This is a genomic window from Nostoc sp. S13, from assembly GCF_029379315.1.
In the GTDB taxonomy this organism is placed as follows: Bacteria; Cyanobacteriota; Cyanobacteriia; order Cyanobacteriales; family Nostocaceae; genus Nostoc.
The window spans coordinates 1-57,671 of the sequence record NZ_JAQYWQ010000019.1 but is presented as its reverse complement, the minus strand read 5'-3'; the positions used below and the strand labels follow the sequence as shown (position 1 = coordinate 57,671).

51 protein-coding genes and 3 pseudogenes (1 of these 54 running past the window's edge) are annotated in these 57,671 nt (G+C 40.4%); 37 read left to right on the top strand and 17 right to left on the bottom strand.

All coding sequences use genetic code 11. The annotated features are described in order from the left end of the window. On the bottom strand, positions 1 to 1,942 hold the 5' portion of the coding sequence (locus PUQ00_RS09245; protein WP_300415366.1) for a GAF domain-containing protein. It extends 1,076 nt beyond the left edge of the window; the window shows 1,942 of its 3,018 coding nt (coding positions 1-1,942); it begins with the start codon at positions 1,940 to 1,942; its stop codon lies beyond the left edge, outside the window. Positions 1,943 to 2,370: 428 nt separating this feature from the next. Here PUQ00_RS09245 and murJ point away from each other — a divergent pair, with 428 nt between their 5' ends. The 3 genes from murJ to PUQ00_RS09230 all read left to right on the top strand — a co-directional run bounded on the left by murJ (position 2,371) and on the right by PUQ00_RS09230 (position 5,342). Continuing rightward, positions 2,371 to 3,975, top strand: coding sequence for a murein biosynthesis integral membrane protein MurJ (gene murJ / locus PUQ00_RS09240; RefSeq protein ID WP_300415364.1), 1,605 nt, complete (start codon positions 2,371 to 2,373; stop codon positions 3,973 to 3,975). A 325-nt stretch (positions 3,976 to 4,300) separates the two neighbouring features. Continuing rightward, the gene (locus PUQ00_RS09235) at positions 4,301 to 4,813 is read left to right on the top strand and encodes an outer membrane beta-barrel protein (RefSeq protein ID WP_300415362.1); all 513 of its coding nucleotides are present in this window, start codon (positions 4,301 to 4,303) and stop codon (positions 4,811 to 4,813) included. A gap of 223 nt (positions 4,814 to 5,036) precedes the next feature. Further along, the gene (locus PUQ00_RS09230) at positions 5,037 to 5,342 is read left to right on the top strand and encodes a hypothetical protein (protein WP_300415360.1); all 306 of its coding nucleotides are present in this window, start codon (positions 5,037 to 5,039) and stop codon (positions 5,340 to 5,342) included. A 10-nt stretch (positions 5,343 to 5,352) separates the two neighbouring features. On the opposite strand, the gene PUQ00_RS09225 is transcribed toward PUQ00_RS09230, so the two are convergent. After that, a complete protein-coding gene (locus PUQ00_RS09225) occupies positions 5,353 to 8,040 on the bottom strand; it encodes a DUF3769 domain-containing protein (RefSeq protein ID WP_300415359.1) in 2,688 nt (895 codons plus the stop codon). On the opposite strand from PUQ00_RS09225, the gene PUQ00_RS09220 reads away from it, so the two are divergent. Further along, a complete protein-coding gene (locus PUQ00_RS09220) occupies positions 8,019 to 8,195 on the top strand; it encodes a hypothetical protein (protein ID WP_300415357.1) in 177 nt (58 codons plus the stop codon). The genes PUQ00_RS09225 and PUQ00_RS09220 overlap by 22 nt on opposite strands. Before the next feature lie 41 nt (positions 8,196 to 8,236). On the opposite strand, the gene PUQ00_RS09215 is transcribed toward PUQ00_RS09220, so the two are convergent. Then, the gene (locus tag PUQ00_RS09215; RefSeq protein ID WP_015114068.1) at positions 8,237 to 8,353 is read right to left on the bottom strand and encodes a photosystem II reaction center protein I; all 117 of its coding nucleotides are present in this window, start codon (positions 8,351 to 8,353) and stop codon (positions 8,237 to 8,239) included. Between the two features lie 239 nt (positions 8,354 to 8,592). Between PUQ00_RS09215 and PUQ00_RS09210 the strand changes: the two genes are divergently transcribed. Beyond that, positions 8,593 to 8,817, top strand: coding sequence for a hypothetical protein (locus PUQ00_RS09210; protein ID WP_300415355.1), 225 nt, complete (start codon positions 8,593 to 8,595; stop codon positions 8,815 to 8,817). Here the strand turns inward: PUQ00_RS09210 and PUQ00_RS09205 are convergent. Together PUQ00_RS09205 and PUQ00_RS09200 are read right to left on the bottom strand one after the other, a co-directional pair. Next, entirely contained in the window at positions 8,791 to 9,492 is a 702-nt protein-coding gene (locus PUQ00_RS09205) for an acyltransferase (protein WP_300415353.1), read from the bottom strand. The two genes, PUQ00_RS09210 and PUQ00_RS09205, sit on opposite strands and share 27 nt — an antisense overlap. An 817-nt stretch (positions 9,493 to 10,309) precedes the next feature. Further along, positions 10,310 to 10,447 carry a hypothetical protein gene (locus PUQ00_RS09200; protein WP_174707946.1) on the bottom strand — a complete coding sequence of 46 codons (138 nt, stop codon included), beginning with the start codon at positions 10,445 to 10,447 and terminating at the stop codon, positions 10,310 to 10,312. Between the two features lie 450 nt (positions 10,448 to 10,897). Here PUQ00_RS09200 and PUQ00_RS09195 point away from each other — a divergent pair, with 450 nt between their 5' ends. Together PUQ00_RS09195 and glgP are read left to right on the top strand one after the other, a co-directional pair. Beyond that, on the top strand, positions 10,898 to 11,221 hold the full coding sequence (locus PUQ00_RS09195; RefSeq protein WP_300415351.1) for a hypothetical protein: 324 nt from the start codon (positions 10,898 to 10,900) through the stop codon (positions 11,219 to 11,221). Positions 11,222 to 12,050: 829 nt separating this feature from the next. After that, positions 12,051 to 14,615, top strand: a complete 2,565-nt coding sequence (glgP, locus tag PUQ00_RS09190) for an alpha-glucan family phosphorylase (protein ID WP_300415349.1) — start codon at positions 12,051 to 12,053, stop codon at positions 14,613 to 14,615. Between the two features lie 473 nt (positions 14,616 to 15,088). Here the strand turns inward: glgP and PUQ00_RS09185 are convergent, their stop codons facing one another. Together PUQ00_RS09185 and PUQ00_RS09180 are read right to left on the bottom strand one after the other, a co-directional pair. Beyond that, positions 15,089 to 16,159, bottom strand: a complete 1,071-nt coding sequence (locus PUQ00_RS09185; RefSeq protein WP_300415347.1) for an NAD(P)/FAD-dependent oxidoreductase — start codon at positions 16,157 to 16,159, stop codon at positions 15,089 to 15,091. A 260-nt stretch (positions 16,160 to 16,419) separates the two neighbouring features. Then, positions 16,420 to 17,154, bottom strand: coding sequence for a DUF429 domain-containing protein (locus PUQ00_RS09180; RefSeq protein ID WP_300415389.1), 735 nt, complete (start codon positions 17,152 to 17,154; stop codon positions 16,420 to 16,422). A 151-nt stretch (positions 17,155 to 17,305) separates the two neighbouring features. On the opposite strand from PUQ00_RS09180, the gene PUQ00_RS09175 reads away from it, so the two are divergent. After that, a complete protein-coding gene (locus tag PUQ00_RS09175) occupies positions 17,306 to 18,565 on the top strand; it encodes a glycosyltransferase family 4 protein (RefSeq protein ID WP_300415345.1) in 1,260 nt (419 codons plus the stop codon). Between the two features lie 75 nt (positions 18,566 to 18,640). Further along, positions 18,641 to 19,507, top strand: a complete 867-nt coding sequence (locus PUQ00_RS09170; RefSeq protein ID WP_300415343.1) for a calcium-binding protein — start codon at positions 18,641 to 18,643, stop codon at positions 19,505 to 19,507. Positions 19,508 to 19,617: 110 nt separating this feature from the next. Here the strand turns inward: PUQ00_RS09170 and PUQ00_RS09165 are convergent, their stop codons facing one another. After that, complete coding sequence (locus PUQ00_RS09165) at positions 19,618 to 19,785, bottom strand: hypothetical protein (RefSeq protein ID WP_300415341.1); 168 nt, start codon at positions 19,783 to 19,785, stop codon at positions 19,618 to 19,620. Positions 19,786 to 19,849: 64 nt separating this feature from the next. Continuing rightward, positions 19,850 to 20,983 carry a class I SAM-dependent methyltransferase gene (locus PUQ00_RS09160; protein WP_300415339.1) on the bottom strand — a complete coding sequence of 378 codons (1,134 nt, stop codon included), beginning with the start codon at positions 20,981 to 20,983 and terminating at the stop codon, positions 19,850 to 19,852. 130 nt (positions 20,984 to 21,113) lie between these two features. Here PUQ00_RS09160 and PUQ00_RS09155 point away from each other — a divergent pair, with 130 nt between their 5' ends. The 3 genes from PUQ00_RS09155 to PUQ00_RS09145 all read left to right on the top strand — a co-directional run bounded on the left by PUQ00_RS09155 (position 21,114) and on the right by PUQ00_RS09145 (position 24,752). Beyond that, the gene (locus PUQ00_RS09155; RefSeq protein WP_300415337.1) at positions 21,114 to 22,214 is read left to right on the top strand and encodes a fatty acid desaturase; all 1,101 of its coding nucleotides are present in this window, start codon (positions 21,114 to 21,116) and stop codon (positions 22,212 to 22,214) included. A 549-nt stretch (positions 22,215 to 22,763) separates the two neighbouring features. Beyond that, the gene (gene trpS / locus PUQ00_RS09150) at positions 22,764 to 23,774 is read left to right on the top strand and encodes a tryptophan--tRNA ligase (RefSeq protein WP_300415335.1); all 1,011 of its coding nucleotides are present in this window, start codon (positions 22,764 to 22,766) and stop codon (positions 23,772 to 23,774) included. 57 nt (positions 23,775 to 23,831) lie between these two features. Continuing rightward, positions 23,832 to 24,752 (top strand): methylenetetrahydrofolate reductase, encoded by a 921-nt coding sequence (locus PUQ00_RS09145; protein ID WP_300415333.1) that lies wholly within the window; start codon positions 23,832 to 23,834, stop codon positions 24,750 to 24,752. A 488-nt stretch (positions 24,753 to 25,240) separates the two neighbouring features. Here PUQ00_RS09145 and PUQ00_RS09140 read toward each other — a convergent pair whose 3' ends face one another. Together PUQ00_RS09140 and PUQ00_RS09135 are read right to left on the bottom strand one after the other, a co-directional pair. After that, positions 25,241 to 25,474, bottom strand: a complete 234-nt coding sequence (locus PUQ00_RS09140) for an EF-hand domain-containing protein (protein ID WP_300415331.1) — start codon at positions 25,472 to 25,474, stop codon at positions 25,241 to 25,243. Positions 25,475 to 25,834: 360 nt separating this feature from the next. Further along, complete coding sequence (locus PUQ00_RS09135) at positions 25,835 to 26,023, bottom strand: hypothetical protein (RefSeq protein WP_334740322.1); 189 nt, start codon at positions 26,021 to 26,023, stop codon at positions 25,835 to 25,837. A gap of 52 nt (positions 26,024 to 26,075) precedes the next feature. Between PUQ00_RS09135 and PUQ00_RS09130 the strand changes: the two genes are divergently transcribed. Then, on the top strand, positions 26,076 to 26,498 hold the full coding sequence (locus PUQ00_RS09130; RefSeq protein ID WP_300415328.1) for an ester cyclase: 423 nt from the start codon (positions 26,076 to 26,078) through the stop codon (positions 26,496 to 26,498). A gap of 251 nt (positions 26,499 to 26,749) precedes the next feature. Here the strand turns inward: PUQ00_RS09130 and PUQ00_RS09125 are convergent, their stop codons facing one another. Together PUQ00_RS09125 and PUQ00_RS09120 are read right to left on the bottom strand one after the other, a co-directional pair. After that, positions 26,750 to 27,298: a phosphate-starvation-inducible PsiE family protein gene (locus PUQ00_RS09125; RefSeq protein WP_300415325.1), complete on the bottom strand. Its 549-nt coding sequence runs from the start codon at positions 27,296 to 27,298 to the stop codon at positions 26,750 to 26,752. Between the two features lie 89 nt (positions 27,299 to 27,387). Then, on the bottom strand, positions 27,388 to 28,311 hold the full coding sequence (locus PUQ00_RS09120; RefSeq protein WP_300415323.1) for a tetratricopeptide repeat protein: 924 nt from the start codon (positions 28,309 to 28,311) through the stop codon (positions 27,388 to 27,390). Between the two features lie 302 nt (positions 28,312 to 28,613). Here PUQ00_RS09120 and PUQ00_RS09115 point away from each other — a divergent pair, with 302 nt between their 5' ends. After that, positions 28,614 to 30,662 (top strand): elongation factor G, encoded by a 2,049-nt coding sequence (locus PUQ00_RS09115; protein WP_300415321.1) that lies wholly within the window; start codon positions 28,614 to 28,616, stop codon positions 30,660 to 30,662. A gap of 86 nt (positions 30,663 to 30,748) precedes the next feature. On the opposite strand, the gene PUQ00_RS09110 is transcribed toward PUQ00_RS09115, so the two are convergent. The 4 genes from PUQ00_RS09110 to PUQ00_RS09095 all read right to left on the bottom strand — a co-directional run bounded on the left by PUQ00_RS09110 (position 30,749) and on the right by PUQ00_RS09095 (position 34,023). Further along, the gene (locus PUQ00_RS09110; protein ID WP_300415320.1) at positions 30,749 to 30,976 is read right to left on the bottom strand and encodes a hypothetical protein; all 228 of its coding nucleotides are present in this window, start codon (positions 30,974 to 30,976) and stop codon (positions 30,749 to 30,751) included. 14 nt (positions 30,977 to 30,990) lie between these two features. Further along, complete coding sequence (locus PUQ00_RS09105) at positions 30,991 to 31,437, bottom strand: hypothetical protein (RefSeq protein WP_300415317.1); 447 nt, start codon at positions 31,435 to 31,437, stop codon at positions 30,991 to 30,993. A gap of 139 nt (positions 31,438 to 31,576) precedes the next feature. Further along, positions 31,577 to 31,723 (bottom strand): hypothetical protein, encoded by a 147-nt coding sequence (locus tag PUQ00_RS09100; RefSeq protein ID WP_300415315.1) that lies wholly within the window; start codon positions 31,721 to 31,723, stop codon positions 31,577 to 31,579. Between the two features lie 125 nt (positions 31,724 to 31,848). Beyond that, positions 31,849 to 34,023: a polysaccharide biosynthesis tyrosine autokinase gene (locus PUQ00_RS09095; RefSeq protein ID WP_300415313.1), complete on the bottom strand. Its 2,175-nt coding sequence runs from the start codon at positions 34,021 to 34,023 to the stop codon at positions 31,849 to 31,851. A 1,092-nt stretch (positions 34,024 to 35,115) separates the two neighbouring features. On the opposite strand from PUQ00_RS09095, the gene PUQ00_RS09090 reads away from it, so the two are divergent. From PUQ00_RS09090 to PUQ00_RS08985, 23 genes and pseudogenes are all read left to right on the top strand, one after another. After that, entirely contained in the window at positions 35,116 to 36,477 is a 1,362-nt protein-coding gene (locus tag PUQ00_RS09090) for a glycosyltransferase family 4 protein (protein ID WP_300415310.1), read from the top strand. A gap of 128 nt (positions 36,478 to 36,605) precedes the next feature. Beyond that, positions 36,606 to 37,034 carry a hypothetical protein gene (locus PUQ00_RS09085; RefSeq protein ID WP_300415307.1) on the top strand — a complete coding sequence of 143 codons (429 nt, stop codon included), beginning with the start codon at positions 36,606 to 36,608 and terminating at the stop codon, positions 37,032 to 37,034. Between the two features lie 44 nt (positions 37,035 to 37,078). Beyond that, positions 37,079 to 37,294: pseudogene (locus PUQ00_RS09080) on the top strand (ABC transporter permease); the annotation flags it as partial. A 58-nt stretch (positions 37,295 to 37,352) separates the two neighbouring features. Next, positions 37,353 to 38,312 (top strand): GDP-mannose 4,6-dehydratase, encoded by a 960-nt coding sequence (locus PUQ00_RS09075; RefSeq protein WP_300415304.1) that lies wholly within the window; start codon positions 37,353 to 37,355, stop codon positions 38,310 to 38,312. Between the two features lie 156 nt (positions 38,313 to 38,468). Continuing rightward, positions 38,469 to 39,353 (top strand): annotated as a pseudogene (locus PUQ00_RS09070) (Uma2 family endonuclease). A gap of 278 nt (positions 39,354 to 39,631) precedes the next feature. Then, a pseudogene (locus PUQ00_RS32755) lies at positions 39,632 to 39,772 on the top strand (GDP-mannose 4,6-dehydratase); the annotation flags it as partial. 35 nt (positions 39,773 to 39,807) lie between these two features. Next, positions 39,808 to 41,073: a polysaccharide biosynthesis protein gene (locus tag PUQ00_RS09065; RefSeq protein ID WP_300415301.1), complete on the top strand. Its 1,266-nt coding sequence runs from the start codon at positions 39,808 to 39,810 to the stop codon at positions 41,071 to 41,073. A 65-nt stretch (positions 41,074 to 41,138) separates the two neighbouring features. After that, positions 41,139 to 41,879: a methyltransferase domain-containing protein gene (locus tag PUQ00_RS09060; protein ID WP_300415298.1), complete on the top strand. Its 741-nt coding sequence runs from the start codon at positions 41,139 to 41,141 to the stop codon at positions 41,877 to 41,879. Between the two features lie 42 nt (positions 41,880 to 41,921). Further along, positions 41,922 to 42,809, top strand: a complete 888-nt coding sequence (locus tag PUQ00_RS09055; protein ID WP_300415295.1) for a hypothetical protein — start codon at positions 41,922 to 41,924, stop codon at positions 42,807 to 42,809. A gap of 15 nt (positions 42,810 to 42,824) precedes the next feature. Continuing rightward, positions 42,825 to 43,346 carry a methyltransferase domain-containing protein gene (locus PUQ00_RS09050; protein WP_300415292.1) on the top strand — a complete coding sequence of 174 codons (522 nt, stop codon included), beginning with the start codon at positions 42,825 to 42,827 and terminating at the stop codon, positions 43,344 to 43,346. Between the two features lie 15 nt (positions 43,347 to 43,361). Next, positions 43,362 to 44,453: a glycosyltransferase family 4 protein gene (locus tag PUQ00_RS09045; protein WP_300415289.1), complete on the top strand. Its 1,092-nt coding sequence runs from the start codon at positions 43,362 to 43,364 to the stop codon at positions 44,451 to 44,453. Positions 44,454 to 44,551: 98 nt separating this feature from the next. Beyond that, a complete protein-coding gene (locus PUQ00_RS09040; protein ID WP_300415286.1) occupies positions 44,552 to 45,574 on the top strand; it encodes a glycosyltransferase family 4 protein in 1,023 nt (340 codons plus the stop codon). A gap of 84 nt (positions 45,575 to 45,658) precedes the next feature. Continuing rightward, positions 45,659 to 46,303, top strand: coding sequence for a class I SAM-dependent methyltransferase (locus PUQ00_RS09035; RefSeq protein ID WP_300415283.1), 645 nt, complete (start codon positions 45,659 to 45,661; stop codon positions 46,301 to 46,303). Positions 46,304 to 46,312: 9 nt separating this feature from the next. Beyond that, positions 46,313 to 47,302 carry a glycosyltransferase family 2 protein gene (locus tag PUQ00_RS09030; RefSeq protein ID WP_300415281.1) on the top strand — a complete coding sequence of 330 codons (990 nt, stop codon included), beginning with the start codon at positions 46,313 to 46,315 and terminating at the stop codon, positions 47,300 to 47,302. Between the two features lie 65 nt (positions 47,303 to 47,367). After that, entirely contained in the window at positions 47,368 to 48,486 is a 1,119-nt protein-coding gene (locus PUQ00_RS09025) for a glycosyltransferase family 1 protein (protein WP_300415278.1), read from the top strand. 70 nt (positions 48,487 to 48,556) lie between these two features. Then, the gene (locus tag PUQ00_RS09020) at positions 48,557 to 49,300 is read left to right on the top strand and encodes an FkbM family methyltransferase (protein ID WP_300415276.1); all 744 of its coding nucleotides are present in this window, start codon (positions 48,557 to 48,559) and stop codon (positions 49,298 to 49,300) included. A 21-nt stretch (positions 49,301 to 49,321) separates the two neighbouring features. After that, positions 49,322 to 49,774 carry a hypothetical protein gene (locus tag PUQ00_RS09015; protein WP_300415273.1) on the top strand — a complete coding sequence of 151 codons (453 nt, stop codon included), beginning with the start codon at positions 49,322 to 49,324 and terminating at the stop codon, positions 49,772 to 49,774. Between the two features lie 71 nt (positions 49,775 to 49,845). Next, positions 49,846 to 50,523 carry a glycosyltransferase gene (locus PUQ00_RS09010; protein ID WP_300415271.1) on the top strand — a complete coding sequence of 226 codons (678 nt, stop codon included), beginning with the start codon at positions 49,846 to 49,848 and terminating at the stop codon, positions 50,521 to 50,523. Between the two features lie 833 nt (positions 50,524 to 51,356). Next, a complete protein-coding gene (locus PUQ00_RS09005) occupies positions 51,357 to 52,367 on the top strand; it encodes a glycosyltransferase family 4 protein (RefSeq protein WP_300415269.1) in 1,011 nt (336 codons plus the stop codon). After that, positions 52,364 to 53,791 carry a hypothetical protein gene (locus PUQ00_RS09000; RefSeq protein WP_300415266.1) on the top strand — a complete coding sequence of 476 codons (1,428 nt, stop codon included), beginning with the start codon at positions 52,364 to 52,366 and terminating at the stop codon, positions 53,789 to 53,791. The genes PUQ00_RS09005 and PUQ00_RS09000 overlap by 4 nt, the downstream gene beginning before the upstream one ends. Beyond that, the gene (locus PUQ00_RS08995) at positions 53,751 to 55,004 is read left to right on the top strand and encodes a glycosyltransferase family 4 protein (RefSeq protein ID WP_300415264.1); all 1,254 of its coding nucleotides are present in this window, start codon (positions 53,751 to 53,753) and stop codon (positions 55,002 to 55,004) included. Before PUQ00_RS09000 ends, PUQ00_RS08995 begins: the two co-directional genes overlap by 41 nt. Next, positions 55,001 to 56,218, top strand: a complete 1,218-nt coding sequence (locus PUQ00_RS08990) for a glycosyltransferase (RefSeq protein WP_300415262.1) — start codon at positions 55,001 to 55,003, stop codon at positions 56,216 to 56,218. The genes PUQ00_RS08995 and PUQ00_RS08990 overlap by 4 nt, the downstream gene beginning before the upstream one ends. Before the next feature lie 31 nt (positions 56,219 to 56,249). Beyond that, entirely contained in the window at positions 56,250 to 57,461 is a 1,212-nt protein-coding gene (locus tag PUQ00_RS08985) for a glycosyltransferase (protein WP_300415259.1), read from the top strand. Positions 57,462 to 57,671: the final 210 nt, after the last annotated feature.

Genomic DNA, 57,671 nt, shown 5'->3' with positions numbered 1-57,671 from the left:
CGTTATCGTCGTCTGTCTCTTCAAAACTCTCTCTAATCATTGGTTGGGCTTGTGCAAGAGGTTTCCAACCATCTTTAAAGGAATCTGCTACAAATTTACCGCTCCAATCCGGGTTGAAGCGGTAGATTGCAACTCGCTCCACTTCCAGCAACTCTCGCACAGCTTGAGTAGTGGTTCTAAAAATAGTTTTAATATCGAGTGACTGGCGGATTTTATCAATAGTTGCAGCCAGCAGTTCTTGTCGTTCCATTGATTTCTCCCGTTCGGTGGCTTCTGCTAACTGGACAACCTGCATTTGAACTTGCTTTAAATAAGAATCCTGTTTTAATGCGACTCCCAATTGCTGGGCTATTTGACTGGTAAATTCAATTTCAGAGGGTTGCCAGTCACGAGGAGCGTTACATTGGTGAATACACAGCAATCCCCAAAGTTCGCCTTTTTTTAATAGAGGCGCGACCATATTTGCACGCACTTGAAATTTCTCTAGGATTTGGACGTAGCAACGTGAAAAGTTTTGTTGATAAATGTCAGTGATCGCATTTATTCGACCTTGTGCGTAAAGGGTCGCAAAGTTTTCACCAAAGCAATAATCATAAACTTTTTCTGTTATTACCGAGTTACATTCAGGTACAACATCCTCAGAAATAAATTCTCCTTCCCAATCTTTTTGAGGGTCAAAACGAACGACTGTCACTCTGTCTGCTTGCAGCATTTGTCGTACCTCGGTGACAGTCGTTTGGAAGATTGTATCTAAATCTAGGGACTCCCGAATTCGAGTAATCACGCTAGTTAATGTCTTTTGTTGCTCTGCTTGGTACTGAGCGTATGCCAGCAACTTATAGTGTCGCAGTGCTAAACCAATTTGTGTGCCGATTTTGGTCAGTGATTCGACTTCATAAGATTGCCACTGTCTGGGTGAGGCATTTTGGTAGGCAGCGATGACTCCCCAAAGTTGATCTCCTTGGAGAATGGGGGCAGTTGCAAAGGATTTTGCCTGGAATTGCTCTAACAGGGTTATATGGCACTTTGTTAATCCGGCTTGATAAATGTCATTAGCTGTAAATGTCTGGTTGTCAACGTAACGTCCACCTTGCGTGTTTTGTAAATAAGTATCACTGATCGCAGGCTGAAAGCCAACTAAGGGAGTCCAGCCTGGCGCAAATGATTCAGCAACAAAGTTACCACTCCAATCTGGATTGAAGCTAAAGATGGCAACTCGATCAGCTTGCAGCAGCTTGCGTATTTCTTGAGTTGTGGTTTTAAAGATGGTTTCAATATCAATGGGTGAACGAATTTCATCAACAATCTGAGCTATTACTTGGTCGCGTTGAACTGCTTGAGCCAATTTTGTGGCTTGCAATTGGACTTCATGAAGATGCTTCGCTTGTTGAATTGCAATGGAAAGATGGTCAGCAATTTGACGAATAAACTCAATTTCCGATTCTTTCCAGTCACGAGCCTCACTGCACTGATGAATGCAAAGCAATCCCCACAGTTCTTTCTGCCGCGATAGAGGGACAATAAGGTTGGCCTGTACCTGAAATTTACTCAAAATTGCCAGATGACAATCACTCAGTCCCGCCTTGTAAATATCTGCTACTGCTTGCACTTGACCTTGTTGATAACTGGCAGCAAATTGTTTTCCAAAGCAGTGATCGTAAACTTTTACTGTCATTGCTAAGTCCCAGCCAGCTGCAACATCCTCACAAACAAATTCTCCTTCCCAATCTTTTTCCACGTCAAACTGGAAGACTGCTACACGGTCAGCATTTAGCAACTGACGCACTTGGGTAACGGTCGTTTGAAAAATTGTTTCTAAGTCAAGAGACTCCCGAATTCGCACAATTACACTCGCCAGAGCCTTTTGTTGCTCTAGTTGCTCTTGAAGTTGAGCGCTTGACAAGAGAAGTTGATTTTCCGTGAAATTTGAATTGAGTTCCATTGCTGTGGATTATGTCGTTTTTATACAAGGGCTATTCGTACCAAACTTCATAAAGTTAAACGTGTCAAAAATATGACAAACTGCAAATTTTGACAGTGTTCAACTATTTCCTAGAAGATGGTTATTGTTATAGTTCCCCTTTCTTGATTTATCCTCGTAATGGGTTAAAAAATAATTTTGGCTTCTACACACAGAGGAGATGATTAATTGAATCGTGATCGAACTAACCCTCAATTCGCTGTATCATAGCAATCTCAGGAATTTTATTTTGAGCGTAGGCGTAGCCCAAACTAGGCATCGCACTTAAAATGATTGCTATGGAGACTAAAAACTAATAACTAATTTGTCAAAATTTACCTGACAGACTGCGGAATTTCAGGTTAAATGTTTTAAAATATGCACTCTGCAAGAGTTGTCGGGTATTATTCGTGACACAACAAGACCAAAAACCCTCTCGTTCTTTCGCTGGAATTGCTGGCATTGTTGCCGCAGCCACATTAATTAGTAAAATCTTCGGTTTAGTGCGGCAGCAAGCGATCGCTGCCGCTTTTGGTGTTGGTGCTGCTGCCACCGCCTATAGTTATGCCTATATTATCCCTGGCTTTCTATTAATATTACTCGGTGGCGTAAATGGGCCATTACACAGTGCGATTGTTAGTGTTTTAGCCAAGCGTCGGCGAGAAGAAGCGGCTCCCCTAGTGGAAACCGTGACAACGCTGGTGGCTGGATCGCTGTTGTTGGTGACAATTGCTCAAGTTTTATTTGCGGATGCGATCATTGATTTCGTTGGTCATGGTTTGGAGGCGACAACCAGAGCGATCGCCATTCAACAACTCCAGATTATGGCTCCTATGGCTTTATTTGCCGGATTAATTGGCATTGGCTTTGGTACTCTCAATACAGCCAATCAATATTGGTTACTCTCCATTAGTCCTTTATTATCCAGTATTACCGTTGTTGCCGGTCTTGCTATCTTGGCTATGCAACTGGGCAAAGACATTATTAAACCGGAGTACGCTTTAATCGGTGGAATGGTGTTAGCTTGGGGAACCTTGGCAGGAGCCGTTCTCCAGTGGTTAGTGCAGCTAATTGTCCAGTGGCGGTTAGGATTAGGCACATTACGCCTGCGGTTTGAGTTTAAATCCCCAGGCGTTCAAGAAGTAATTAAAATCATGACTCCGGCAACAGTTTCCTCTGGAATGATGCCAATTAATGTTGCCACTGACCTTTATTTTGCCAGTCCTATCCCTGGTGCTGCGGCAGGATTTAACTATGCGAATCTATTAGTACAAACTCCCTTAGGGATTATTTCTAATATAATTTTACTGCCCCTATTACCGATATTTGCCAAACTTGCCAGCCCCGAAAATTGGCCAGAGCTAAAATTACGGATTCGCCAAGGACTGTTACTCACTGCCTTCACCATGCTACCGCTAGGGGCGCTGATGGTAGCGCTATCAGTACCTATTGTGCAGGTGGTATATGAGCGCGGTGCTTTCAAGCCAGAAGCCACACAGCTAGTTTCATCATTGTTAGTCGCTTATGGAATTGGGATGTTTGTCTATTTAGGACGTGATGTATTGGTGCGGGTGTTCTATGCTTTAGGCGATGGACAGACACCTTTTCGCATCAGTATTTTTAATATTTTGCTCAACATCTTATTAGATTGGTTTTTTGTTAAACCTTTTGGCGCTCCCGGTTTGGTGTTAGCAACAGTGGGTGTAAATTGCAGCTCAATGTTAATGCTGTTATGGTTGCTCGATCGCAAACTTAATGGTTTACCTTGGCGTGAGTGGAGTGTGCCGATTTTAGGTTTGACTGCGGGTAGCTTGGTAGCTGGGGTAGCAAGCTATGGGACATTGGTGGCTTTTCAGCAATTCTTAGGTAAAGAAGGTTTACTGATTCTGGTGTTGCAGTTGTGTGTATGTGGCTTTGTGGGGATTGCGGTGTTTGCTGCGATCGCTTCATTAATGAAAATACCCGAAGTGAATATATTTATATCTCGTTTGCGTCAGCGCTTTTTGAAGAAATAACTCTCATTTACAGCAGATTTCAAGGAAGGTGAAGTAAATAAAGATTCGTCTCAAACCTTGGTATAAAGCGTATTTTACTTCTGTTAGCGGAGCGGGGCGTAGCCCATTCTGACGCCAAGCCGCAGAGCGTCTCCAGCTCCTGAATTCTGAATTCTGAATTCTGAATTCTGAATTCTGCTATAAATATTTCAGTTGGTACACCCAAGTGGGTGAACAATAATTCAGCCAGTAGGGTGAACCAAATGTGCGAGGTTACATTTTGTAAAAAAAGAGATTCTGGTACTAGAGAACATTGATTTTATTTAACTCTGGTGAGAAGAATCCTATGAAACTTACAAAATTAGCTGCCTCTTTCCTTGCTGTTGCTTCCATTGTCCTTTCGGCGGGAATTGCTTCTGCTCAAACAGCCGGTACAAACAGCAATTACATCGGTGCTGGGATTGCAGTTGGTGCAACCAGTGGCGGACAAGGAAACGATGAAGCACAAGTTGGCGGCAATATCCAAGGACGTTATGCGGTTCCCAAAACACCTCTTTCAGTGCGGGGTTCTGTGCTGTATGGTGGTGATGCTGCCGCAATTATGCCCATAGTGACTTACGATGCGCCCATCGCCAAAAATACTAATGTTTACTTCGGTGGTGGTTATTCTTTTGTAACTGATGAAGGTCAAAAAACCCCATTGGGTAATCAGAATGCACCTGTACTTACCCTTGGTATTGAATCAGAAGTTAGCAACAATGTCATTGCCTATGGCGATACGAAATGGGGCATTGACGCCTACAGAAATAGTGATGCTGATGCCCTCAGCTTCCAAGCCGGATTAGGCTATCGCTTCTAGTGATTACGAGCTAGAAGAAAGCTTATTCGTAAGCTAAAGCAATGATTTTTGCCAGCCGTAATCGTAATTCCTTCTGTCATATCTGAGTATGGATACTCAGATATGACGCATTTTTTTTAATCATTTTAATTTATAATTTTGATAAACAATCATATTGGCTATTATCAATAGTTTTTCTTAAAGTTAAATAACCAGTTTTGAATATGCGTAAAATATATTACTCATGCAAAAGATTAATCCCATTCCAGAAATACTTGGTGAAACAACTGACGTGGAATCTTGGCTGATTCGAGCCGGGCTAAGATTTTCAGACTTAGGTAACGATGCTGCAAGTATTGCAATCCGTAAGCAATGGCGAGAGTACCAAACCGCAGTGCAAAGATGCTGTGCAATCCTACACCAACCACCGTCAAGTGTTCAACTAAGCGGCGACTATGCCAAGCTGAGAATACCTGATGGTGCATCAACTTATTCGGAAGCTAGGGCGGTGAAGTTTCCCAGGCGAGAGAGTGATTCCTTTGATCACTGATAACTGTTGACTAATTATCCTGTTGCACGCCATTTACTACTGGCTTAACATCAGAAAATGGATCAGTACCGCCACCCCAGTTAAAATCACTAATTCTGATGCTGAAGCCACCTAACTCCAGCACCGGATTGTAACGCAAGGTGATGCCATACGTGCGACGGCTATATTCCAAAATGTAGTCAGTGCTAGTTTGTATACCAGTATCCAAGTTAACAGATGTTTGGAAGCCTAAGCGAAAAGGGCCGTAGATTTGCTGTGATATCCCACCGCTCAACACTTTGTTATCAACGGAGCGATCAAACAAAAAGGGTGATAATCCGCTATTTAAGCCTTGGGAATAACTAATATTAAAGGCGGTATAGTCGAAAAAAGGTCGAGAAAAATGACCAATTTGACCTTGTAAGCCAATTGTGCCAGTTAAAATGCTTTGGTTATCACCATTGCTGTAATAACTGCTAGTGCCTGTGAGGCTAGCGATCGCTAGCAAGTAAGGAACTACAGGTCTAGCCGTGTATCGTAATCCCTCACTGGCAGTGGGTGGTAATGGTTTTCCTTGCCAGAGTAACAGTCCACGACTGAGGGTAGCGCTGGCTTGTAAACGACCTAGTGAGATGCGATCGTTTTCACGCTGCGGTTTTAGTAAGTCTTGGCGATCGGTGTTGGCATCGATATATTGAGCACTAGCCTGATAGGTGAGGTTGATGCCACTTTTTCCTAGAGGAATCACCGGAGAGGTAATAATGCCGCCAAAACTGCTCTGGACAGTTTGAAAGCCGAGGCTACCATTGTAGAGGCGATCGCGGTAGTTATATTGCAGATTAAAGATGTAGGGAAGGCGATCGCCTAATGTCTGGCGCAACGCAAAATTCGCCCGCAAATTGTTTTCCACCTGGCTCAAGTCAAAACTGGTTAACTGCCCAGTTCCCTGAAATGTTGTCCGTGGACTCAAAACGGAATTTATCTTCGTCTTCACTGCAAATAGTGCGCCTAAATCACCCGCGCCTTCTTGCACAGCTCTCTGTACTAATAACTGGGGCGTGATCGTCCAACTAGTCTGGTCTGTATTGATCACTGGAAAGCCACGCTCAACATAGAAACCACCCCGATCAGTTCCATCATAGCCGGGAGAGACTATTGCAGGTGTAACGTCCCGCTCTCGGCGGTCAATAGTATGCTCATCCACCGGAATTGGTAAGGACAATGTTTGATCCAATACCAAACGCTGTCCCTGTGTCCTGATGCGGTCTACCAAGGGTTTCTCTCGCGTTAGAGTTACTTTATTTGCGCGTAATTCTAGTTCTGGGGGCGAAAAAGGATCATTGGTGATGCGGACATCGCTTGCTTGCCAGCCTTGCGGATAAAAGTCAATGTGTTCAGCTTCAAACCTGAGCCGATTGACTACACCCCCTGATTTCGGTGCTGGTATGTTGGTAGCGCCTGCCTGACCACCAAATGTCACATCAATTCCTCCAGGGCTGCTCACACCTGAAAGGGGCTGATTAGCTCTAATGCGATCGCTTGGCGGACGTTTTGAGACTCCACCAGCTACATCCGTGGGTGAAAAAGCAAAATCTGTTTGTGCTGAGGGTACGTAAATTTCTCCTCTACCATTTTCCAGTTCTCCACTATCTTGAACAAAGTTATAGGTAAAGCGTTGTCCATGCAGTATCTGATCACCCCGTGTTAAAGTGACATTGCCTTCCCCCGCAGCGATCAAGTTGTCCAAATTGACTTGCAGGCGATCGGCATCCACCACCGCCCCATCAAATCGCACAACTACATTACCTACGGCTGTAACAATTCGCCGTTGCTCGTCATACTCTTGCCGATCGGAAGTAACTTCCACAATTCTCGGTCTGGCTGGTGGCGTGCTAGCTGGCGCAGTTGTACCAGATGGTTGACCTTGTGGCTGATTAGTGGTATTAACCTGTGGTGTAGGCGTTGCTGCTTGAATTTGTTGGGTTTGGGACTTGAATTCTACAGTGATGGGTGCCCAGAATTGGTTTGTCGGGTTGCGAGACTTAAATTTTATAAAATTTTGTACTGATTGAGAACTCGGTGCAAGATCAGCAGCAGATACAGCGATATTGCCTCCTCCTGGAGACTGTTGTGTAGTAATATCACTTTGCTGTTTTTGTTGGGTTAACTTCTGGGCTAAAATTTCCGCCTTCGACTCAACTAACTTGTCAGTGTTTGTGACACTTGGAGCAACGTCTAGCGGAGGCTGAGGAGCAGGAAGCAGGGAGAATGGGGGAAGTTTCTCACCCTCTACCCCAATTCGCGCTGCATAAGGGTTTTGAGTTTCACTGGTCTTATGGCGATTAGGGGCTGCAACCTCTTGCATGGGATAACCAACTACCACAGACTGCCCCAAAAGTCCAGCATTCCTAGAAACGGTGAGGGGGGAAAATTCAAGTGGTAAGGTTTCTGGTGAATGAGGTACAGAGGAAGTTTTGGCAACTACCAAGTCATCCTGAGTTGAGTTGAGCAAAGGTGGCAATGGCGGATCACTCTTGGTGTTACCCGCAATTACCAACTGAGCCAAATTCTTGGGCTGCTTGGATTTGTCTGTCTTTTCGTGTATTCCAGTATCTACACCTGAAAGAAACTTTGTATGACTAGCAGATGAGGCGGGATTTACAGGTTGTAAAGATTCGAGAATAGGAGGCGGATCGGGTGGCAGAACTGGATGAAGCATATTTGAGCAAAATCGGGCTAACAAACAGCCAAATGACGGAAGGAAGGATAGATATACATTTTGCCTTCCGACTGTCGCCTTCTGCTACCTGGAGCAACCCACTTGGAGGAGGAAACTTACTAGGCGAAAGTTTAGTAAGTTTCCGTGGCGTTTAGTATCTTCCGCCTTCCAAAGTCGCGGATGATTTATCGCTCTTTTACTCTAAGTCCCGACGGCCAGGGTTACGAGCAGGATCGTTCGACAAAAATCCGAAGACGAAGATAGTGACGAAGAAGGCAACAACAATATAAACAGCGATTTTTAAAGTCAGCATAGAAATATCTCCAACGGGTAAGACGAAAAGAGCTTTTCTTTGAGGATCTGCCATGCAGAAAAGATAGCTCCTTTATATTACCCAAATCTCGTCCTTTTTTAGAGAACTCTGGGGACGTTTGCTCTTGTGACGTTGACTAACGGCAAAAGTTTCTTAAAAAAAGGGAAAGGTTACAGTTTACAGAGGATAGTTATTATACCCAATACCTCTCTACCAGAGGCTGCGCCCTAAGCGTAGCTATGCCGCAGGCTTTACGGCAACGCTACTTCGATGCCGCTCAGTACAAGTCAGTACAAGTGCCCAATGCCCAATACTTCTCTACGAGAGGCTGCGCCAACGACAAAGCTCAGTACAAGTGCCCAATGCCTAATGCCCAATGCCCAATGCCCAATGCCCAATGCCCAATGCCCAATGTCCAATGCCCAATGCCCAATACCCTATTTCTCAGTTTGAACTTTTGCTAGGTCTTTACCAATTCGGTTTTTGATTACTCGTGCAGGTATGCCTACAGCAACGGAGAAAGGAGGAATATCTCTATTCACAACTGCTCCCGCACCAATAACACTGCCTTTGCCGATAGTAACGCCATCTAATACTGTTACTCCATGTCCCAGCCAACAATCATCCTCAATCACAATTCCCTTGCGAGTAACACCTTGGTATTTAATCGGCTCCATCGGATCGGCAAAATTATGATTATTGGCATATATCCCTGAGTAGGCAGCAATCAAGCAGTGTTTACCAATTTTAATGTTTCCTGGCCCCTCAATAGATACGTTGGGAGCAATGAAGGTGTCTTCATCAATATGTATATACGTATCTTCCAAACACCCTATATCAACATTACGCTCAATAGCGACTCTATTTCCGAGATGAATTCTATTGTTTTTGTGTCCTCTAGCATCCATCCGCACACCCTTGAAAATATAGACTCCACTGCCTATCTCAATACAAGAAGTTCCGTTAAATTCAACACCATTTTGAATATACACTGGGCTGCCTATCTGGGCAAAAATACTACGATATCCCAAGTTACGCAACTTTGACCCTAGAAGAAGTGTCGGAATATCTCCTAATACAGTAGTTACTAAAAGTTCTTGCACGCGCTGCAATTTTGAAAGATTTTGCTCGTTAGGCATGGCTACATATCTCTTCAATCAATTGTTGTTGACAGTCTTGAAAGTTGTTTTGGCTGTATCCGAATCTTCTGCCAATACCAACAGCGTTAGTATTCATTGACACAGAAGTATATTGGCAGTATTATCAAATTTTCCCCATATTTTTAGATGGTTTTCCAACATTTGAAAAACCAGAGTCTGGCTTTGACTATGTGAGCAATTCTTGAACTTAGGTGTGTAGAATCACTCAATTGATATACAAAATTGCGTTAAGTCGCTAGTAGAAGCTTTTTTACCATAGGTACGTAAAAATTTGGCTGCTTTTGCACTAGCTAAATTAACAAAACAATTTCAGTGGATTGCAAAGTCAAAACTCAGACTATTAAGTTGTCTGATGGGAAAATTTGCTGCTTTAGATAAGCTACTGTTTTAGCTATCCGGCAAATTTGCAAAGCTTGTTACCGAAACAGTGCTGAGTCAAAAAAAACAATCAATAATTGCACTCAGCATCAAATCAGTTCCGAGTAGCAAGTGCCTGGGCTGAGAGTGGGAATATTCATAAGTACTACTTCTTACTTATTACTTCTTCCTCAGCACGGACTAAACCCTAGCTATCCGCTAACAGCACTCCTAAAGCAACTAGGGATGTTGTTTGCTTTGAGCCTACTTTCTCTCAAGCGGTTTTAGTCTTTTGAAACAACTCAGTTCCACAAGCTATTTTGCAACAAAAAATACATTTGACTAGACTATTTCAAAGATTTAGATAAAATTTCTGCCTAGCATGACAATGTAATTATTGTGGGATTTTTCTGGGTATTTTTGCCCAAATAAAACCCAATTAGGGTGGATTATCTCCCACATCAGCCATCACATTGAAGTTAACCATCGGTGCAAACAAGTAAGCGCTTCCCCGACTGCTATGACGGCTTTCTTGCAACGAATTTCTAGAGTATGCTGCTCCAATCATGTTGCACACGGATGATTTACAGACTAACCAATTCACGTTTATAATTAGATGAATGGTTTTTAATAACAATTGTTTTTAACGATAACACATTTTATTTTTAGTGGAACACTCTTAAGAAATAAGTTGATTTCCAGGCTATTTGTTGATGAGAATGGGGGAAATCAGTTAACTTTTTTACTGGAGCGGTCGCTACCCTCAAATAATTTTATACACTTAGATAAAATCCATTGAGGATGGGGAGTTGAAAAATCCTGTAAGCGGTTAATTGGCATTCTTGCTATAAATTTGTAAATCACCCATTCGGGTGAGCCAAGCGGGTGATGCGTTCTTAACACTACTTATTATAAATTCTATTCAAAGAGAGCTAAAACGTAGCTTAGTTTCCAGCAGAAGTCCACAAAATCAGATCACACACCCCAATTGAGGTATCGGTTTTAACTCACATACTTGGTTCAAATTATGGCTTTAATTAAAAAAATAGTGCAACAAGCTCTAACTACTGGCTATCTGAGTGTTGCAGCCGAAGATAAACTGCGATCGCAGCTTCAAAGTAATTATGACTCAGAAGACCTAGATGCCTGGATAATTTTACAACGAGCTATTGTAGCAGGTGATATCAAACAAGAGTCGCGCCGAAAAAAAGCTTCCCTCTCTCCGAAAGCCAAGGAAGCTTCATCGAGTATCAAACTTGCTTATCAAATGGCAGCGGAGATTGCTTATGCAGCAGCTGTAGCTCTGACGATGACAAAAAATACTAAAGATCAGCCTTCATTAGGTGCATAAAATAACACCTTCGTTAGTTATTGTCCTGTTTTAGTATCGATATTTAATACCAAGTAGTTAGTGTAGGCGTAGCCCGCACTCCGACCCAAGTCTTGGAGACGCTGCGCGTAGCTTGCTTCCCGTTCGCCTCTGGCGTCCCGTAGGGAAGCGTACGGCAAAGCTCAGGGCAGGTGTTACCCTTAGCAGTTCGGCAAGATCGCTGTAACAGCTGCCGAAGAACAAGCTCAGTGACCACCGCAGGCATCGCTTTTCCTGGTTAACTGCTTGGTACAGTTTTCACAATAAGCCGATTTAAGCCAGTCTCTACAACGGGCTGTGACGCTCAATGACTCGCTACCGCTTCTCTACGTTCGCAGACAGACGTTACGCGAACGCGATCGTTGAGGCATCACTTTAAGCGAACCTTAATCAAATAGTCATGTAAGTCTTTGCTCTCAAAGTGCTTCTTTGACAGCGTAATTTTATTAAGAAATAATTAAAAATTTAACTTTCCTGAACACAGGTATGAGGAATTTGCACCCTCAGCTAAGACCTTAGAATTGATCCCCGGAATCAATACTAAAATAAATATAAATTATTTTATTCAAGATTATATTTTTTTAAGTGATATATGCCAGTAAATGATTAAATCTTAATATACCAAGTATATGGCTGAGGGTAAGGCATAGAATTAGAAACACCTTGGTGTAAACTTTAGCAACGAGGTTAAAAATAATTCTCAATGCTTAACAAAGTCATCGCTTTTTCACAAACTAGAGTATAAAGAATTGGCAACATTGGTAAAGAGAGTAAACAATAACCATAGCTAAACTTGGAGTTTTGCCAACCTATGCAGCCAATTCGTACATTTAACGTATCCCCTTCACTACCACCGCGACTCGAACCACTGCGGCGGCTAGCACAGAACTTGCACTGGGATTGGAACGTTGACACTAAAGATTTATTTCGTCGCTTAGACTCCGACCTGTGGGAGTCTAGCCATCATAATCCGGTGTTAATGTTGGGTACTATCTCTCAATTGCGGCTTCTGGAAGTTGTCGAAGATGAAGGCTTTCTAGCGCAAATGGATCGAGCTGACCGTCAGTTAGAAGATTATTTGCAAGAGCGCACATGGTATCAGAAACAACGGGAGCAGAAACCAAAAGAATGCTACGCCTATTTTTCGGCTGAATTTGGACTTGTAGATTGTTTGCCCGTCTATTCTGGAGGCTTGGGCGTTCTGGCGGGGGATCACCTCAAATCTGCCAGTGACTTGGGGCTACCACTTGTAGGTGTAGGTTTACTGTACCAGCAAGGTTACTTTGCTCAGTATCTCAATGCCGATGGCTGGCAGCAGGAACGCTATCTGAGCAATGATTTCTACAATATGCCCTTGCATCTAGAGCGTAATCCCGATGGTTCAGAACTACAGATTGCGGTAAATTATCCAGGACGCAAAGTGTATGCCAGAGTTTGGCGCGTACAGGTAGGAACGGTGCCTCTATATTTGATGGACACCAACATTGAACCCAACAATGTTTACGACCACGACATCACAGATCAACTGTACGGTGGCGATATCGATATGCGTATCCACCAGGAAATCATGCTGGGGATCGGTGGTGTGCAAATGCTCAAAGCTTTGGGGCTGAAAGTCACTGCCTACCATATGAATGAAGGTCACGCCGCCTTCTCTGCCTTAGAGCGCATCCGCTTGCTGATTCAGGAAGAGGGACTCAATTATGCCCAAGCTAAACAGGTGGTGGCTTCTAGCAATATCTTTACCACCCACACACCAGTACCAGCAGGGATTGACTTGTTTGCTCCCGACAAAATGTTGTACTACTTGGGGTACTATGCAGAGATATTTGGGTTGCCCAAAGAGCAATTTTTAGGACTGGGGCGCGAGAATACAGGCGATTTATCTGGGCCTTTCAGTATGGCGGTGCTGGCGCTGAAGATGGCAACATTTTCTAACGGTGTCGCCCAACTGCATGGTGTGGTGTCGCGGCAAATGTTCCAGGGCTTGTGGAAAAAGGTGCCAGTAGAGGAAGTGCCGATCGCCGCAATTACCAACGGTGTCCATGCTCGGAGTTGTGTTGCGAAATCGACTCAAGAATTGTACGATCGCTACTTGGGGCCAAACTGGTCATCAGCAGCACCAGATAGCCCATTGTGGGAGCGGATGGATGCCATACCCGATGAAGAATTGTGGCGTAATCACGAACGCTGTCGCTTAGATATGATTTTGTATGTGCGGGAGCATTTGGTCAAACATTTGCGCGATCGCGGTGCTTCCGCCTCAGAAATTATCCAGGCCCAAGAAGTTTTAGATCCTTATGCTTTCACCATTGGCTTTGCTCGTCGCTTTGCCACCTATAAACGCGCCACGCTTTGGATGCGTGATTTGGATCGCATTAAGGGGCTTTTACTGGCTAACAAAGACCGGAAAGTGCAATTCGTGATTGCTGGTAAAGCACATCCCAAGGATATTCCCGGTAAAGAACTCATCCGCGATATCAATCACTTTATCCGCGAACAACATTTAGAAAAACAGGTAGTGTTTGTTCCCAATTACGACATTTACATCTCCCGGTTGATGGTTGCGGGTTGCGATATCTGGTTAAACACACCGCGTCGTCCACGGGAAGCCTCTGGTACCAGTGGCATGAAAGCAGCAATGAATGGATTGCCGAATTTAAGTGTACTAGATGGCTGGTGGGATGAAGCTGATTATGTCCGCACGGGCTGGGCAATTGGACATGGAGAGAATTACGACGATCCTGACTACCAAGATGAAGTAGAAGCAAATGCTCTCTACGAGTTGTTAGAAAAGGAAGTTGTACCGCTATTTTATGAACATCGGGATAGTGATGGTTTACCCCGTCCGTGGGTTGCCAAAATGAAGGATGCAATTCGGTTGAATTGTCCGTTCTTTAATACAGCGCGGATGGTAGGAGAATATGGCGAGCGAGCTTATTTCCCAGCCAGCGATCGCTATCATACCCTGACTGTTGATAACTATGCCCCAGCTAAAGAACTAGCTGCTTGGAAAGAAAAACTGGGCGAACACTGGTTCAACATCAGAATCAAAGATATTGACGTATCGGCAGCTGCGGACATTGAGGTTAACCAAACCGTTGCTGTCAAAGCCAAGGTTGACTTAGCAACTTTGACGAATGATGATGTGCAGGTGGAGCTATATCAAGGTGCGATCGATGCCAATGGTGAGATTGTCGATGCTATGCCAGTGGTGATGGAATACCAAGGCGAGGATGGACAGAAATTGAGTATTTACACAGGTAATATCACCTATACCGCTTCTGGTTTGCAAGGCTTGTCTTTGCGTGTATTACCGAAAAATCAATACCTAGCTAATCCTTATGAACCAAGGTTAATTGCTTGGGCAGAATAAGAATGCTGAGTAGTTATTGAATACTCAAGATTAGGCGTTGCTGATTTAAGTTTAGCAACGCCTTTTATTGTGTGATGCAGTCACGCCTAAAAAATAATTATTGCTAGAATTATGAGTAATTATAAGGTAAATGTGATTTGACTGGAATAATCACTGAACAATGCAAAAGAAAGAAAAAGAAAATGATTTGAAGCCTCTAAATTTATTTATGGGGATTATCTTTTTACTTTTTAAAAAAGTCAGCTTCTTAAGCTTTGATTGATCTGCGCTTTGCAGCCATAAATACTAATGTCTGCGCTCGCGGATTTCTTAGTTTATAAATGTTATACCAATCTGTAATAGCCTTCAGTAATACCAATTTGAAAAAAGAATGCGACAAATAGACCATTTGTAGAGATGCGATTCATTGCCTCGTTACCCAAGGATGTGTTGCAATCATTAATTGAATTGGTATAAGATTGACTATCAAAAGACTAATAGTACACAAAGAAAATATTTTTAGGTAAATTTATCAGAAATAATGTGAAGAATATGCAAAGATGCATCTTGAAGCAAAAATATCTAAGTAAATACGGTAGTAAATCTGGAATTCTGGGATTATTTAGGTACATGGCAAGGTTGGCTCCTTCGCCAGCGAACGGCGACATCAGGTGCGCTGCATCGCCGAGCAGTGTCACCCCAGCTAAACGATCCCATCTGTGCTCGATCGGGAGCGCGTAAATAGGGCGAGGCACAGGGTCCGTCTCACCGTCGATGATAAGCGCTGTCAGCTCCGGAGCCCAGCCGTCGAATTCTTCGGCAACGCGTGCCATAGCAGTCACCGAGTCGGAGAAATCGATGCGGGTAATCCAGTCCTCCGGTTTGTTGAGCGCCACGTACGTGTGCAGGGTTCCATTGGCATAGCGGTGCGTCAAGATGCCTTTACCGGGCGCGACCGCCATCAGCGTGCCACCGCCAATCGCTTCCGCGCTGGCCTTGTGGCGGGTGTCGCCGTCGAAAAGACGCGTCTCGATGAATGAGGTACCGACATAGGCGGGCTTAGCCTCGGAAAGAAGTGGACGAACCCTTGACCAAGCGCCGTCAGCACCCACGAGGATGCCGGTAGTCACCGCTCGACCGTCAGCGAAGGTCAAGGTATGCCGCCCGTCGCCGAGCGAAGACACTGCTGTCAGCTTGTGTCCCCAGCGAATTGTGTCGGCAGGAAGGGAGTTGATCAAAATCCGGCGGAGGTCTCCTCGATCTACCTCAGGCCGACCGCTGTTGCTATTATCTTGTTTATCAAGCAGGATGTTACCGTCCTTGTCCACTACCCGCTTTGCATCAGCGCCAGCCTGGATAATCTCGAGGAACTTATCGAAAAGTCCTGCTGCCTTGAGTGCGAGCTGTCCGTTATATTCGTGGATATCAAGCAAGCCCCCTTGCGTGCGTGTGTTAGCCGAGGCTTCCGCTTCATAGATCGTCGCTGCGATACCGTGAACGTGGAGGACTCGGGCGAGCATCAACCCACCGAGCCCTGCACCGATGATCGCGACTGGAGTATTCATCCCAATTCCTTCGTGGTTTGAGTAGGCATTTCTTTCTCCTAATGGAATGTAGCATATTCAGGTAAAGGGTGAAGAAAGGGTAAAAACTGTTATAATACCTTCGTCAATTTACGAGGGTGAATTGATGTCTGAACTCTCTTTTATCTAAAGTTTGGTAAAAAACAACTACTAACACTGGGTCAATTACAAGCGATACGGTTTACGGAATGCTATTTTTAGCATCAGCAAGGACTATAAAGCAGCATACGTGAAGCCTTTGCTCAAATTCTTTGGGGAATGATGATGTAGCCAGTGATGCCATCGCCTAATACTAAATTACGTTGTTCTCCCCAATACCACCAGTATGCAGCAACATAAGCGCAAATTAAGCTATCTAGTTTATCTTCGGTTGCTTTGAGGGCTGCGCCTGTGGTGGGGATTTCCCAAAGGAACGAACCGCAGAGGTGCAGAGAACGCAGAGGAGGAGAGAAAGAGGGGAGGATATCAATAATATAATTTTGGAGTTTGATTAGTTCTAGGCGGCGCTCATTGAGGCGTCCTTTTTTGTATTTAAGGATGCGTTCTAAGTTGAATAGGTTAACGATTGCTGGGTGGGGAAAGACTTCTATTTGATATCTGTTGAGTTTTTGCGGTTCAATGGTGGGTGCGTGTGCAAAACCGCGTGATTCTAATTCTAAGCCAAAGTTGATGGTGCGATCGGCGAAGGGTAGGTTTTGATTAGCTGGGTAGCATCCCGCATGATATTTGCCAAAGTACTTGTGACTGAGTTTGTCGGCGAGGCGACTCCCAGTGGCGTTGGGTATGAGGGTAGGTGCATCTACGGCAATGATGGCTGGTTCGTCAGGTTGTACGCTCTGATCGAGCCAGGTAAGGATGTCTGCAATGGCTTCTTTGCGGTCTAGATCAAGTAGTTGCAGTTGTCCATCTATCCATTCTAAGCAGCATAGTCCACTTGGTTGCGATTTCCAGCCTAAATCAATGCCAATAAATTTCATGGTCATAACACGAATTTGCGATTATTTTCCCATTTCACGGCAACGATTCATCTAAATTTACTTGCAAAAAATTAGGGTAAATAATCTTATAATCTTAAGAGACTTGTCTTAATTTATTTTATCTGGCAATAAGTTAATCAAGATTATTCCGATGCAAATTTTATTTTTACATCCCAATTTTCCCTCGCAATTTCGCAACCTAGCGACAGTTTTAGGCAAGGATAAGAATTACAAAGTCGTCTTTGGGACAAATCGTCGTGAAGGGGAAATACCTGGCGTTTATAAGGCTATTTACACTCCTTCTCGTGAAGCTGCTCCCCAAACCCACCATTACGTTCGCAACCTAGAAAATGCTGTTCTCACCGCGCAGGCTGTCTATCGCGTGGCAGAAAAATTAAAAGCTGAGGGTTTCGTTCCTGATATAGTTTATGGTCATTCTGGTTGGGGGCCAACTTTATTTATGAAAGATGTTTTCCCCAAAGCCGAATTATTGTGTTATTTCGAGTGGTTTTACCACGCTCATGGTTCGGATGCAGATTTTGATCCTAATGAACCACTGAATGCTGATGATGAATGCCGCATCCGCGTGAAAAATGCGCCGATTTTGACTGATTTATATAGTTGCGATCGCGGTCTTTGTCCGACGAATTGGCAACGGCAGCAGTTTCCTAAAGAATATCATAGCAAACTCACTGTAATTCATGATGGAGTTGATACCAAATTTTTTGTTCCCAAACCAGGCGCAAAGTTAGTTTTACCAAGAATAAATCTTGACCTTTCCCATGTGGAAGAATTAGTAACTTATGTGGGACGGGGGATGGAACCTTATAGAGGTTTTCCGCAGTTTATGGAAACGGTGGCGCTAATTCAGCAGCGCAGACCTAAGTGCCATGTGGTAGTTGTGGGAGAAGATAGGGTTGCTTATGGGAAGAATCTCCCCGATGGTCAAACTTATAAACAATTAATGCTAGAAAAATTATCTTTGGATTTATCGAGGCTGCACTTTACAAATAGGCTTCCTTACAATGAGTACCTTCAGGTTTTGCAAGCTTCTTCTGCTCATATTTATTTAACCCGTCCTTTTGTTTTATCCTGGTCAATGTTAGAAGTAATGGCAGCAGCATGTTTATTAGTAGCTTCTAAAACTCCACCAGTATTGGAGGTCATACAGGATGGGGTGAATGGACTGCTGGTAGATTTCTTTTCTCCTCGAAATATTGCTAATAGGGTTGAAGAGGCGCTGAATCATCCTCAGGAGATGAACGCAATACGTGCGAATGCGCGAGAGACAATTATCAAGCGTTATGATTTGGCAAAACTGTTACCACAGCATTTGCAATGGATGTTCGCTGGTAAAGGTTCTGATAGTTTGAAAAAGCGCCCCCAGTCTAAAGGATTTGGTAGAAATTAAATGAGATTAGTCATTAGTTACAACCAACAAAGGACAAATGACTAATGACAGACAAATAGAAAAGCGATATTTAAAATGCGAATTATTTTTACCATTGCCCATTTTTTCAAACCTAGCAGTGAGGCTCGTCATGCTTCCCAACGCAAAGACTCGCAACCACGCTTGGAGGCGTTAACTAAAAGCCTTACCGGCTTACATCAATTATTTGGCAAATCTCAAAGTATCATCAATATTGCTGAACGACTAGCTTTCACTGCTAACCAGCCGCAGTCTCACGAACTAGATATTGTTATTTGTACAACCAAAGATAATCATCTTCTAAATCAGCTTCCCTTACCATCCTATTTATATAAACATTATTCTACTGATGTAGAACCTCTACTTTTGGGGTTTGAGTGCCAAGCTGTTCTACAAAGTTGTGTTGGTCAATATGATTACTACTGCTTTCTTGAAGATGATCTAATTATTCATGACCCTTGGTTTTTTATAAAATTAAATTGGTTTACTCAACAAGCTGGTGACTTAAACTTGCTCCAGCCACATCGTTATGAAGTCTCCCCCTACGGTTTGGTTCACAAAGCTTACATTGATGGAGATTTGGCGTTGCGAGTAACTGCTCCCTTTCAAAATGTGCAGGAAAAACAGGAACTCAAGGGTACAATTCTGAATACACCAATTACCTTTTGTCGTGCCCTCAATCCTCACGCCGGCTGCTACTTTTTAAATGCAAATCAGATGGCTTATTGGGCTAATCAAACTTATTTTCTCGACAGAGATATTAGCTTTGTTGGGCCTCTAGAAAGTGCTGCCACTTTGGGAATTATGAAGACATTCCAAATTTACAAAACCTCACCGGAGGAAGCAAGTCTTTTGGAGATTCAGCACTTTGGAACAGGATTTCTGGGGCTAATTGGAGGAGAAGTAGGTTTAGCAGAAAGGTAAATCGAATTTAAGAGTTTAGCTAAATAATTATGGTTAACTCAATTGCAAACGGCTAGAGTAACTATAAAAATCATGAGTTTGGAGTAGAGACAGGATTAATTTTGTCTCTACTATCCAAAATCAACTAACAGGCGACAATTGATAACTTGCTTTTTCTGTCTCCTGTACTGCTGCTGTTGCTTCAATGTTTCTAGTTGTGTCTCTAATTGCGCCTTCACTTCATCACGGAAGCTGAAGAAGTGTTCATCTAAACTCAATGCTAGTAAGTAATCATACAATAAATGCGGTTTCTGGAAGGCGATGTCTACGACTGGCTACGCCTAAGCTGCTACTCTTACTCCATTAAGCATGAACCATTAAGTACTGACCGTTCCCATTGTATTCACCATCGCAACTAGCGAAATTCCGAACAAACCAGATTAAATAAAATCTCCATATCCGGCGAAACTTGGCATAATCCATGCCATAATTCAAGTCTTTGATTATTACCTGATTTTTGTCAAAATTATCTAGCCATCTGGCAAATGTTTTAGAGTAATTGGAACCGTTCAGATACCATCTTTCAATCGTTTTGAGGTCTTGATTCCGGCTAGGAACTGCATTGTAGTTCCAATACCTCCCGTGGGGAAAAATGTATTTGTGCGTGAAAGCGCTGGATATATTATTAGGGGTACGAACTGTAATGATATGAATAAAAACCTTGCCATTATCTTTCAGCAAAGTAGCTAATTTTTGAAAACAGTTAGTTAAATTACCAACATGACATAAAACACCAATCGAAAGGATTTTATCAAATTTTGTCTCAAATGTTGCATTATTTAAGTCTCCTTCATACAGCGTGAATCGACCTGAACTGAGGTTGCTTTCAGGATCTTGCATCTTCTGGCGCATATATTCACATTGCTCGTGGCTCAAATTCAGCCCTGTAAACCTGACATTGGGGAATTTGGAAAGAATGTAATTTGGCACACATCCCCAACCACAGCCAAAGTCTAAGATATTGTCTCCATCTTTAATGTCTAACTTCTGAATCACATCATCGATCATATCTATCTGAGATTGTTCAAGGTTTAATGCCCCTTTTTCCCACAATCCCATGCTGTATTTAGGATAAATGAGTTTCCCGTCACCCAACATCTTATTCAGCATCCCTTGAGGCAAATCATACTGAATTTTCATCAGATCCCGTGGGCCTTCAGCAAGATGATCAGTTTCTTTTAATACCCATTCATAAGGTGCTAAAAGAGCAGGAAAATACTTAAAAAATACAGGCATACAAGTATCAAATAGAGACTCTAGTACTGAGTCGGGAACTTCTAACCCATTAATATAAGCCTCGGCTACCGCCATTTGTATTGTGTTGACTACCTCTACCGCCCCACGCGTTGCTGTATATGCTAGTGGGGTTTTAATATTCATATCTCCTACTAAAGGTATATACTTTTCTAAAGACTGTAGTGTATCGAGAGAAACCATGTTTAAACTCCTAATTCACTTTCAATATTCCGTTATACTATGCAATAGTAAACAATAGCAAAAATAGGGTAAAAATTAATTTTTGAACCTATTCATTGTAATAAAACTTAAATAAAGTTCAATAAGATTTATGGAAGTTGGTAACGCCAAAAAGTTAATTCGCCAAGCAGAGTATGCAAAAACATTGCGTCCCTTACTGCCTGCGGAAGTATTTCTCCCCGATCCAAGTAAATTAGTGATTCTATTAATTAATTGGGCAATTTTGATTCTAGGCTGGGCGATCGCATCTTATCTAGATCGTTGGAATTTATATCTTTTATGGCTTTATTTGCCTTTAGCTATAGTGATGGGCAATAGTATTATCGTGTTGCTATTTAGCTCTCATGATCTGATGCACGGTAGCGTAATTAGAAACTCCCATATAGTCAGAATTACTAGCTTGCTAGGGCTAGCGATGTTGTGGATGCCACCCACATTATGGAAAGCAGTACATAATCGACAACATCATAATAAAACTAATTCCTTAGCAGATCCTGATCGCAATTACTTATACAAGCAGCCGAAAACTTGGGGTAAATGGATTCAAAATGTATGCGTACCTTCGGCGGAGGTTAATCCCATTAGTTTAATAGTGGGAATGGCAACCGCATGGGGAACACATAATCTTCGCAATTTGGCCTCTGTGCTATTGTTTAATCGTGAATCTGTGAATTTTGTTCCTGCTGCCTTTACAGTCAAAACTAAAGAGCGTTGGTTAATCGCAGGTGAACTTTTTGTAATTGTGATAATTCATTTGAGTATCTTGGTATATTTACAATTTAATTTCCTAAAAATCGTGTTGAGTTACTTTCTCCCTATTGGGATTGGTTACGCTGGAGCAATATTTTACGTCTATACAAACCACATGCTTTGTCAGATGACAAGCGTCAACGATCCACTCATTAATAGTATTTCCCTGCGTGTTCCTCAAATATTTGACAAATTGCATTTAAATTTTTCTTATCATACAGAACATCATATTTTTCCAGGAATAAACTCTGACTATTATCCCTTAGTGCAAGAATTATTAAAGATCCACTATCCTGAACGTTTAAATTTATTAGATGCCAAAGATGCTTGGCACTTGCTTATGCAAACGCCAAGGCATTACAAAAATGAAGATACCTTTACCGATTGGTCGGGAGAAAAGTCTGTTCCTTGCGCTATCATCGAGAACTACAAAATTATCTAAATTGATTGCCATCATCTTGGAAGCACTGCTCACCAAGAGATTGCACAAAGATACAGCAGAATCCAGAATTCAGAATTCAGAATTCAGAATTCAGAATCCAGAATCCAGAATTCAGAATCCAGAATCCAGAATTCAGAATGGGCTACGCTCTGCTGGGCTAACAGAAGTAAAAGAGGTTTTATACCTCGCTTTGGGACGAATCGTTGTGTACTTCACTTCCGTTGAAATCTGCTGTAGGTTTGACTTTCACCGTTGCTTTAGCAACAGTGAGAGTCAACTCCAATATTTAAACGGCGAGTTGCACTGGAAAGTGTCAAAATTAAATAGACTTATCCGGAAATGAGAACTTTATTTGGCTGAAACCTAGCTCTGGAGAGGGTTTTAGAGGTTCCTGTTTTATATAAGCTAAAAAGCCAGCTATGTAAGGGTTTCAGCTATTTTGAGGTTTATTTGTGGATAAGTCTAATGAGTTTTGCGTAGGCGCAAGCGACTTGTCGCCAGACATCGCCATTTTACAAGGGCGGATTTGAGATAACTAAGTTGAAATTTATGGGCAAGCAACGTGTTCTTTCTGGAGTTCAACCAACCGGCAATTACCATCTAGGTAACTATTTGGGAGCCATTCGCAACTGGGTAGAAGGTCAGAGCGAATACGAAAATTACCTTTTTGTGGCTGATTTGCACGCGATTACAGTGCCACACGATCCAACACAGTTAGCAGCTGATACCTACACTCTTGTTGCTCTGTATCTAGCTTGTGGTCTTGATTTAAATCACTCCACCATCTTTGTACAATCCCACGTTTCGGCCCACAGTGAACTCACCTGGTTGCTTAACTGCATTACGCCTCTAAACTGGCTGCAAGACATGATTCAGTTCAAGGAAAAGGCCGTCAAGCAGGGAGAAAATGTCAGTGCAGGGTTGTTGGATTACCCTGTGCTGATGGCAGCTGATATTTTGCTTTACCAAGCGGATAAAGTGCCAGTGGGTGAAGACCAAAAGCAACACTTGGAATTGACACGGGATATTGCAGCTCGGTTGAATCACCAATTTGGTAAACCAGATCAACCAGTTTTGAAGTTACCAGACCCTTTGATTCGTAAGGAAGGGGCAAGGGTAATGAGTTTGGCGGACGGTACACGCAAAATGTCAAAATCCGATCCTTCAGAGTTAAGCCGGATCAGTTTGCTAGATTCACCAGAACAGATTAAATACAAGATTAAGCGTTGTAAAACCGATCCGATTCGTGGGCTGACTTTCGACGATCCCGCGCGTCCAGAGTGTAATAATTTGTTAACGGTGTATACATTGCTTTCTGGTAAAACAAAGGAAGATGTAGCGGCTGAATGTCAGGATATGGGCTGGGGACAATTCAAGCCATTGTTGACAGACACAATTATTGAGTCCCTGAAACCAATTCAAGAAAAATATCAGGCGATAACGGCAGACAAAGCCTATTTGGAGTCTGTGTTACGGGATGGAAGGGAGAAAGCAACAGCGATCGCAAATCAAACTTTATCACAAGTAAAAACTGCTTTCGGCTACTCTCTTCCTCTATAAGTTTTCCCTTAAGGTGTGATTTGCTATACCATTTAAGAAATGGAAATTCTTAATTTTATGCATTACACCCATAGCCCGACAGCCTTTAAGAGAGCTGTACAAGCAGGTGAATTTCTAGTTACCGCCGAGGTAGCACCTCCGAAAGGAGGAGATCCAGCCCACATGATTCAAATGGCGGCGACCCTTAAGGGAAGGGTTCATGCTGTCAATGTTACTGATGGTAGCCGCGCAGTCTTACGGATGTCTTCGTTAATGGCATCGGTAATTTTGTCACAAAACGGCATAGAACCGATTTGTCAAGTTGCTTGCCGCGATCGCAATCGCATTGGTTTACAAGCTGATTTGATGGGCGCTCATGGTTTGGGCATACATAACATTTTAGCTTTGACTGGCGACTCAGTAAAAGCAGGCGATCATCCAGATGCCAAAGCAGTATTTGATTTGGAAGCTGTGCGACTGCTGCAACTGATTCGGAAGATGAATCAAGGCGTTGATTGCAACGATAAACCTTTGACTGATGGAGCGCTAGATTTATTTGTTGGTGCAGCAGTAGATCCGCAATGTAAAAGTTGGTCGGGTTTGCAAAGTCGATTTGAACGTAAAATCGAAGCCGGAGCGCAGTTTTTTCAAAGTCAGTTGATTACCGATTTTGACCTGCTAGAAAAGTTTATGGATACGATTGCCGCTGGCTATAAAAAACCGATTTTGGCAGGAATTTTTCTGTTGAAATCGGCAAAAAATGCCCAGTTTATTAATAGATGTGTTCCGGGTGTAAATATTCCCCAACATATTATTGATAGATTGGCAAAAGCCAAAGACCCTTTTGAGGAAGGGATAAAAATTGCCGCCGAGCAAGTGCAAATAGCGCGGCAATTATGTCAGGGTGTGCATATGATGGCGGTGAAGCGTGAAGATGCGATCGCATCAATTTTGGATTTAGCTGGGATTGCTCCAGTTAATCAGTTGGTATCCAAGTAAACGAAATGATGGATTTTTTTTATTAAACAGAATAAAGGTGTCAGTCGCCAGAATTCACTTGGGTATTTTGTGCCACCGGTGGATGAATAAACGGCGTTTTTGCACCCCCACCAAATTTTAAATTTGGTGGTCTTCAATCAGTGGTGGGTCTGAATCTCCCACTGATTGCATTCTGACGAATGTATTCTGAATTCTGAATTCTTCTTCAATAAAGCAGATGGAAGCAACCATCTGCTTTTTTTAACGCCGAATCAGACGCAAATATTGCTTTGAAATGAACCCGATTGAATTGGAGTGGCAACACCTGAAAAAAGACGAACTATCTGATCAAATATTTGATGATGAATTATTGGGAGAGATTAAGAGGCTAATGTTTAATGACTGATATCCAATAACTTATAAAACCCTGCTATCGGTCAACACAGTGTTGAAATAGCAGGGTTTACGTAGGGTTATGGGGGGCGGAGGTGACTTTGATTTTTTGACTGCTAGTTTAAATTATTTGCTTTGTCAACCGCTTTCTTTAACTCTTCAAAGGTAATATTACCGTCTTTGTCTGAATCATACTGTACTAGTAACTCCTGGGGACTAGTGGTATTCGTTTCTGATGTGATGATTGCACTTAAGCCAGGACTTAAAAAAAGATCATTAATGGAGACTTTGCCGTCTTGATCGCCATCTAATTTATTAAAAAGAGATTGAAGCTCTTGCTCGGTTGCCATGAGTTTATATCTGAATTGCTTTTTCAATCTAATATCTCAAAATCTTGACAAAGACGCAAGGACAATTAAGACAGTTAAGGTGTAGCCTATAATACAGAGTCTACAGTCTGACAATGAAAATCAATCGGTACGGTCGAGCCAAGATTCTCGCACAGCAAGAGATACAGCTAATTTGATCAATTAGATCCGGCAGAGAAATTACTTCAAGTTGCGATCGTTAAATTAATTATCGAAAGAGAAGAGACAGCTGTTGAGAGGCTATTTATAAAGTAAATCTAAAGGTGAGTCAAAAGGGGGTGAGTAAAAAGGAAAGTTGGCAACGATATGATACGGATTGAATATGGCTAAAATTCTCTGTGATCACGTATCATCACGATTTGATTCCCATTGTGTCCTCTTCCGTGCCAAGTTGAAAAAGACAAACCCGATCACCAACCGTCCAACCTCACCTCGCCCTATCCGTTGTGTCACTTTGATTGCCTGTTCGAGTTGCGCTAATACCAGGTAAGATCGCTCTAAAAATACTTCGCCTGCTTCAGTTAGATGCACTTCTTGCTAGTTGTATACTATCCAATGAAAAACCACTCTCTGGAGAAAGCTGATGACTGACGCTGATAAAAACAAGCAAATTATCCAGAACTTTCTTCAAGTGGTTTGGAACGGTCAAAATCTCACTGCTCTAAAGGATTTCTGGACAGAGGATTGTATCAACCACGCAATGCCAGGATCAGATAATCGCGGTCTTGATGCGCTTAGGGTCTATCATGATTCGTTCTTTGATGATTTTTTCTCCGCTTTCCCCGATATTGTGATTGAGATCATGCAACAGGTTGCGGAGGGCAATCGGGTTGTTACATATATCACAAGCAAAGGCAAGCACAGCGGCGCATTCTATGGTATCTCTCCAACAGGCAAAAGCATCTCTACATCGGTGATTCGAATTGATCGGATTCAAGATGGCAAAATCGCCGAGCATTGGTCTGTTTCTGACGCGGCAGGTCTGATGCAGCAACTTCAATCTTGAACGAGTGATTGAAAGATGTGCTATCCGCACTGAGATAGGCAAATTTGAAGGAAATTAACTTGAGTGGCGATGCTCTCTGGCAGCAGCCAAACAACCCATTCATGCCTATGTTCGGGTGAGCGTACCTTGTGAGGTTAAGTTAGGTACTAATACTTTTGGCTTGACAGCCCTCAAAGAAACCGATATGGCTCTTTCAACTCCTTCTCCCCAGATAAGGCCCCACCTTCCCCACTCCCTAATTTCATAGAAGTTTATCCAAGCGGTTGATTCTCATCACATTGACGTGAATACTGTAATTCCAACTCATTTTGCCGTTCCCTATCTCCTCTATACACAATTGGGCACAACTTAGTGTTAGCGCTCATACAATCCATGTGTGGCGTCTTAGCACACACTACAAGTAGTCCACCCAAAACAAATAACAAACCACAAATTGCAGCTGTATTAACCCAAGAAATTTCTAGCGCTCCTTGGACTACTACTTCTCGCAGTAGAGATACAATTGTTACCTCAACTGCCACTCCCACAGAGATACTATGTTCTTGCAAGTAGACCATTAACAGTCGAAATAACTCGACTAAAATCAACACAAATAGGATTTTTGCAGTCACATGTTTATAATCCAGCTGCTGCGTAATGGCGACAAATAACCCCCACAATTGCATCAGCATGACGGCAAACAAAGCCAAACACAAGACAATCACAATTAAGTCTTGGAAGGCCTCCATGTTACGAACAATTGAGTGTCGATCAAGCCAGCGATCGCTAAATAAAAATCGACTCTTCAGGCGCTTTTGCATGTACGTTTTATTCCAATCGGGACAAGTTAAGACAACACCAGCGAGTCAACCCAATAGTTTTATGTTATGCAATATTAAGCTTTTGCGCCTCAGCGAGGTTGGTAATTTAAATTTTGTGCTTGTTGCAACAATTGCTCGGTATTTTTCACCCACTGGGGATTCCCCTGAGCATTGTATAAATCTCTAGCAAATTGGAATACTTGTACTGCATTTCCATATTGCTGTAACTGCATAAAAACTAACCCTGCACCATAATAAGCGTTGGGATAGTTCGAGTTAGCTTCTGCGGATTTTCTAAAAGCCTCTAATGCCTCTTCTAATTTGTGTTGGCTAAACCAAATTGAACCAAGATTATAGTAAGCTTCTGGATATTTCTGATTAATTTTTACTGCTTTACGAAAGGCATCTTTTGCTTGATCTACTTTACCTTGTTGGAGATAACATATCCCCATATGATAAGGCGGTTCTGGTGCATTTTTGCTATATTCTATGGCTTTTTTAAAAGATGCGATCGCTCGCTCACAATCTCGTTGCTGTTCTAGTACCAACCCCAAGTTATAGTGGGCAAATCCTAGTTTGGGATCGAGTTCCAACGCTCGTCGCAAATAATCGTTAGCTAACTGTAAATTATTGCCTTCTAACAACGCACCACCTAAATTAGCAAAAGCTGGAGCAAATTTAGGATCGGCTTGCGTTGCTCGATAAAATGCGTCCGCAGAGGGTTGTAATTTTCCCGTTTGTCGGTAAGCTAGCCCTAAATTATAGTGCGCTGGTGCTAATGTCGGATCTAATTGAGTTGCTTTTTTAAAGGCGGCGATCGCATCTTGTACTTTTCCCGCCTGAATTGCCTGTAAACCTTGGTTTAACCAGTCTATGGCAGTTTTAGCATTAGATTGTGCCAGCTTTGAGGCAACAGGAGGAGATAGAGAAAGAGAGGGCGAGGAAATACTCAAAACCAACAAAGTCAAACTTACTAACCCTGCTATGCGAAATTTAGAGAATGATAATCCCATTGATTTTCTGACTCGCAACACTTTCAGTTAAATTTACTTCATCAGGACTTTTTTACAAAAATTTTTTATTTGGCATGAAAGTTTGTGATAGTTAACTTTTCTTAAGCTAAATCTTACGACAGGCTACAATTTTTTTAAGTTTCGATTAAAGGGAGGATAATGACAAATTAAAGAAGGGGTAATTTTGACCCTTCGGCTTCTCTACGAGAAGCCGAACTGTTGACTCCAGAGAACCATTTTTTATCCCTGATATATACAGCAGAATAATGCGGTTATAAATCACTTACCGCAAGGGGGGTTTTATGAACGAAAAAGTAAAATCAGGTTCGCGGAATGTTGCAATTGTCGGGCCTTATTTAAGTGGAAAAACCACTTTACTAGAAAGCTTGTTATTTGTCACAGGGACAATTTCCCGCAAAGGGAGTGTTAAGGACAACAATACAGTGGGAGATAGTGCTGCTGAGTCGCGCGATCGCCACATGAGTGTAGAAGTCAGCGCCGCTAGCACTGAGTATAACGGCATTCGCTTCACTTTTATTGACTGTCCGGGAAGTGTAGAATTTGCCCAAGAAACCTACAATGCTTTAATCGGAGTGGATGCAGCAATTGTAGTTTCCGAACCCATACGCGAACGAGTCCTCACCCTTGCCCCTCTATTTAAATTCCTAGACGATTGGGAAATTCCCCACTTGGTCTTTGTCAACAAAATGGATCGGGCAAATATTCACGTTTTGGAAACGTTGCACGCCCTCAAAGCAGTATCTAGCCGTCCTTTAGTAGCGCATCAATATCCGATCATGAACGGGGAACAACTCACCGGCTTTATTGATATGGTGAGCGAACAGGCATATCAATATCATCCAGGCGCACCTGCTGACCCTATTCCCTTCCCCGAAAGTTTAAAAGAAGAAGAACATACAGCACGGGCAGAAATGCTCGAAGCCTTAGCAAATTTTGATGACCATTTACTCGAAGAACTTTTAGAAGATATCGAACCACCTCAAGAAGAAATCCTCAAAGATTTAAAAATCGAATTAGGGGCAGATTTGGTAGTCCCCGTTTTCTTTGGTGTTGCAGAACAAGATTATGGTGTTAGACCTCTATTAGAAGCCTTGTTACGGGAAGCCCCCGAACCAGAAACCACAGCAGAACGTCGCTTAAAAAACATCAAAGGTGATACACCTCTAGCGCAGGTATTAAAAACTTACTACACTCCTCAAGGTGGCAAACTCTCTCTCGTGCGTGTTTGGCGGGGCAAATTAACTGATGGTATTGTCCTCAATGGCATTCGTACTGGTGGAATTTACCGCCTCATGGGACAACAACAGCAGTTCGTTAACCAAGTTAGTGCTGGTGAAATTGTCGCATTGAGCCGTTTAGAAGGAATCAAAACAGGCGATACAATCTCTATAGAACAGCAGTCGGCGATAGAATTACCTAAAGCTGTACACTTGGAACCTGTGTATGCCCTCGCTATTACACCAGAAAAGCGCAACGATGAAGTTAAACTCAGCAGTGCCATGACCAAGCTATTAGAAGAAGACTCCTCACTTGCTTGGGAACAACACGGCGATACTCACGAAGTAATTCTTTGGGGTCAAGGCGAGATTCATTTACAAGTCACCCTCGACAGACTGCGCCGCAAATATAACTTGCCAATGACAACGCACTTGCCGCAAGTGCCTTACAAAGAAACCATCCGCAAAACGGTGGCTTCAGTTCATGGGCGCTACAAGCACCAAAGCGGTGGTCATGGGCAGTTTGGTGATGTTTTTCTCGAAATTAAACCTTTACCACGCGGTACAGGCTTTAACTTTAATGAAACTATTGTCGGCGGCGTGATTCCCAAACAGTACATTCCTGGTGTAGAAATGGGCGTGCGGGAATTTCTGACACATGGGCCTTTGGGCTTCCCAATAGTGGATTTGGCGGTAACTCTAACTAATGGTTCGTATCACAACGTTGATAGTTCCGAACAAGCCTTTAAGCAAGCTGCCCGATTGGCAATGCAAACGGGGATACCCCAAGCGGAACCTACGCTGTTAGAACCAATTCTGCGGGTGGATGTTACCACACCTAGCGAATTTACCTCGAAAGTGCTGCAACTGTTGAGTGGTAGACGGGGGCAAATTTTAGGCTATGAAGGTAAAAACGATTGGCAAGGCTGGGATAATGTTTCTGCATACTTGCCACAAGCAGAGATGCAAAACTTTATTGTAGAGCTGCGATCGCTTACTCTCGGCGTTGGTTCCTTCCACTGGGAATATGACCATCTCCAGGAAGTACCAGAAAAACTCGCCGAACGCGTCATTCACAGCAATGGTACTGGTGGTAACGGTAACGGCAAGTAATTTTGCGATCGCTTCAAGGCTCAGATCCCCGACTTTTTTAAGAAGTCGGGGATCTTTTTCAATCTATAATAAGGATTTGTAAAACTCTACCGTTCATAGAGGTCTTTACGCTGCCAGTCCCGACCTCCAAGTTGAGCAGGTCGAGTTTTAATTTGCTCAATAAATTCTCTTTCGGCTTCCCACATTGCAAGATTGGTTTGAGGTGCAGTTATTTCACCAAGATGAAGGTCAATAGCTTGGCGAATAATTTTTGCTTCACTTACACCCCCTTGTTGGGTGATCGCTTTTATCAGATGCTCTTTACGTGGTTCCATATAAAGGCGGGGTTCTACGGGATCAATTTTTCTAAAATTTTTTCTAGAAAAGACTCTGCTTCTTTTAACAAAGAGCGATGTAGTTTACGAAAGTGTTCTTCTTTAATAGGTGTATGGTTTAGACCAAGCCATTTGAATTTGTCTGACAAATCTTTCCAAGATTTTCTGATATCTGTTTCTTTTCCATGATCTGCATCATGACGTAGCCACTTATTTCTTAAATGCTTGATACACCAAATAAAATCACCATCTAAATTTTCATCTAGTACACCACCGTGTTTAGTTAAAAAGCGTAAGTTATCTTTTCCTGCTGACTCATAAAAAGTAAAGTATAAATGATCTATAAAGTCTCCAAAACTACGTTTATCTTGAGGTATTAACCAAGGTAATTGTGCATAAGCGTCTAAAAGTTTAGTTGTAGGTTTGAACATTTCTTTCTGTACTTTAGTCTGCGTTACCATAACTTCGAGCCGAACTTTAGGTAGAAGTCCAACGCTGAGAGCATTTCGTCAATGGCTAAGAAACCAAATCAAACCAAACTTAATTTAATCCCTGCTCTTTTAACAACTCATATGGAAATTGTGAAGGCATAAGCTTGGGTTATTGCAGATTCTTAATGCTGATCCTTGCAATCTGGTTTGCAATCGCGAAGATGTTTTCTGTATAACGTAAAGTTTTGACTATAACAACCAAATTTTCACTTGACAAGTGTCCTGGCGATCGCAACTGACTAATTGGTTGATTCATGTTCAGTTTCTCCATCATCGACAAAGGTTTAGTCTAAACAGGCGACATGAAGTGATGCCAACTGAGAGCGAGCGCACTTTTGGTTGTAGCTAGCTAGTGATAGTGCTGACACGACTCTTTATTTCCTAATAATAATAACTATTGCTCGTACTTTTCTGACCATTACCAACTATGCCTAATATATTCAACCGAGAAATTTTCAGGTTATCTAAAGCTGTTTTTAGCATCGAGGAATTTGTTTTTTGAATCCTGACTACTATCAAAAGCCCATCAGTGTGGGGTACTATCAGGCTAGCATCCGCTAATCCCACCAAAGGAGGGACATCATAAATCACTAAGTCAAAACTGTTATGTAAATCTGTCATTAGTTGTTTCATTTTTTGAGATGAAAGCAACTTTGTGGGATCGGGTGGTATCGGGCCAGAAGTGATTACAGATAATTGGTTCATGGAAGGCAGTTGTCGGATTACTTCTCCCACTGGCAAGTTTGTAGAAATTAAATTACTTAATCCCCATAAATTATTTAAATCTGATAGCTGGTGAATTGTGGGTTTACGAAGATCAGCATCTACAAGTAGGACTCGTTGCCCCATTGCTGTAGCTATTTGAGCTAGATGGAGGGCAACCGTAGACTTACCATCACCAGTCATAGCTGAACTAATAACTATGGAGCGAATCGGGCGATCGGAACTGAGTAATTGAATATTCGTATAAAGTACCCGTAGGGCTTCTGAAAAGTTGGTAGAAGAGTTACTATACTCTTGATCTGGTAAAACAGCCAATTTAGCAATTCTCTGAGAAGAAGAATTTTGGATATTTACTAAGGAAGTTTTTTCATTAAAAGTGCGGTTATTCTTAGTTTTAACTTGCTTTTCAAAAGGAATATTTCCTAATAATGGTTGTTTGAGCTTTTTTTTCAGTTCATCAATAGTATGGTAAGTATTATCTAGCTTTTCTACAAGTAAGACAATACCAATTGCTGCGAGGATGCTTGCAACAAATCCCAGTATAAAATTGCGTTGGGTAGAAAAAGGATCAATAGGAATATCTGGAGTAGTTGGTCTTTGAAGTAATTGCCAGCCAATATCCGATTGGGATATTTCAATTTGGAGATTTTCATGGGTTGATAGAAACCGATTTAAACTTTCAGTAGCAATTTGTAATTTGCGCTGTAATTCAGTATACTGCCGTGTTAAAATTGGCAATTGCTTACGTCGTTGTGCAAATTTCTGTTCTATTTTGGCGAGTTCTTGGCTTTGTACTTCTAAGTTCTGAAACTGTGTCGCTACTTCGGCAAACTTTACACTTAATAATCGCTCTGACTCTTGACGTAGCAAAGGTAAAAGACTAGCTCGTTTCTCTTTCAATATTTGGATGCTGGGATTCTCTTCTTGCAAACGAGTTGATTCTGTAGCAATCTGAACATCAAATAGGCGTATTTGAGTAATCAACTGTTGATATAAAGGAGCATTATTCAGTATTGTTGTTGCTCCATTTTTTCCTTGTAGGATAGCAAAATTAGCACGAACTTGGGCTAACTGTAGATCAATTACTTGTTTTTGTCGAGATAATTCAACAGTTTGTAAAGCAATTTGCGTTATTTGGGTTTCTGGGTCATTAAAATTGTACTTTTGTCGAAAAAGCTGCAATTCTTTTTGGATCTGATCGACCCGATTTTGTATAAACGGCAGTTGTTTTTCAACAAACTGAAGCCCCTGGTGTAACTTGGTTTGCCTCCTTAGTTGACTATAGTCTAAATAATTATCTGCTATTCGCTCTAATACAACTTGAGTCTGCTTTAAATTGCTACTTTTATAACGAACTTCTATAATCTTAGTTTCTTGTAACCGATTAATCTTCAGAGATTCTATAAGAGAATAATAGTTGATTTCTGGATAGTAAACTTGCAACTGTTTAAGAGTGCTTTTCATCAGTTCAGGACTCTTAAGAACCTGAATTTGGCTTTCATAATCTAGACTAGACTTTTGTGAGTTCAAGTCTTTGACAACATCAACAACTTTGGGGTCATCATTTACAGGTTCTACCAATAGTTGAAAACTGCCTTCATATTCTGGGGACTTCTCGTTTACCACCAAGTTAATCACCACAAGTGTCATCAAAGCAATCGTTACACTTGTCATGAGTAGCGATCGTCGCCGTAAAATACTTATAAATTCTTGAAAGCTCCATTCGTCTTCTTGTTCTTCAGCCCAGCGAACAGGTTGATTTTGAGGAAATGGAGGCACTGAGTTATGACTGCCATTAGAACTTGAATTTTGAGAAGGATAATTCTCTATCATGTGTTTAATAGTTGGTAATGCACTGAACAGGAGCAGTAAAAAGGCTTTTGAAACTTTCAGTTAGGCATCTCGATTATAAGTAATAATATATACAAAAAAATATTAAATAAATATTCTCTTTAATGAAAGCTGAGATTTTTCTTGAGTCTAGTACCTAATAAAGAAAGTAAAAAGCATAACTACAAATACTGAGTTAATATCTGCTTGCTCAAAGTATAACAATAGAACTCAAGCATTGACAAAAAATACAAAATATCTCATAGGAGCTTCAGCTATTAAAACTTGATTTTTCGACGCTTTTTCAGCGATAACAGCGTTGGGCTATGCCTCGGCGACTTATCAAAGGATGATTGATAAAAGCCTGAAACGCCCTATTTTCGTTATAAATACTAGTAAATTTTTGCAGTACATAAGTACTGATAAGCTTGATTTTATAAAAACTTTGCTAGAATGTCTTTTTAAATATAAAGTTTTGATGAGGTTTTGGTCTTCATAATTGAAACATGATAAGGTGGGGCGTAACAGATGTTACATGTAAAAAATCAAACTCAATGATGATATCTTTAAATCTCTTTAAGGATGTTCGACGAGTTAGTTCTGTATCATTATTGTTCTAGTTTAAGTAGGTTTTCGTAGAAAAGCCTTGCCCCAGAGTGCGTAGTGTTCCAAGAAGAATTCAAAAGTCAGGAGTCAAAATGAAGACGCTCTCTACGAGACGCTAAAAGCGAACGCGGACACGAGAAAGCGTAGCGCTATCAGTGGGGGATTCAAACCCGCCACTTTATTGTTGACCACTAAATATGCAGATTTAGTGAGGGTTTTAAACCCCTTTATTCAGAAGCTCTCTACAAGACGCTGCGCGAATGCGAACTCGCTTTGCGTGGCGTTATCCGCTAGTCGTACAAAATTCAGAGCTTTCTTCTAACGACAAATGCCTTTATTCATTGTTGGGAAAGCATCTCAGTCCTAAGAGAGATTAGGCTTTTTGCTTTAACTCGTTCCGCTCAGGGAGACTTTAATATGTTGCTTGAACCTTTCAAACATTGAATGAATAAACAAGCATTTTTCTACTCTAGACTAGGAGCACAGCTGATGAGACTTAATGAACTTAATGAATGGATTAATCAACAATTATTGCCATCGATTTCTCCTGAGTTAGATGCAAAGAATAAACCTTCTGTAAAAACTAAAAAATCAATTAAATTATCTGTGCTGACCCAATTTTTTCCCCCAGATTATGCTGCTACAGGGCAGTTGATTGAAGAATTAGTGAAACAGTTAGGGAAGCAAGGGGTGGAGGTTGAAGTTTTTACAAGTCAGCCAGGATATGCGTTTAGCTCTCATACGGCCTCAGCAGTTGAATGGGCTGACCAAATCAGAATTCAGCGATCGCGCACAGCCCAAATCTGGACGGGAAGAATTCGTGGTAAAGCTATTAATGGAGTACTATATACTTTACGTGCTATGCTCTATCTGCTGAGAGCTTGGCGTCGCAACAATATATTATTACTAACTACAGCTCCCCCATTTTTGCCAGTTATAGGATATCTGGCTTATTTATTGTTCCGATTGCCCTATGTGTGTGTACTCTACGATCTATACCCTGATATTGCGATCGCACTAGGCGTAATTCCCAAGGGTCACTTGCTAGTACGCTTGTGGCATGGGATCAACAAACAGGTTTGGCTAAAAGCCAAGGGGATTATAGTACTTAGTCCAGTGATGAAAGAACAGGTATTAGCGCATTGTCCCGAAGTAGCTGATAAGATTTCTATAATTCACAATTGGGCTAACCCTGAAGCAATCATGCCGATTGTCAAGCGAGAAAACTGGTTTGCTTGGAAGTATAATTTAGTTAACAAATTTACCGTACTCTATTCTGGCAATATGGGTCGCTGCCATGACATCGACACTATTTTAGAAGCTGCAAAGCAACTACAAAATGAGCCAATTCAGTTTGTCTGCATTGGTGGTGGTGTCAAACGCGAAGAATTAATCACAGAAGTAAATCGATTAGGGCTGAACAATTTTACGTTTTTACCTTATCAAGATCAGCAAGTGTTACCCTACTCTTTAACAGCTTGCGATCTATCACTAGTGAGTGTGGATGCAACTACAGAGGGTTTAGTTGTTCCCAGCAAATTTTATTCAGCTTTAGCCTCTGGGCGACCAATAGCAGTAATTTGCTCACAGACTTCATATCTGAGAGAACTAATGGCTGAAGCCAACTGTGGTGGGACATTTGATAATGGAGATAGTCAAGGTCTAGCGCAATTTATTCGCTTTCTGAATCGAGATCCACAAATAGGAGAGCAGATGGGCAAAGCAGGTCGCCAGTATTTGCGATCGTCGCACTTTACACCGAAAGTTATCTCTCAACAATACTTACATATTTTGGAACAGGCACTATTGTCTGATGAGATAATAGCCAGATATCAAAGCGATTTAAAGTAAGTATATTGGAATCAATTGAATATTTTCGCACTATTTTTTTAGGAGTTGGGCTTCGATGGTCTTATTGATCTCAGTCCCTCCAACATAGCCTTCCTTGCTCATAGTTTTTGTGTATACAGGAGGTGAAATTGCAGAAAAGGTGTGACCGAAATCGGAAGCGTTCCCAGCGACGGGCTATTTATTGCCCGATTCATAGCTGCTATCTCGATAGCGTCAGTCAGAAATATAAAATGTTTGCTGACCAAGCAGGTCAATTACAGGAACGAGGCATAAGTCGGCGGAATGCGTTGATGTTAGTAGCTAACCAAACCGCAGTGCCTATAGAAGGAGAATGGTTAGAAGCTTTTTGGTGTGAGGAGTGTCAGCAAACAACTTGGTATCATATTCACAAGTGTAGCGATCGTAGTTATGAAATTTCGGTAGCACCACAAGAACTATGGCAGCAAGTAAGCGGAGTGATTGATGCTCTGGGGAACCCTTCTGTTGGGGAGTTTACGCGTAAGAGTGCCAGACATATTGGTTATCAAGGTCTTAAAGGTTTCCAGTTTGTGAGTTAAGTGTTATTATTGCCATTTTGTATATTAATCTTCAATCAATAATTATGAGTGCTCCAAAAATTGTCTCTCAACAGGAGTTAGTGATTGAAGCTGGACACACACACCAGCAGTATTGGAAAGATATATGGCGATATAGAGAATTATTCTATTTTCTTGCTTGGCGTGATATTTTAGTGCGGTATAAGCAAACTGTGATCGGCATTGCTTGGGCACTGATTCGTCCGTTTTTGACTATAGTAGTTTTTACAATTGTGTTTGGACAATTGGGAAGGAATTATATTTGCCCAATACTTTTAAAACATCCTCTAAAATAAGCTAATGAAAAAAGCTCTCATTTGTGGAATATCCGGTCAGGATGGAGCTTACCTGGCACAGTTACTTCTTAATCAAGGCTATACCGTCTGTGGTAGTTCGCGAGATGCTCAGATTTCCTCTTTCCGAAATTTGGTTTACTTAGCTATCCGTGACCAGGTGAAGTTAGAGTCAATGGCTCTGAATGACTTTCGGAGTGTATTGCAAGTGCTGACAAAAATCCAGCCAGATGAAATCTACAATTTGGCAGGACAAAGTTCAGTTGGTTTGTCTTTTGAACAACCAGTAGAAACTTTAGAAAGTATCACTACTGGTACTCTGAATTTATTAGAAGCTATTCGCTTTTTAGGTGTGCCAATCAAACTCTATAATGCTGGTTCTAGTGAATGTTTTGGGGATACTGGCCACACTGCTGCTGATGAAACAACGCCATTCCGCCCCAGAAGCCCCTATGCTGTGGCTAAAGCTGCTGCTTTTTGGGAAGTTGCTAACTACCGGGAAGCTTATGGTTTGTTTGCCTGTTCTGGGATTCTATTTAATCATGAATCTCCCTTGCGACCAGAAAGATTTGTGACTCAAAAGATTGTTGCGGCTGCTTGTCGCATTGCTCAAGGTAGCACGGAGCAGCTTTATTTAGGAAATATGCAGATTCTGCGTGACTGGGGTTGGGCACCGGAATATGTGGAGGCGATGTATTTGATGCTGCAACAGGAACAGCCGGATGATTATGTAATTGCTACGGGAGAGAGCAGTTCATTAGAGGAGTTTGTCGCAGCAGCATTTGCATCTGTGAATTTAGATTGGCGTCACCATGTTGTGATAGATAATAGCCTGCTGCGACCTACGGATTTAGCAGTGGGTAGAGGTAATCCAGTTAAAGCGAAGGATAAGCTAGGATGGCAGGCAAAATACAAGATGAAGCAGGTGGTGCAAATGATGGTGGAGGCTAAACGATCGCAATCCTAAATCATTGATAAATGCGAAGGAGCATCGCGAAGGCAAGCGATCGCAATGCTTGGAACGGGGCGATCGCTCTTATAAAATACAAGTAGTAAGCTGCTCGTCGGGAGGCATCAGCAGAAATAGGAATAACTTTAGCTAATTGTGGTGAAAAAGGAAGCTATGTACCAAACAGACCCACCCTTATCCCCCAACCAAGTCCTGCCGACAATGTATGATCTGCCCAGTGAAGATCCAGAGGATATGAACTTACCGGAACAGATGCATCCTCGTCCACCAAGAGAAACCATGCCGACAATGTATGATCTTCCTAGTGAAGACCCACAGGGGTCTGGTTTGCCGGACGAATTTCACGACTTCCAACCCCAATTATTACGCGAAACCTGTAAACCCCCAAATTACCCAACTGGGGAAATGTTTATTGGCACAGATTTAAATCTGTATTACGATGCCCGCAATCGATTGTGGCACAAAAGACCGGACTGGTTTTTGGTATTAGGTGTATCTCCTGCCCAACAACAACAAGATATGCGCCTGAGCTATGTTGTTTGGTAAGAGGGAATCGCCCCATTTTTAGTAGTTGAATTACTTTCACCCGGTACAGAAGCCGAAGATTTAGGACAAACATTCAGGGATGCCAACAAGTCCCGAACAAAATGGCTGGTGTATGAACAGAGTTTGCGAATTCCTTACTATATCGTGTATGACCGCTATCAAAATCAATTGCGAGTGTTTCAATTAACCGCAACACGATATCAAGCAGTAGAAGTTCCAGAACAAAAGTTTTGGTTAAGAGAACTGGAATTAAGGTTAGGGGTATGGAGCGGGAGTTATCAGCAAACAGAAGGTTTATGGCTGCGTTGGTACGATGCTTCAGGTAATTGGATTGCCACACCAGAGGAACGAGCAGAACAGGAAAGTCAACGGGCAGAACAGGAGAGTCAACGGGCAGAACAGGAAAGTCAACGGGCAGAACAGGAGAGTCAACGGGCAGAACGATTAGCACAAAGATTGCGATCGCTCGGTGTTGATCCAGATGATTTGTAACTTGATTGGCAGGCGATGCCTTCTCTACGAGACGCTACGCGAACGGCGGGCTTTCCTGCGGAACGCTACGCGAACGCCTACGCTTTTAAGTGAAAGGCAAATGTTCTGGTTGTCGTAGTGTATCACACTGCGATCGCTTACTAGATAAATAGGCGATCGCTCTTATAAAAGATAAGTAGTAAGCATAGTAAGCTTGACAAAGATATCATGTCTCAATCATCTCTCTATGAGCAAGATTTCTTTTAGAGGAATTTGTAGTAGCAGCATTTGCCTCTGTAGATTTAGATTGGCGTGATCATGTTGTGATAGATAATAGCCTGCTGCAACCTACAGATTTGGCGGTGGGTAGAGGTAATCCATCTAAGGCGAAGGACAAGTTGGGATGGCATGCAAAATACAAGATGCAGGATATTGTGTAAATTATGGTTAAAGCCAGATTAGCTAAGTCAGTACAATGAAAAGTTTATGGCCTAATTTTGTCCACCGGCTTAAAATAATTGGCAAATTCCTTTCTATTCAAATTCTAGTTCAAGCTTTAAGTGTAGTAAGCGGAATTTTATTAGTTCGCACACTAGATCAACAACAATATGCTTACTTCACTATTGCTAATACAATGCAGTCAACAATGAATTCACTGGCTGATATAGGTGTTGGTATAAGTCTATCTGCAATTGGAGGAAAGGTTTGGCAAGATCGCTACCGTTTTGGTCAGTTAATAAATACTGCAATGCGTTTGCGATATTATTTAGCAGCTATTTCAGTTCCTGTAGTTGCACCCATTTTAATTTGGATGTTAATTCATAATGGTGCTTCATTAACTTATGCATTTTTGATATTTATTGTAATTTTAGTAGGACTAAATTTTCAGTTAACTGCTGATGTTTTAATAGTAGTACCTCGCTTACGTTCTCAAATTAGTAGGATTCAGAAACTAGATTTAATCTCAGCATTCTTCCGGCTCATATTTTTAGGTTTAGGTTACTTAACTTTATTGAATGCCGGAGTAGCGATTGCATCTAGCTCTCTTGCATCAGGGTTACAATGGTTTGTTTTAGGGGGATGGGTTAGCGAAAACATTGATACCGAGTTATCTGTCAATAATGAAGATAAAAAATTTATCATAAAAACAATTAAAAATACACTGCCCTCTACTATTTTTTTTTGTTTTCAAGGACAATTAAATATTTTTCTTATTAGTATATTCGGTAATACCAAAAGTATAGCAGAGATAGGAGCTTTAGGACGAATAAGCATTGTTTTCGCCTTAATTAATTCTGTGATGAATGCAATTATTTTGCCAAGTTTTTCTCGCTGTCAGTCATCGATAATTTTAAGAAAGCGTTACTTTCAAATATTAGGTATGTTTTTCTTGATCGGTATGTTAATAATTTGTTTTGCAGGAATATTTTCCAGCGAACTACTTTGGATTCTTGGAGAAAAGTATAACCACCTTAAAAATGAATTAGTACTGATGGCTCTTTTAGCAGTAGTAAATTCTTTTGTAGGGATAATGTGTTCTCTCAATCTTTCCAAGGCGTGGGTTGAGTATATTTGGGTTGAAATACCCATGAGATTAGCTTTGCAAGTTATTTTACTCATATTTTTAGATATATCAACAGTTAAAGGAATTATTTTGTTGAGTTTGTTATCAAATATTTCTCCCTTTTTAGTCAATGGAATACTGACATATAGAGGTTTAAATACTTATAAGACTACTTAAACATAACAGACTCATGAAAATACATTTTGTATAAAATACCAAATTAACTCAAGGAAGGCGATTAAATGTTTCCTGAAAATGTCGAAAAGGTTTTATCAAAAATAAACGCTAATGATCTTGTGCTTGATGTAGGCGGCTGGGCTTGCCCATTTAACCGTGCTAATTGGGTGATTGATGCTGGATGTTACGAAACTAGAGGCTGTTACGAGAAAATCGGAATGCCAAAATCTCAAGGAGGAGAAAAAGAATATTTTAACAAAGAGACTTGGGTACAAAGAGATTTTTGTGATCGAGAACCCTGGCCTTTTGAAGATAAATTTTTTGATTTTTCTATATGTTCTCATACGCTGGAAGATATTAGAGATCCGCTATATGTATGCTCTGAATTGATTAGAGTTTCAAAACGTGGGTATATAGAAGTTCCATCAAGATTAATAGAATCTTGCCGGGGATTAGAATCAGATAATATGGTCGGTCTGTGTCATCATAGATGGTTAGTGGATATCACCGATCATCATGTGCAATTTACTATGAAATATCACATAATCCATAGTGACTTTGAATTATCGTTTCCGCAATCATTTCTTAAGAAAATCACACCAGACAAAAGAATTTTATTTATATTCTGGGAAAAAGAATTCAGTTTTTCTGAAAACAGAATTGACGATTCTGAAAATATTTACCAAGAATTGCGTCAATTTATAAATACTAAATATAAATATCCACAGTATCGTTTCTTTAGTCAACATCTTCAAAAAGAAGCAAGTAGAATTGTTAAAGGTATTAAACGTAGATTGGTTATATAGTTTCATTAAAAAAATATAAAAAATAAAATTTTAAATAAAAATATGAAAAATACAAAAGCGATTGTTACTCTAGCTATTGGTAAACATTATTTTAAAAGATGGCAGAAATTATGTGCTGAAAATTGGAGTAAGTATGCTATAAATCATGGTTACGATATAATTTGTATTGATACACCTTTAGATGATTCTCCTCGTGCCCAATCCCGCTCTCCTGCTTGGCAAAAATGCCTAATTTTAGGTGATGAAAGAGTTAAAAAATACACCCAAGTTGTCTGGATAGATTCAGATATTCTGATTAATCCTAATTCTCCTTGTGTGGTTTCTAACGTTCCAGAAGATAAGGTCGGTGCTGTAGATATGTTTATTGGTCCACTATGTGAGGCTTTTTCTGGAGAATTTGGGAGGAAGGAACTTTTAGTGGATAGATCTGTAGAGTTTTGGAAATGGTCATTCCGAACTGCTAAAGAATTCTATTCAATATCTAAATTTACTCCAGTATTTGATTGTGTAGTTCAAACTGGTGTAATGGTTTTATCTCCTAACTACCATCATGAAATTTTGAAATATACTTATTACACCTATGAAAATCATGTGGGTCAGCACTATGAGATGGAAAGTTTGTCGTATGAATTAGTGACAGCTGGATTATTACATTGGCTAGATTGCAAATTTAATAGGCTATGGATTGAATGTATGCTAAGGGATTACCCTTTTTTATTACCTTCGCCAACTCCGGAAAATAAAATACTTAGAACATGGAAAAGGCTAACAAGAGGTCACTCTCAAAGACCAGCTAGAAATATTACTAGATATTGCTTATCTAGTGCCTTCATCAATAACTATTTTCTACATTTTGCTGGTACATCTCAATATATGTCATGGTTTGAAACTAATATAGTAACTTGGAGATATCTTAGAGGTAAATTTTAGTTTAATGTTGGAAATATGAAAAAATTAGCAGTAGGCTGTGGTCATCGAGTTAGTGAGATAAATCTAGTCAGACTAGATCTATCTTCTCAAGTTGAGACTGATGTGATTTGGGATTTAAATAAAGTGCCATATCCCTTTGAAAATTCCAGCTTTTCTGAAATTGAGTGTTTTGATGTAATAGAACACTTAGATGCTATTCCGATAGTCTTGGAAGAATTTCATAGAATTTTAACACCAAACGGAATTTTGAAAATCACTACACCTCATTTTTCGTGTGCAAATTCATATATAGATCCAACTCATAAATGGCATTTGAGTTATTGTTCTTTCGATTATTTTCTTGATGACCATACTTTGTCCTACTACTCAAAAGCTAGATATCAGATTAAATATCGTCATATACAATTTCAAGGAGGTAGGATTAATCGATCGATTATCAGTAGATTAGCTAACAAGTATCCCATAAATTACGAACAAAGATGGGCTTGGATTTTTCCAGCTTGGTATCTCTACTTTGAATTAGAGAGTATCAAATAAGTTAATTTTAATAGTATGAAAGTTATTCACATTACCCCAACTTACTTTGATGAGTCGTCAATCATTGGTGGTGGAGAGAGATATCCCACAGAATTAGCTACTTGGATGGCGAATTTTGTAGATACTACTCTTGTAAGTTTTTCTTCAGTGCCTAGAAATTATAATCAAGGTAAACTCAAAATCGAAACCTATCCAGTTAAACACTTAATTCATGAGAATAAGATAAATCCATTAAGTTTTCAATATCTACGCTCAATTATCAGCGCTGATATAGTACATATACACCATATTCATACTTTAGTTTCTGATTTGGGCTGTCTCATAGCTGGTTTGCTTGGTAAACGAGTTTTTGTTACTGACTATGGCGGTGGAGGAAGCTTGGTATTGAACCATAAACTACCCGTATTTAGGAGTTATAAAAATGCGATCGCCTATTCTCGTTATGGTCTAGATTTTATCCCTGTTGAACTTCAAAAAAAAGCAGTTTTGATTAAAGGAGGTATTGATACAGATAAATTTTGTCCTGATGCATCTTTAAAAAAAGAAAATAATATTTTGTATGTAGGTCGAATTTTACCTCACAAGGGCATTAACTATTTAATTGATGCATTCCGTCTGCTTAGTCGTTCAGACTACAAACTAAAAATTATTGGAAGAGTCTACAGTCAAAAATTCTACCAACACCTTAAACAGCAAGCAGATGGGCTGAATATAGAATTTGTTCACGATGCTAATGATCAGCGATTATTACATGAGTATCGCACAGCGATGGTAACGGTTTTACCATCTGTTCACACTACCTGCTATGGAGACTACACTCCAGTTCCAGAATTAATGGGTTTTACTTTATTAGAGTCTCAAGCCTGCGGAACTCCTGTCATCTGTACTGATGCTGGTGCAATGCATGAGTTTGTAGATGATGGTAAGACTGGGTTTGTTGTGCAGCAGAATTCTGGAGAAGCGATCGCTGCTGCTTTGCATCAGATCGTTAATTTATCTCCATTAGAATATGTAGAATATCAAATGCGTTGTTGTGAGTGGATAAATCCACTTAGTTGGTTAACGGTAGTCCAAAGACATTTAGATATTTACAAAGACGCTAATTAGTTTGTATATAATTTTTAGATAAGGAGTTTTGATTGCAATCACTTCGTATACTAATCGCTACATATTCACCACTTTCTGCTGAATTCGGTGCTGGTCAAATGGCAATCAATTTAGCAGAAGCATTACGGTTACAAGGACACGATGTTACTCTGTGGTCTCCTCATCCCATGCCTAATTTAAGAAGATGGTGGCAAGGTTTCCAAAGTATTCAATTAATGCAGTCAAAGCTAGATGCGTTTATTGCTACCCAGGAGCGATTTGATGTAATTGATACCTCTGCCCACCTGATCAGCAAACGGGTTGCTCAATCAGAATTAGTAGTAGCTCGTAGTGTTCAGCCTCAAATTTTGTACATGCTATGTGATTTAAAGGATAAACCAGAAATTAGCCTAAAAGAGATTATTCTCCTGCCATTCGATTATTTTTTTTTCATAACAGTGGTCTTTTTACTAATGCAAGGTTGGCAAAGATCAAAATATATTCTTTGCCTCGGGAGTTTAGAACTTGAATGGATGAAGAAATGGTTTCCTTGGTGGAGGAGTAAATTAATTTATTATGTCAATGCACTATCAAAAGCTGATCAAATAGAACTCGCTAAAATACGTCTAAATAGAGAAAAAAATCAAGGCAAAGGCATTCGGTTTCTGTGGATTGGTCGCTGGACTACCCATAAAGGTATTCATGAACTAGTTGATTTTATCATTCAACGAGCAGCTTCGCACCCCGAAGATACTTTTACAATTGCTGGATGTGGTACTAATGCCGAGAAAGATTTTTCACCTGAATTAATTCAATCGGGTAGGCTAAAAATTCTACCTTCATTTGAGAGAAACCAGCTTTACTCATTACTTACTAACCATGATGCTGGTTTATTTACAAGTAAAGTTGAAGGATGGGGATTAGTTTTGAATGAAATGTTAGAATCTGGAATGCCTGTTTTTGCTAAACCTGCTGGTGGAGTAGCTGATTTACAAGAGTTTTTTAAGACTCTTATGACATTCCCACCACCTCCGCAATTAATGCCCGATATTATTAGCAGCTATACAAATGTAGATGATTATTATCGTAAATGTAGTTGGGAAACAACAGCGAGAAATTATACAACGAATATATTTAGTTGACTTTTCACAATGAGGTTCTAATTCTCTCCTTTAAGCTGGAAATACAGTGTAGTAAAAATAATGTATTTAACATCTAAAATTTTTATGAAGTATGAAGCTGTTAATGAGTCTGTTATTTCATATATTCCCAATACTGCTCAACGTATACTTGATATTGGCTGTGGTACAGGAGATTTAGGTAGGACAATAAAATCAAAAATTAACTGCGAAATAATTGGCATTACCTACTCACAGTTAGAAGCTAACCATGCTGCTAGTTATCTTAATCAAGTGCTGGTAAGGGATCTTAATTCTTTTGAACCTTACAAACTTGGTAAGTTTGACTGTATTATTTGCAGCCATATTCTCGAACATCTCTACCAACCTGAAGAACTTTTAACAAAACTTCATGAGTGTTTGTATCCGCATGGTGTATTAATTATCGCTCTCCCTAATACCTTGCATTATAAACAACGCTTAGAATTTCTAAAAGGAAACTTTAAATACACTGATGGTGGGCTAATGGATAAAACCCATTTTCGATTTTTCGATTGGGATACAGCCTTTGATTTAGTCAATAATTCTGGCTTTCAAATAATCTTGCGCTATGCAGATGGCTACTTACCAATGCCTTTAATTAGAAAATTTACATTTATCAATCCCCTAGTTTCGCATTTAGATAAATTAGCATCAGCAGTCATGCCTGAGTTATTTGGAGTTCAGTTTATTATTGTAGCTAAATCTTCCTAGAACAAATATATGATTACTAATCCATTAATAAGTGTCATCATACCTACATACAACTACGCTAAGTATGTTAGCGCAGCAATTGACAGTGTATTTAATTCTGATTTCCCTCAAGACAAACTCGAAATCATTGTGATTGATGATGGCTCTAAAGATAACACTTCCGAAATAGTCGCTGCTTACGGAAATCGAGTTAAGTATATCTTTCAACAAAACTCAGGAAAAGCTTGGGCAACTAAGATAGGAATAGATCATAGTAGGGGCAAATATCTTTTTAATTTAGATGCTGACGACCTATTTCTGCCTAATAAACTTAAAGAAGTTGTTCAAATTTTTGAAAGCGATCCTGATATTGTGCATGTAGCCCATCCTGCACTTTATTGGAAAGTTGATGACAATACGAAAGCCCCTGAATTAATTCCTCAAAGTATAATTGGACATAAAGTTTCTGGTAGAGAGCTATTATCCTTCTTCTATAGAAGAAGGATTCTTTTTGGAGGTGGTTCAACTTTTGCTGGACGTACAGAGGCTATCAGAAAATTCTCCATACCAAAAAAAGTGGATATGTATATTGATGAATACCTTGTTATGTCTACCTTGAATCAAGGATATTCATACTTTCTTGAGTCTCCTTTATCTATTTGGAGAATTCATGGAAACAATTTCTCAGATGGTGATTCTAATTGTAGTATTTATGAAACTAAGATGCAAAGAAGTGTTAACAGCATAGAGGCTGTATTAAATAACCTGGATGGATTTGATAAAGAAATTTTAAATTTATATTCTTTAAAATTGAAAGTTTTTGAGCTTGCTGTCAAAGAAAATTTAGGCAGGAAAACTTTATCAGATATTTTCAATATGTGGTTATTTTTTTGCAATAATTTTAACTTTTTTAGCCAAACTTCATTAAGTGTCATAAAGTCTTACACCCTTATAAATAGAACAATACCAACTTCTACACTCAATTTAATGAGACAGATGAAAGCAAGAATAAGGTTTTAAGGCGTTGCAGAATTTCTGCTAACTCTTTACTCATATTTAAACCTCTAAAGTTATAGCATTTGATAGTGAATTATTTAACTCATGTAACTTCCATTGTACCTCGACTGCCTCCGGCAATTGACGGAGTAGGAGACTATGCCCTCAACCTAGCTCGTCAGCTTCGCAAAGATTTCAATATTCAAACCCATTTTATTGTAGGCAATCCCACATGGACTGGTGCAGCAGAAATTGAAGGTTTTCCTGTTAGCCAAATTAGCATGGGCGTAGCTGATCGTAGACATCGCTCCCCTGATGCACTGCTAAAATTATTATCAGGTGATCGCTCATCCAGCATTTTTTTACATTACGTAGGCTACGGCTATGCTCAACGAGGCTGTCCTGTTTGGTTAATCGATGGGTTACAGCGTTGGAAAAGTTTATTTCCCAAGCGATCACTCCTTACGATGTTCCACGAAGTCTATGCTTCAGGACTCCCTTGGACTAGCTCTTTTTGGTTATCACCCTTACAGAAAAATTTAGCCGCACGTTTGGCACAAATGAGCGATCGCTGTATAACTAGTAAACAAAGTTATGGCGAAGTTTTATATCAACTGAATCCCACTAAACAAACTGAAATTACTTGCCTTCCTGTTTTTTCCAATATTGGAGAACCAGAATACTTGCCAACTCTATCAGAGCGCTCTCAGCGACTAGTGGTTTTTGGTAGCCGTAACGCTAGGTTACAAGTCTATAATCAATGCCTCAAAGCCTTAGAAGAAACCTGCAAAAATTTAAATATTAAAGAAATCTTGGATATTGGTGTACTAACAGGTTTAGAACTTTCTAAGATTAAGGGAATTACTATCATAGAAAGAGGAGTGAATGAAGCAGAAGAAATTAGTAAAATTTTACAGGATTCTATCGCTGGATTTTTAAACTTCCCTCCCCCTGCATACTTAGCAAAATCAACTATTTTTGCTTCTTACTGCGCCCATAGACTAATTCCTTGCATGGCTATTTCTAGCAAAATACCAATAGATAGTCTCGAAAAAGGTAAACATTACTGGTCTGCTGATGGGCATAGTAATGAATTAACCTTAAAACAGGGACAGGATATCGCAAATAATGCTTATGCATGGTATCAAACCCATAGCCTTCCAGTGCAAGCCAAATTTTTCATGGAGAACTTGATGTTGCGACAGTAATAGAAACAAAAAATTACTTATATGATGGAAGCATTTGTTCGTTTTATATTAATTTATTGGGCAGAAAATTATGTCTATTAATTTTTCAGGAATTTCAAATCAAACAATATTAGGTAAGATTTTGAGAATTCTTTTACAATTTATTCCGGCAACAACAGTAATGCCTATTTTACAGGGAAAACTCAAAGGCAAAAAGTGGATCGTAAAGTCAGGGCAACATGGTGCTTGGTTGGGAAGCTACGAATACGAGAAACAAATTATTTTCCAGCAAATCATTCAAGAAGGAAGTATTGTTTATGATTTGGGTTCAAATAGTGGATTTTATACAATCTTAGCATCAGTTTTAGTCGGCTCTCAAGGTAAAGTAGTTGCTTTTGAACCTCACCCTCAAAACCTACACTATCTTAAACAGCATTTGCGACTCAATCATCTTGAAAATGTAATAGTTATTGATAGCGCTGTTTCAGATAGTAGTGGTGTAATCCAATTTGATGGAAGCGGGTTTACTGGACATATTTCATCTCAAGGTGAATTACAAGTGAAGACAGTTTCCCTGGATGAATTGATTGATACAGAACAAATTTTACCGCCAAATTTTCTAAAAATTGATATAGAAGGTGCAGAGATGCTAGCTCTTACTGGAGCTAAGTCTATACTAAGTAAGATACATCCTACAATTTTGTTGGCTACTCATGGAATTGAAGTCCATCAACAATGTTGTCAATTTTTAAATTCCCTTGGTTATAGATTAGAAACAATTTATGGGGAAGATATCCAAAATTCTAATGAAATAATTGCTTACTTCAATGCCTAACCAAGCAATCTTGGAAAATATATGAGTGAAATTGTTCATAAATATCGAGTTTTAATAGTTGCTTCTCATCCTGTGCAGTATGCTGCTCCACTGTTCAGGCTCATGGCAAAACATCCTCAATTGGATATTCAAGTAGCTTATTGTAGTTTACAAGGTGTTAAAGCCGGTTTTGATGCAGGGTTTGGTATAGAAGTTGCCTGGGATATACCACTACTAGATGGTTATCCTTGGGTGGAAGTTGAAAATAATTCTCCCAAACCTAAACTTGGGAGTTTTTTTGGACTAATAAACTTAGAGTTATGGAAGCTGATTAGCAAAGATAATTTTGATGCTGTAATTGTTTATACTGGCTACAGCTATTTCAGCTTTTGGATTGCAGCAGTCGCAACAAAACTGACAGGAAAAAAGTTTCTATTTAGTACAGATTCTAGTGGAATTGAACCTCGTAAAAAAAAAGGTGGAAAACTTGGTTAAAGAAATTGTTACTACCACCTATATTTAAGCTTGCTGATACTGTTATAGTTTCCTCAACTCTGGGTAAGCAAATGGTTCTAAGCTTGGGAATTTATGAACAACGTATTGCTGTAACTCCTTCTTCTGTAGATAATAATTGGTGGATATCCCAAGCTAATCAAGTGGAGATCAAGAAAGTTCGCAAGCACTGGGATATTCCCGATAATGCAACTGTTTTGCTATTTTGTGCTAAACTTCAACCTTGGAAACGTCCTCAAGATGTTTTACAAGCCTTTTGTCAAGCTAATATCCAAGATAGTTATCTTATATTTGCAGGTGACGGAACTCTTAGAGTAAAACTTGAATTAGAAGCACAATCTTTAGGAATAAAAGATAGAGTCAAGTTTATTGGATTTGTGAATCAGTCCCAGCTACCCTCAATTTATCGCTCTGCTGATTTATTTATTTTACCTTCAAGTTATGAACCTTTTGGAGTAGTTGTTAATGAAGCAATGCTTTGTGGTTGTCCTGTAGTTGTGAGCGATCAAGTAGGATCACGTCATGATCTGATTCAACATGGCAAAAATGGATTTGTTTATCCCTGTGGAGATATAGATGCGTTAGCAACAATTTTCAAAGAAATCCTTCCCGATTATGAGCGGTTGCAGAAAATGGGGATTGCTGCTACTGAGCGGATGAAATCTTGGTCTCCAGAAGAGAATATAAAGGCTGTTGTGCAAGCTTTGGAAAAGTTATACATAACAAGTTGATACTTAACTAAGGCTAAGTAGGAGATTTTTTTTACTTACTCTTAAGATTTACGTTTTCTCTAAGGAGAATTCAAAACACAGTAAATGCATCAAGACTATTTAGGAATAGAAAAATGTCATCACAGATAATTGTAAAAAAACAACTTGTAGAACGCACTATTTCAGGAAACAATTTGGTGCAGAAGGAGCGACTTGTTCACAAGCTAATTGAGATTATGACAACTTAGGTTTTGGAGACAGAAAATTTGGTTTAATTACTGCCATTGAAGTCATTGAAGTCATTGAACATTTAGAAAATCCAGGACGAATTTTATACTATAGCAATCCGATTTGATTTGTGAAAAAATCTAAGTATATGTAGGGTGTGTTATCGCGTAGCGTAACGCACCTGGAATCAGAGGTGGTGCGTTAGCCTTTGGCGTAACGCACCCTACGTATATTTCAAAAATCAAATATCAGTCCTATATGTAGCTACACATTTAGATAATAATGGATATTTTTTACTAACTACTCCAAATATACATTCAGTTAGCTGTAGACTAAAATTTTTAATCACTGGCAAACTAGCTTCCTTTGATGAAAAAGGAGATCAAACTCATATCTATCCTGTCTTACTAAGTTGCTTGCATAGAGTATTACCCCGCTACTCTCTCAAAATTGTAAAACAATGGGGTTATCCAGCGACAGGTTCTCTCATTTTCCGTCGCCATACACAGATTATATCTCATATTTTATAATTATTTATTTCATCAAATGGACTAAATGGTGACACTTTATGTATGTTGATTCAAAAGGCAAAATAATTCATAATAATATAGAATATTTTACTTTTTATGAAAATTCTTATTTATTCACCTTTGTTTTATCCAAGAATAGGTGGATTAGAAACAATAATTTCTACTTTAGCTCATGAATTCACCTATCAAGGAAATGAAGTAAAGTTAATATCAGAAACACCAGCAACAGACTCAAAAAAATTCCCTTTTGAAGTCGTTCGACAACCCAGGGCAAGACAAATATTCAAACTCACTCAATGGTGTGATATTTATTTTCAAGGTTGTGTGAGCTTGAAGGGGCTTTGGCCATTAATGTTCATACCTAAACCCTTAGTAATAACCCACCAAACTTGGTATCGCTCCCCTGATGGCAGCATGAATTGGCAAAATAATCTCAAACACATGGTTACTCATTTTGCAACTAATATTTCAGCTAGTCATGCTTTAGCTAAATCTATCCCAGCACCATCCAATGTAATTCCTAATTCTTATCGTGAAGATATTTTCTATGAAATACCAGAAGTTTCCCGTAGCCAAGAACTTGTTTTTTTAGGACGGTTGGTTTCTGATAAAGGAGCTAATTTACTACTAGAGGCATTAGCTGAACTAAAAAAAATGGCGCTTACTCCTAAGCTAACCATTATTGGTAGTGGACCCGAAGAATCTAAATTATGTCAACAAGCAAAAGATTTAGAAATTTACGAACAAGTTAATTTTGTTGGAGCAAAAATTGAGTTTGAGTTAGTAAAATTATTAAATAGTCATCAAATTATGGTGGTTCCATCTATTTGGGATGAACCCTTTGGTATTGTCGCCTTAGAAGGAATTGCTTGTGGCTGTGTGATTGTTGGTTCAGAGGGTGGGGGATTAAAAGATGCCATTGGCTCCTGTGGTGTGACATTTCCCAATGGAGATGTGCAAGCATTAATGCAAACTCTATTTAATCTATTAAAAAAGCCTGAGCAGCTGGCTAACTACCGAGCCAATTCACATGCTCACCTTTTACGCCATCAGAAATCAGCAGTCGCTAAAGCTTATCTAGAAGTAATTGAGGCAACAATTCTGTGAAAGAATACATTGCAGTTTTAGCTCCCTTTGCCATTCTACTTATTCTCTATCTTTCTGTTCAAAACTGGCGGACTTCTATAAAAACTATACTAGTGTTAGTGGTAATTGAAGGGGCTTTGCGAAAATGGGTTCTACCCCAAGGCAGTCAGTTCATTTATTTTTTGAAAGATATTGTACTTATAGGTGCTTATCTTCGTTATTACATTTTCTCATCTACTGAAAAAACTTTTCGTGTTAAAGGCAATTCGGCAGCTGAAACTATCGCTTCGGTAATTTTGCTATTAACAGGTTGGTGTCTATTACAAGTTTTTAATCCCAGCTTGAGTTCTCCAATTATTGGCATTTTTGGAATAAGAGGATACTTGTTATACATTCCTTTAATATGGATGTTACCCAATCTCTTTCGTTCAGAAGAAGAATTATATAAATTTCTGCGCTCCTACCTGCTGTTGGTTATTCCAGTGGGGCTATTAGCAGTAGTGCAGTTCTTTAGCCCTCCTTTAAGCCCCCTCAACGTCTATACCCAAGATATCAAACAAGATATTGCAACTTTTGGAGATGGAAATTCCACCAGTGTTCGTGTGACGGGCACTTTTTCCTACATTCTTGGCTATTCAGTTTACGCAATTATTTCCTTTGGATTATTAGTTCCCCTGTTAGCAATTCAGCAATCTCAATGGTGGCGTTGGGCAACAATTGCAGAATTACTGCTAATTATTGCCACCTCGCTCATGAACGGCTCTCGTAGCGTTTTTTACACTGAAATTCTATTTTTAGTTGGTTATTTTGGTGCACACTTACTAACTAATTTGAAAACAGCCATTCTATTGATAAAACAGTTTACAGTGCCTATAATCACCGTAGCTGTTGCAACTGTCACCTGGTTTCAGTCTGCTATCAATTCTTTATTATTCCGCATCAATTCCAATCATGATATATCTGGTCGCATTTCGGGAAGCTTCATTGAGCCATTTGAATTTATGAAGTTGAAAGGACTGGATAGTTATGGTCCAGGCGCAACTCATCCAGCAACTTCAGTATTGCGTAAGATTCTAAATTTACCTCTAAGAGAAACCATTCCTGTCTACTATGAGTCGGAAATGGGTCGAATAGTTTTGGAAATTGGTCCTATAGGTTTTTTCCTGTGGTATCTGCTGAGAGTCATACTCATTTATCTACTGTGGCGTACATTCCTGAAATTAAAGCGACCTCTGTTGCGACAGCTAGCGCTGTCGGCTTTTTTGATTCATGCGATCCAATTTTCCAGTCAGATTGTGTTCAATCACACTCTCCTAGTCTACTACTGGTTCTTGGCAGGATTTATTTTCCTTCTACCCCGACTTGAACAGATAGAAAACTGGAAACAACAACAGGAATACTTCAATGATTCGGAGACCTATCGCGCTGATACATCCTACAGGTAATCCTTTCGCCCGCAACGCTGCAATCTCATTAGGAGAAGCAGGTCTACTTCAAGAGGTGATTACAACCATTGCTTATAACCCAGAAGGAAGTATCAGCCAATACTTCAAGCTGCTTCCTGCTCAAATTCGCAATAGAATCACTAATGAACTAGGGCGGCGTACCTGGATTTCTCCAAATGGTGTAGCGATGCGATCACACCCTTGGGGTGAAGTAATGCGGATGACTTTGGTTAAAACTGGACTCAGTAGGGGTTTTGGCTTCAGTTCTCAAGGCCCTATAGATTGGGTTTATGCTTCTCTCGATCGCCATGTTGCCAAGCATCACATCCAGGGTCTGGCAGCAGTTTATGCTTATGAAGATGGCGCTGCTACTACCTTTGAGGTTGCTAAACAGCAGGGAATTTTATGTCTGTACGACTTGCCTATCATGTTCTACCGCATGGCGCGAGAAATTCAGCAAGAGGAGGCTGAACGATTCCCAGCACTGTCTGCATCACTGCAAGCAGTAAGAGAACCTGACTGGAAGTTGAGACGTAAGGAGCAAGAAGTGGCGTTGGCAGACCATATTTTTGTCGCCTCTTCCATTACCCAACAATCCTTACTCAGAGAAGGGGTCAGTCCTAACAAAATCACGGTTATCCCTTACGGCGCACCGATTGAGTATTTTCAACCCCAACCCAAACTAGATAGAACCTTTCGTGCCTTATTTGTCGGTCGCGTTGGTGTTCGCAAAGGAGTTCATTACCTGATCAAGGCGTGGCAAAAACTCCAACTTCCCCAGTCAGAGTTAATACTGGTAGGTGTCAACGAATTTCCAGAAACCTGGCTTTCCCAACTTCCTCATGGAGTTAATTACATCCCATCAGTACCCCATACTAGGCTGAATCAATACTACAGTAATGCCAATGTATTTGTGTTTCCTTCTTTAGTAGAAGGTTTTGGACTGGTACTTCTAGAAGCGATGGCTTGTGGCATTCCTGTGATTACAACCACTCACACAGCAGGCCCAGACATTCTTACTGATGGGACAGAAGGCTTTATTGTGCCTATTCGTGATTCAGAGGCTCTCAAAGAAAAACTTGAGTGGTGCTACTCCCATCCTCAAGAATTAGCAGAAATGGGAGGAGCCGCTCGTCGCAAAGCTGAACAGTTGAATTGGGGTCTATATCGTCAAAAATTAACCAGTAAAGTCAATAATATTTTCAAAAAATGAGCAAAGTTACCTCTGAAAATGAATACAAACAAATAAACAAACCAAATATCCATTTTCCCAAAGCCAATCAATTATTTTTACATCTATGGTTTCCGAATATTTTTGAATTCAAAGGTGGAATTCAAGTTTATTCGGCATTCCTCTTAGAGGCATTACAAAGTTTATATCCTGAAGTAAAATACGAAGTTTTTCTGAAACACGATACTTGCACAACGCCAAACTTTTCTTTCAAAACTAACACTCAATTTTACTTTGCTGGCAAGTGGAATAAAACTTTGCGAACCCTTGCCTTTGCTAGTCAGATTTTTGGACATGGATTTTGGCAACGCCCTATCTTGATTATCTCCTCTCATGTGAATTTCACAGTTGTTGCCTACTTGCTAAAATACCTAACTGGCATACCTTACTGGGCTGTTGCTCATGGTGTGGATGCTTGGAATATCACAAACCCGACACTAAAAACTGCTTTATCTCATGCCGATCGCATTCTTGCAGTTAGTGAGTATACACGCGATCGCCTACTCCAGGAACAAAACCTCAATCCAGCCAAAGTTTCTGTTTTACCAAACACTTTTGACACTCAGCGCTTCCAAATTGCTCCGAAGCCGCAATATCTACTGGAACGCCATAGCTTAACTGTTGAACAGCCAATCATTTTGACCGTAGCTCGATTAGACATTAGTGAACGCTACAAAGGCTACGACCAAATCTTACTAGCAATGCCTAAGATTCGCCTAGCCATTCCCAATGCTCATTACATTTTAGTAGGCAAAGGAAGCGATCGCTCCCGAATTGAGCAACTAATTTCTCAATTCAACTTACACGACTGTGTAACATTAGCAGGATTTATACCGGATTCAGAACTCTGTGACTATTACAATCTCTGCGATGTTTTTGCCATGCCTAGTAAAGGAGAGGGATTTGGAATTGTCTATTTGGAAGCTGTGGCTTGTGGCAAACCAACTTTAGCAGGAAATCAAGATGGTGCAGTTGATGCTCTCTGTAATGGCGAGTTAGGCGTTTTGGTGAATCCTGATGATGTAAATGCGATCGCCCAAACACTGATTCAAATCTTACGAGGTACTTATCCTCACCCCATCCTCTATCAACCTCAACTTTTACGCCAGCAAGTGATTGCCAGATTTGGATTTGAACAGTTCCAACAAACTCTGGCTGAGTTAATTCAAACTAAACTACTACCCACTACTTGGTGAAGTTGATCAACAAATTTAACCTAAAAAATAGATGAAAATATTACAAGTCATACCCTCCATTAGTCTGACTATGGGCGGACCGACTGAAGTTGTTATAAACTTGGTCAAAGCCCTGCGCCAGCTTGGGTCAGAGATTGAGATTGTCACCACCAATGATGATGGAAATACTTTATTGGATGTCCCTCTTCGTCAGCGTATCGAGTATAAAGAAGTGCCAATCTGGTTTTTCCCGCGTGTTTCCCACCGAATCAAAGAATATATCTTTTCTCCTGAGTTAGCACCTTGGCTTTGGCAGCATATGCGAAATTATAACCTAGTGGAAACTCACTATCTTTTTTCCTATGCTCCGACTTGTGCTGCGGCGATCGCTCGTTGGCAAGGAATCCCGTATCTAGTTCGCACAATGGGTCAATTGTCACCTTGGGCACTAGCTCAAAGTCACTTGAAAAAACAGGTTTATAGTTGGCTGATTGAGCATCATAATCTGAATCGTGCGGCTATTATTCATTCTACATCTGCTGGTGAAACAGAAGATATTCGTAACTTCGGTGTTAAGACACCCGTCCTCACTTTACCTCTTGGGGTGAATATCACTCACCCTTTACCCGATGCCAAACAACAACTACGTCACATCTACGGCATTTCTACAGAAACACCCATAATACTGTTTCTTTCTCGTCTTCACTACAAAAAACGCCCAGACTTACTACTAGAGGCACTTGGCCGTCTTGTAAAACAAAACTATGATTTTCACCTAATCGTAGCGGGTTCAGGAGAACCAGAATATGAAACTGAGCTAAAAAACCTGGCAATATCCCTTGGCATCTCACATCAAACTTCCTTTGCTGGTCTTGTGGTGGGGCAAGAGAAAGACTTGCTGCTACAAGGGTCAGATATGTTTATTTTACCATCTTTTTCCGAGAATTTCGGTATCGCCGTCGCTGAGGCAATGGCAGCTGGATTGCCTGTGATTATAACTCCCGGAATTCAAATTTCTCCAGAAGTTGCCGATGCCCAAGCCGGGTTGGTTGTTGAGGGTACACTTGAAACATTGACAGAAGCGATCGCCCAATTACTGAAATCTCCAAATCTGAGGCAACAGCAAGGCGAGAATGGCAAACAGCTTGTTAAACAGCAATATTCCTGGGAAGCGATCGCTCAAAATCTTACCTCTGTTTATCATACGATTATCGAAACAAAACTTTTACCAGAATATCTTGTAAACTCAAGTGCAAAAATATAGATTTACTAGCTATTTATTTGATAATTCTTTTAAACAATCCTATATTTTAAAAAGAATATTTTAAAAAAATAAAACTATTTTCCTCTTACTTAGTTTATTGTTTTTCCTAAATAGTTATAAAATTGGAATATTAATACCTCCTTATCTCAAAGAGCTATAGGACTCCTATTTGATTTCTGAACAAGACTAAGAGAGAATACGGAGAGGTTT

Excerpts from the sequence above, each read along its gene's own strand:
- PUQ00_RS09030 (WP_300415281.1), top strand. The coding sequence starts at position 46,313 with ATGATTACTAATCCATTAATAAGTGTCATCATACCTACATACAACTAC.
- PUQ00_RS09140 (WP_300415331.1), bottom strand. The coding sequence starts at position 25,474 with ATGGCAACCGAGCAAGAGCTTCAATCTCTTTTTAATAAATTAGATGGC.
- PUQ00_RS09225 (WP_300415359.1), bottom strand. The coding sequence starts at position 8,040 with ATGCTTCATCCAGTTCTGCCACCCGATCCGCCTCCTATTCTCGAATCT.
- PUQ00_RS09210 (WP_300415355.1), top strand. The coding sequence starts at position 8,593 with ATGCCGCAGGCTTTACGGCAACGCTACTTCGATGCCGCTCAGTACAAG.
- PUQ00_RS09230 (WP_300415360.1), top strand. The coding sequence starts at position 5,037 with ATGCAAAAGATTAATCCCATTCCAGAAATACTTGGTGAAACAACTGAC.
- PUQ00_RS09035 (WP_300415283.1), top strand. The coding sequence starts at position 45,659 with ATGAAGTATGAAGCTGTTAATGAGTCTGTTATTTCATATATTCCCAAT.
- PUQ00_RS09155 (WP_300415337.1), top strand. The coding sequence starts at position 21,114 with ATGGAAGTTGGTAACGCCAAAAAGTTAATTCGCCAAGCAGAGTATGCA.
- PUQ00_RS09235 (WP_300415362.1), top strand. The coding sequence starts at position 4,301 with ATGAAACTTACAAAATTAGCTGCCTCTTTCCTTGCTGTTGCTTCCATT.
- PUQ00_RS09060 (WP_300415298.1), top strand. The coding sequence starts at position 41,139 with ATGTTTCCTGAAAATGTCGAAAAGGTTTTATCAAAAATAAACGCTAAT.
- PUQ00_RS09175 (WP_300415345.1), top strand. The coding sequence starts at position 17,306 with ATGCAAATTTTATTTTTACATCCCAATTTTCCCTCGCAATTTCGCAAC.
- PUQ00_RS09095 (WP_300415313.1), bottom strand. The coding sequence starts at position 34,023 with ATGATAGAGAATTATCCTTCTCAAAATTCAAGTTCTAATGGCAGTCAT.
- trpS (WP_300415335.1), top strand. The coding sequence starts at position 22,764 with ATGGGCAAGCAACGTGTTCTTTCTGGAGTTCAACCAACCGGCAATTAC.
- PUQ00_RS09020 (WP_300415276.1), top strand. The coding sequence starts at position 48,557 with ATGTCTATTAATTTTTCAGGAATTTCAAATCAAACAATATTAGGTAAG.
- PUQ00_RS09040 (WP_300415286.1), top strand. The coding sequence starts at position 44,552 with ATGGCAATCAATTTAGCAGAAGCATTACGGTTACAAGGACACGATGTT.
- PUQ00_RS09180 (WP_300415389.1), bottom strand. The coding sequence starts at position 17,154 with ATGAAATTTATTGGCATTGATTTAGGCTGGAAATCGCAACCAAGTGGA.
- PUQ00_RS09205 (WP_300415353.1), bottom strand. The coding sequence starts at position 9,492 with ATGCCTAACGAGCAAAATCTTTCAAAATTGCAGCGCGTGCAAGAACTT.
- PUQ00_RS08995 (WP_300415264.1), top strand. The coding sequence starts at position 53,751 with ATGATTCGGAGACCTATCGCGCTGATACATCCTACAGGTAATCCTTTC.
- PUQ00_RS09010 (WP_300415271.1), top strand. The coding sequence starts at position 49,846 with ATGGTTCTAAGCTTGGGAATTTATGAACAACGTATTGCTGTAACTCCT.
- PUQ00_RS09005 (WP_300415269.1), top strand. The coding sequence starts at position 51,357 with ATGAAAATTCTTATTTATTCACCTTTGTTTTATCCAAGAATAGGTGGA.
- PUQ00_RS09050 (WP_300415292.1), top strand. The coding sequence starts at position 42,825 with ATGAAAAAATTAGCAGTAGGCTGTGGTCATCGAGTTAGTGAGATAAAT.
- PUQ00_RS09160 (WP_300415339.1), bottom strand. The coding sequence starts at position 20,983 with ATGGTTTCTCTCGATACACTACAGTCTTTAGAAAAGTATATACCTTTA.
- PUQ00_RS09130 (WP_300415328.1), top strand. The coding sequence starts at position 26,076 with ATGACTGACGCTGATAAAAACAAGCAAATTATCCAGAACTTTCTTCAA.
- PUQ00_RS09195 (WP_300415351.1), top strand. The coding sequence starts at position 10,898 with ATGGCTTTAATTAAAAAAATAGTGCAACAAGCTCTAACTACTGGCTAT.
- glgP (WP_300415349.1), top strand. The coding sequence starts at position 12,051 with ATGCAGCCAATTCGTACATTTAACGTATCCCCTTCACTACCACCGCGA.
- PUQ00_RS09065 (WP_300415301.1), top strand. The coding sequence starts at position 39,808 with ATGAAAAGTTTATGGCCTAATTTTGTCCACCGGCTTAAAATAATTGGC.
- PUQ00_RS09185 (WP_300415347.1), bottom strand. The coding sequence starts at position 16,159 with ATGAATACTCCAGTCGCGATCATCGGTGCAGGGCTCGGTGGGTTGATG.
- PUQ00_RS09055 (WP_300415295.1), top strand. The coding sequence starts at position 41,922 with ATGAAAAATACAAAAGCGATTGTTACTCTAGCTATTGGTAAACATTAT.
- PUQ00_RS08985 (WP_300415259.1), top strand. The coding sequence starts at position 56,250 with ATGAAAATATTACAAGTCATACCCTCCATTAGTCTGACTATGGGCGGA.
- PUQ00_RS09100 (WP_300415315.1), bottom strand. The coding sequence starts at position 31,723 with ATGAATCAACCAATTAGTCAGTTGCGATCGCCAGGACACTTGTCAAGT.
- PUQ00_RS09075 (WP_300415304.1), top strand. The coding sequence starts at position 37,353 with ATGAAAAAAGCTCTCATTTGTGGAATATCCGGTCAGGATGGAGCTTAC.
- PUQ00_RS09115 (WP_300415321.1), top strand. The coding sequence starts at position 28,614 with ATGAACGAAAAAGTAAAATCAGGTTCGCGGAATGTTGCAATTGTCGGG.
- PUQ00_RS09215 (WP_015114068.1), bottom strand. The coding sequence starts at position 8,353 with ATGCTGACTTTAAAAATCGCTGTTTATATTGTTGTTGCCTTCTTCGTC.
- PUQ00_RS09125 (WP_300415325.1), bottom strand. The coding sequence starts at position 27,298 with ATGCAAAAGCGCCTGAAGAGTCGATTTTTATTTAGCGATCGCTGGCTT.
- PUQ00_RS09090 (WP_300415310.1), top strand. The coding sequence starts at position 35,116 with ATGAGACTTAATGAACTTAATGAATGGATTAATCAACAATTATTGCCA.
- PUQ00_RS09145 (WP_300415333.1), top strand. The coding sequence starts at position 23,832 with ATGCATTACACCCATAGCCCGACAGCCTTTAAGAGAGCTGTACAAGCA.
- PUQ00_RS09120 (WP_300415323.1), bottom strand. The coding sequence starts at position 28,311 with ATGGGATTATCATTCTCTAAATTTCGCATAGCAGGGTTAGTAAGTTTG.
- PUQ00_RS09015 (WP_300415273.1), top strand. The coding sequence starts at position 49,322 with ATGAGTGAAATTGTTCATAAATATCGAGTTTTAATAGTTGCTTCTCAT.
- PUQ00_RS09170 (WP_300415343.1), top strand. The coding sequence starts at position 18,641 with ATGCGAATTATTTTTACCATTGCCCATTTTTTCAAACCTAGCAGTGAG.
- PUQ00_RS09110 (WP_300415320.1), bottom strand. The coding sequence starts at position 30,976 with ATGGAACCACGTAAAGAGCATCTGATAAAAGCGATCACCCAACAAGGG.
- PUQ00_RS09105 (WP_300415317.1), bottom strand. The coding sequence starts at position 31,437 with ATGGTAACGCAGACTAAAGTACAGAAAGAAATGTTCAAACCTACAACT.
- PUQ00_RS08990 (WP_300415262.1), top strand. The coding sequence starts at position 55,001 with ATGAGCAAAGTTACCTCTGAAAATGAATACAAACAAATAAACAAACCA.
- PUQ00_RS09045 (WP_300415289.1), top strand. The coding sequence starts at position 43,362 with ATGAAAGTTATTCACATTACCCCAACTTACTTTGATGAGTCGTCAATC.